This window comes from Paraburkholderia sp. SSBN10T, from assembly GCF_056619545.1.
Genome location: NZ_JBWQQI010000023.1, coordinates 57,672 through 115,342 on the forward strand (window position 1 = coordinate 57,672; position 57,671 = coordinate 115,342).

Below are 57,671 nucleotides of genomic sequence, written 5' to 3' on the forward strand. Positions count from 1 at the left end.
CAGCGAACCGAGCGCCATCGTCACGATCGGCGGTACGCAGAACTGCTGGCCGATACCGCGCAGGGCCTGCGGCAGCAACAGTTCCTGCCAGCCCCATTGATTGGTCAGCGGCACGTACAGGTAACAGCCCAGGCCGAAGCACACGAGCCCGAACACCATCAGCCAGCGCATATTGATGACGCGCGCCAGCAGCGAGTAGGCCACCAGCGCCACGAGCTGAAAACACCCGACGGACAGCAGCGCCAGACCGGTTTGCAGCGAGTCGAAACCGCGCACGCGGCCGAGAAACACCGGCGTCAGAAACACCGTGCAGAAGATGCCCACGCCCGTGATGAACGACAGCAGGCTGCCGACCCCGAAGTTGCGGATCGCCAGCGCGCGCAGATCGACGATCGGCTCTTTGGCGGTGAACGCGTGCACCAGGAACAGGAAGCCGCAAATCGCAGATATCCAGGTGCACACTATGATCGCGTCGTCGCCGAACCAGTTTTTGCGCGGCCCTTCTTCGAGCACATATTCGAGGCAACCCAGAAAGCCGGACATCAGCAGCATGCCGAGGTAATCGCCCTTTTTCAGGAGAGACAGGTCGACCTCGTCGATATGCACGAACTTCGGCACCAGCAGCGTCACGAACACGCCCGGCACAAGGTTCAGATAGAACAGCCAGTGCCAGGACCATTGCGAGGTGATCCAGCCGCCGATCACCGGGCCGACGGTCGGCGCGAGCGAGGCCAGTGCGCCGATGGTGGTCGAGGCAATCAGCCGCTGCTTGCCGGGGAACAGCACGAACGCGGTCGTGAACACGGTCGGAATCATCGCGGCGCCGAGCGCCCCTTGCAGGCCGCGAAACAGGATCATCGAATTGATGTCCCACGCGAGACCGCAGAGCATGCTGGTCACCGTGAAGCCGAGGGAAGAGAACGCAAACAGCCAGCGCGTCGAGAAGACGCGCGTGAGCCAGCCCGACATCGGGATCACCAGAATCTCTGCGATCAGGTACGAGGTCTGTACCCACGACAGTTCATCCTGGCTCGCGGACAGACCGCCGCCGATATCGCGCAGCGAAGATGCGACGATCTGGATGTCCAGCGTCGCCATAAAAAAGCCGAGGCACATCAACGCGAACGCAAACACCTTGGTGCGGGTCGGCTGGTCGGCGGGGTTCGACGGAGGGTGGGTCATGGCAGCCTTCAAGCGAAACGGGGTTGCGGCACAGGGTCAGGAATGCGCCGCAGCGCCAGCGGTGGTGGCAGTAGCGGTAGCGGCGGCTCCCGTTGCACCGGTGCCCAAATGCACCTTGACGGTCGCCGAGAGACCGGGACGCAACACGCCTTGCATGTCCTGCGGCACGTCGAGGCGAATCCGCACCGGCACGCGCTGCACGATCTTCGTGAAGTTGCCGGTTGCGTTTTCCGCCGGCAGCACGCTGAAGGTCGCGCCGGTGGCCGGCGCCAGACTGTCCACCACGCCGTGCAACGCTTTGCTGGAAGCGTCGAGCGTCACGTCGGCGGCGTCGCCCGCGTGCATCTTCTTCAACTGGTCCTCCTTGAAGTTGGCGTCGACCCACAGCCCGGTCGAAGGCACCACCGTCAGCAGCGACTCGCCGGTATTGGCAAGCAGCCCGACCTGGGCGGTGCGATTGCCGACGTAGCCGTCGACGGGCGAGCGGATCGTCGTGTATTCCACATTCAGCTCGGCCACGCGCTGCGCCGCCTGGGCCGTCGCCACCCTCGCCTGAGCCGCGCCGATCTGCGCATCGAGCACGCTGATCTCGCGCTGCGCGGCGAGCAAGGCGGCGCCGCTGCGATCCACCGCGGCGTGCGCCTTGACGAGGTCCGCATCCGCGCGCTCGACAATCTGGTTCGACACCGCCTCGTCCTTCACGAGTTCGCGGTACCGCGCTTCGTCCTGGGCGCTGCGGGTCAATTCTGCCCCCGAGGCTTTCACCTCGGCCACCTGCTCGTCGATGGTCGCCAGTTGCAGCGACTTTTTCGCCTGCAACTCGGTCACCGCGGCCTGCGCGCTCTGCACGTCGGCGCTCGCCTGGGCGAGCCGCGCATCGTAATCGCGCGCGTCGAGCCGGATCAGCACCTGATTCACCTGGACGTGCTGGTTGTCGCGTACCAGCAGGTCGGTCACGAAGCCGTTCACCTTCGGCGCCATCACCGTCACGTCGCCGCCTACGTAGGCGTCGTCCGTGCTTTCGACAAAGCGACCGACCAGCAGCCAGTAAGACAGTGAGCCCGCCAGCACCACCAGCACGGCCAGCACAGCAAGCAGCATCCACGGCGTGCGGCGGGCCGGTTGAGCGGAACCCGCGGCGCTGGGCGGGGCGAGAGTCGAAGGAGTAGTGGACATGATGAAATGTGCGTATGCACTTAAAAATATTGAAAATGAGCGTGACCTGCACGCTGCCTTGACCCGGCCTCTCAGTGCGCCCGGTCCACTTACGACAAAAACGTCCGACCCAGATCCTTCCGATCAGGCCTTCGTCATGTCCAACAGTTCGCGCCGCAGCGTCGCTGCGCGCTCGGCGCCGAAGCGCTGTTCGAAATCGTCCTGCGCCGCATCCCAGTGAACCCGCGCAGCCGCATACTTCGCCTCGCCGGCCGGCGTCAGGCTGAACGACAGCTCCCTGCCCTTCGTTTGTGCGCTCCGGCTCGACAGCAGGCCGCCGCGCTGCAAGGGTTGAATCGCCCGCACCAGCGTGGTCCGCTCCATCACCATCGCGTCGGCGAGCTGCTTCATCGTCAGCGACCTGCCGCGTCGAACCCGGCCGAGGATCGAAAACTGCGTGATCGTCAGTCCGACCTGGGCGAGATGCCGGTCGTACAACTGCGAGACGTAACGGGCCGCCTGACGAATCGCAAAGCAGTCGTCTTCGGGTAGCAATTGCATTGCGTCGGTTTCCATAATAAGTGCATACACACTTTTCGCCGTAAAACTCTCGAACCTGTTCCTGAAGCTTTCGATTCCATGCGCCGGCGCGGCGCGCTCAGTGCATCAGTGCACGCCGCGTCACTCGGCCGTCAGGCCAAACAACTCCGTGCGCAGCGCCTTGGCCCGCGCGCGGCCGAACTTCCCTTCGAACTCGGTTTGCGCGTTGCGCCAGGCAACGGCCGCCTTGGCAAACGTCACCTTGCCGCCCGCCGACAGACTGAACAGATAGGTCCGCCCGTCGTGTTCCGACGCTTCGCTCACCACCAGGCCGTCGCGTTGCAACGGCTTGAGCGCCCGCACCAGCGTGGTGCGGTCCATCACCATGGCGTCGGCCATCTCCACCATGGTGGCGGGCGCGGTGCGCGCGAGCTTTGCCATGATGGTGAACTGCGCAGCCGTCAGCCCCACCTCACCGAGATGGCGCTCGTAAATCTGCGTCACGTAGCGCGCAGCCTGGCGCAGCGCGAAGCAGTTGCACTCGTCGTAAGAGATCGGTCCGTTCATGGCAGGCAGTCTATATGTGCGTACGCACAGAGTCAACAAGCAAGGAAATAGAAAACATCTTGTAATCTTCACACATAAGTTCTTACAATATCTTACTTTCGATTCTTACAGATTCGAGACCAGCAGAAGCGCTTGTCTGAGCGCCTGCCAACTGCCGCTTCCCAATCAATAAACATGCTGACGCGAGGGGCCAACACGTCATGTCAACGGTAACCAGCAGCACCACTTCCACCTCTACGAGTACGGCGATTCAGGACGCCGCGCAATCGATCATCAGCGGCTCGACGAAATCGAATACCGATGTGAATGCCCTCGTCAGCGCGCTAGTCAACGCGAAAGTGGCCGGCAAGAAGGCGATGCTGACCGGCCGCGCGACGCGCGACAACGATCAGCTCACCGCGCTCGGTACGCTCAAGTCGGTGCTTTCGCTCATGCAAAGCGCGTTGACGCCGCTCGCCAACGGCACCGCGTTTTCGACCTTCACCGCCACGGCCAGCGGCAAGGGTCTCACGGCGACGGCCGGCAAGGGCGCGGTGACGGGCAGCTATGCCATCGACGTGCAAAGCATTGCCACCTCGCAGTCCATCACCTCGGGCGCGTTCGCCAGCAAGGCGGCGCTCGGGTCCGGCTCGCTGACCTTGTCGGTGGGCGGCAAAAGTACCACCATCACGATCGAACCCGGCAAGAGCACACTGGCCGATATCGCCTCGGCGATCAACTCGGCAACCGGCAATCCGGGCGTCTCGGCCACCGTGGTCAACGGCGTAGACGGTGCGCATCTGATGTTGCACGCCAACGCCACCGGCCTCGCCAACAGCATCAACATCCAGGTCGAGTCGGGCGACGCCGCGCTCAACAAGCTCAGCGTCAAATCCAGCACCTCCACCACCACGCCCGCCTCCACCGTGGTGGACGACTCGGGCAACTGGAAGCAAAGCGTCGCGGGCCAGGATGCGCACCTCAGCATCTCCGGCATGGAAGTCGCGAGTCCGAGCAACATCGTCACGTCCGCGATCGACGGTCTCACGCTGAACCTGTCGGCCGAAGCCGTGAGCAGCAGCCCGCAGACGCTCACGATCGCCCAGGATGCGGCCGACCAGAAAACCGCGATTGGCGCGTTTGTCACGGCGTACAACAACTTCGTCACCACCTCCGCTTCGTTTACCGGCTTCGATAAAACCAGAAAGGCGGGTTCCCAAGGTGGCGTGCTGCTCGGCGACGCGACGATGAACACCATTCGCAGCACGCTCTCGGGAGCGCTGAGCGGCGGCCTAAAAGAGGGCAGTGGCGCAGCCAGCCTGGCGGGCATCGGCATCACGTTTCAGAAGGACGGTACGTTAAAGATCGACGACCTCAAGCTGACCAATGCGTTGACCAACAACTCGAGCGGGATTGCAGCGCTGTTCAATTCGAAGACCGGTCTGGCAGCGTCGTTGAACACCTCGCTGACGTCGTTCCTGAAGACCGGCGGTACGCTCGATGTGCACAGCAATGCGCTGAACGCCGACCTGAAAGCGCTAGCCGACCAGCAGACCCAGCTCAGCGATTACACGGACAAATTGACCAGGAGCTATAACACGCAGTTCACGGCGCTCAACCGGCTGATGATGCAGATGAGCCAGAACGGCGACTATCTGACTGCGCTGTTCGGCGGCAAGAACAGTGCTGGGGCGCTGGCGACGAATAAGTAAGCGGAGTGCCGCAAGCAGGCGGCGCTGGGGTCGGTCCAGCGCCGCGCCGTGCGATGCCGGCCGCTTGCCAAGCCCGCATCGCCGCACCTTGTGTGGCTTCCCCGCGCTGCCGCCCTCACAGCGCCAGCACGCTCACCCCAACATCCACGCGGTGCGCACCGCCACCCAGAATCATCCCCCGCAACAGCGACACATCGCTGTAATCGCGGCCAATCGCGAGCGTCACGTGATCCATGTCGGCAAGCACGTCGTTGGTCGGATCGAGGTCGATCCAGCCGCTGCCTGGGCAATACACCGATACCCAGGCATGCGACGCATCCGCGCCGATCAGGCGCGGCTGGCCCGGCGGCGGATCGTTGCGCAGATAGCCGCTCACATAGCGCGCCGGCAACCCAAGCGAGCGCAGGCAGCCGATCATCACCTGGGCGAAGTCCTGACACACCCCGCTCTTCAACTCGAACGCGCGCTCGGCCGGCGTATCGAACATCGTCGCCGAGGGCTTGTAGTCGAAGTCGCGGTAGATGCGATGCATCAGGTCGATCGCCCCGGCCGCAATCGGCGTGCCGGGCGTGAAACTCGGCAGCGCATAGGCGCGCAGCGCGGGCCGCAGCGTGATGTTCGGCGAGGCGAAACAGAACTCCACCTCGGGCCGGAATTCGCCACCCACACGAAAGCGCAACGCCTCGGCCACCTCCTCCCATGCGGGCGTGGTGTCCGGATCGAGCTTGGTCCAGCGCGGCGTCAATTGCACGATGGTCTCGCTGACCATCTGCAGCCGTTCATGCGGGGCGTCGATCGTGAAGTAGAGCACGTCGTTGCCGAACGCATCGATCCGGCTGTGCAGATATGACGGCGCGGGCTCGATCGTCTCTTCATGCGAAATCACGCGCTGCCACGCGCACGCCAGCGGCCGGATGGTCGCAAGATGCTGCGCGGTCTCGACAAAGGTCGAATAGCGGTATGTGGTCCGGTGCGAAACCGACAGGACAGTCTGTGCGGCCTTCATGACGACACCTGCGAGGCGAGCGTGTTGGCGTGGCTGAAGTAGCGCGCGCTGATTTCGTTGGCCGCCGCGGCGGCAAAAGCGCCCAGGTCGTCGCACACCTGAATCAGGACGGTGTAAGCGCCGTGCTCGTCGGTTTCGCACAGACGTTCCAGCGACGGCAGCGTATCGGGCGGCGGCATCAGATCGACAAACGCGCGGTGCCGGGTGCCGCCCGCCGCAATCGTGATCTCGTCGAGCTTGCCGCACAACCGTTCATAGACACCGTACAGGCCGCGCGGATTGGTCGGCTCGACCACCAGCAGGTCGAGCAGCGCCGGCACTTCGAGCCGCCCCGGGTAGAGCGAGCGGTAGGTCAGCGTGCTGTCGAATAGCTGCAGCAGTAAATCAAAGCCGGCAGGCGTCGCAAGCTGCCCCTTGTCGGCCACCACGCGCAGAATCGAGGTCATCGCCGAGACCCGTTCGATATGCCGGCCGGCGAACAGCAGACGCCACGCTTCGTCGCGCGTCATGCGGTCGCCTTGCGCGCCGCTGATCGCCGAAAGCTGCGTGGCCAGGTGCTCGAGCGCGTCCATCAAGGTGACACGGTCGTAGCGGTCATGCCGGCCGCTGCCGGCCGGGGCGGCGCCATTGGCCCCACTGGCGCCGTTGGCGCTCGCAGACGATGCGCTAGTGGGCATCAACTTCTGCAATGCGTCGCGGAAGTCGTTACGCGCGGCGAGAATGGTGCGCCAGTGGTCGTTCGACAGCCGGCCGCGAATCTCGCCGCTCGCCCGCACTTGCGCACCCAGCACCTGGCCGATGCTGGCAGCGCCATTGGCCTCGTGCAGATTCGCGACCAGGGTGCGCTCGAAGGCCTGCAGCGAGTCGTCGGCGCGCACGTCGCCGAATTGCACCAGCCCACAGTACAACGCCAGTTCGACCAGCGTCTCGAACATCGCGTCCGCGTCGTTGCTCTCCAGCGAACCGAGAATCAGGCGCAGCAGGCGCACGTTGTTCTCGGCGCGCTCGCTGTAGCGGCCGGCCCAGAACAGATTCTCGGCGGCCCGGCTGGAGACCGTGCGATGCTTGCGCGCGAGGTCCGCGGGCTGCATCGGCGAGGGCAACAGCGTGAAGGTCGAGATCGGCTGGCTCGACAGCACCCAGGTATCGACGCTGCTGCCGCCGAACTGCATCGAGACGGTGGCCTGCCGTTCCGCGGCAAGGCGCGTGAAGCCGCCCGGCATCACATGCCAGCCGCCGTTGAAATCCGCGATAGCATACACGCGCAAGACCGATGGCCGGCGCCCGAGCGTGCCGTCCTCATAGCGCGGCGCACACGAATACGGCAGCGGCAACTGGATCGTGAAGTTGTCGGGCAGCGCTTCGATGCGCTCGCGCCAGGCCGCGAGCGGTTGCAGGCCCTGCGCCATGCCGGGCGCGCTGTCGCGCTGCGCCGCGGGCCAGGTCGGTACCAGAAAGGCTTCGTCGAGCCGGGCGAAGGCATGCTCGCGCGCCGCTTCCTCGCCGCACCACCAGGTCGGCACGCCCGGCAGCAACAGGTCTTCGCCCAGCAGCGCCTCCGCGATGCCCGGCAGAAAACCATGCAAGGCCGGCGATTCGACGAAACCCGAACCCGGCACGTTCGAGACGATCACATTGCCGGCCCGCATCACCTGCAGCAGACCGGGCACGCCGATCGTCGAATCCGCGCGCAGTTCGACCGGATCGCAAAACGCGTCGTCGAGCCGGCGCAAAACCACATGCACACGCTCGAGACCCGCGAGCGTCTTCAGATACAGCATGTCGTCGCGCACCGTGAGGTCTTTGCCCTCGACCAGCGTCACGCCCAGGTAGCGCGCCAGAAACACATGCTCGAAATAGGTTTCGCTGAACGGCCCCGGCGTGAGCAGCGCGATGTGCGGCGAGCCGTCCGCTGCATCCCCTTGCATCGCGGCACGAGCCGACTGCACCAGCGTGGCGATCAGTTGCGAGTAGGTGGGCGCCAGCCGGCTCACATGCAGCGAGCGGAACGGCTCGGCGAACTGGCTCGAGACAATCAACCGGTTCTCCAGCGCGTAGCCGAGGCCCGACGGCGCTTCGGTGCGATGCGACATGACCGTCCAGGCGCCGTTCGGCGCGCGCGCCAGATCGACGGCGACGACTTGCAGATATTGGCCGCCCGGCGGCGTGAAACCGCGCACCGAACGCAGATAACCGGGATGACCGAACACCAGCGCCGGCGGCAACTGGCCGCGCCGCAACAGCGTCTGCGGGCCGTAGACGTCAGCCATCACCGCATTCAGCAGTTGCGCGCGCTGCATCACGCCCTGCTCGATTTCGGCCCACTCGGCCTCGTCGATCAGGAGCGGCAGCAGGTCGAGCGCCCACGGCCGCGGCTCGCCCTTGTCCGCGTAGACGTTGTAGCTGATGTCGTTGTCGCGGATCTGTTGCGCGACCGAGGCGGTGTTGTTCTCGAGGTTGGCAATGCCGTCTTCGCCAAGCAAGTCGAAAAACTGCCGCCACGGTTCGCGCAACGCCCCGGACGCATCGAGCAACTCGTCCCAGTGCCCTTCGCGGACCGGCAGCACCCGCAGGAGCGACAGCGCATCCGCGTGTGCCGCGGTTGCCTCAAAGGGAAAAGTCGATTGAAAGGCCAAGGTCGTATCGGATTAATTGTTCTTCAGGGTCACCAGTATCGTAAATCCAGCGTGAACGGGAATTCCAGACTGCGTTGCGGCGCTTCCGCCACGAGCGGTCCAGGCGTGTGGCCCATCGTGAAGAAGCGCGCGCGCCGCCGGCTTTCGGCCTCGTACGCGTTGACCGGGAAGGTCTGGTAGCTGCGCCCACCCGGATGAGCCACATGATACTGGCATCCGCCGATGGATCGGCCAGTCCAATTGTCAACAAGGTCAAAAGTCAGCGGTGCGTCCACCCCGATCGTCGGATGCAACGCCGACGGTTGCGACCAGGCGCGGAACCTCACCCCCGCCACGTACTCGCTGACGCGGCCCGTGGATTGCAGCGGCAAAGGCACGCCGTTGACGGTGACCATATGGCGGTTGTCGTTCAGCCCCAGGACTCGCACTTCGAGCCGCTCCACCGACGAATCCACATAGCGCACGGTGCCGCCGGGCGCGCCCTCCTCGCCCATCACGTGCCACGGTTCGAGCGCGCTGCGGATGGTCAGCGTGACGCCGTTGGTCGTGGCCTCGCCCACCAGCGGGAAGCGGAACTCGAAATGCGGCGCGAACCACGAGCGGTCGAAGGCATAGCCGGCCTCGGCAAGGTCGGCCAGCACGTCGTCGAAATCCATCTGGACAAACGTGCCCAGCAGGAAACGGTCGTGCAGTTCGGTGCCCCAGCGCGTGAGCCGCGTGGTGTACGGCGTCTTCCAGAAGCGCGCCACCAGCGCGCGCAGCAGCAACTGCTGGACGAGGCTCATGCGCGCGTGCGGCGGCATTTCGAAGCCGCGCAGCTCCAGCAGGCCGAGGCGGCCGGTCGGGCCATCGGGCGAATAGAGCTTGTCGACGCAGAACTCGGCGCGGTGCGTGTTGCCGGTGACGTCGATCAGGATATTGCGCAGCGAGCGGTCGATCATCCATGCCGGCAGTTGCCCGCCCTCGCGTCCGCCGAGCAGGTCGATCTGCCGCTGCAGTTCGCGGAACGCGATTTCCAGCTCGTAGACCTGGTCGTTACGCGCCTCGTCGACACGCGGCGCCTGGCTGGTCGGCCCGATAAAGAGCCCCGAGAACAGGTACGACAGCGACGGATGGTTGAGCCAGTACGCCACCAGGCTCGCGAGCAGATCCGGGCGGCGCAGGAACGGACTGTCCGCAGGAGTGGCGCCGCCGAGCACGAAGTGGTTGCCGCCGCCCGTGCCGGTGTGGCGGCCGTCGGTCATGAACTTCTCGGTGCTCAGGTAGGTTTCGTGAGCCGACTGATACAGATACTCGGTGTGGTCGACCAGTTGATCCCAGTTCGAAGCCGGATGGATGTTGACTTCGATCACACCCGGGTCCGGCGTCACCTGCAGCATCTTCAGACGCGCATCGCGCGGCGGCGGGTAGCCTTCGATGACGATCTTCATGCCCAGTTCGGCAGCAGTGGCTTCGACCGCCGCGAGCAGGTCCAGATAATCGTCGAGCTCGGTGAGCGGCGGCATGAAGACATGCAGCATCTTGCGGCCGCTGCCGAAGCTCTCGGTCTCCACCTTCGGGCCCGCAGCGCGGGCCGGGTCACGGGCCTCGACGCACAGCGCGGTGCGCGTGATCCAGCTAGCCGATTCGCCGCGCTCCGGCTCGCGCAGCGAAGCTGTGGCGGCAGCGGCGCCGCCGGGGCCGCCGCCTGGCGCGCGCAGTGCAGCCGCGCCGCCCGCACCCGCCACGCCGCTGCCCGGGCCGCCCGCGCCCTGGCCATGCGCCGCGGCGCCGTCCGCGCCGGCGGCAGCGCCCGCGCCGGCCGTGCTGCCTTCATACTGCATGCGCAACTGCGCTGCGCTGCGCAGCGGCGCAGGCGGCGCGAACGGATCGTGCGCGTGCTGGTACGGATAATCGGTTTGCGAAACCCACGGCAGCGCATCGAGCGGCAAGCGGTAGCCCATCGGCGAATCGCCGGGGATCAGATACATCCGGTCGCCGCGGAAGTACCACGGCCCGGTGACCCAGCGCGGCCCCTGCAGCGGCAAGTCGCGCTCACGCGAGAGCGGCAGCACGTAGCCCGTCACCGAGGCGAGACCGCTGTCGTACACACGCCGCAAACGCACCCGCTCCATCTCGTCGTCGAGACGGGAGTCGAACGGATCGACGTTGACCGGCAGGCGGCGCTCGCGCCACAGGTAGTACCACGTGTCCTCGTAGGCGGCCTTGATGAACTGCGTATCGAGCGAGAGCTTGCCGGTCAGGTGAGTCAGGAACCGCCGCGCGTCTTCCGCGGTATGGCTGCCCGGCTGGCGCTCGTCGGCGAACAGCGTGTGGTCCTGCCAGCACGGCTGGCCGTCGGCGCGCCAGTACAGCGAGAGCGCCCAGCGCGGCAATTGCTCGCCCGGATACCACTTGCCCTGGCCGATGTGCAGGAAGCCGTTCGCGCCGTAACGCGAGCGCAGCTTGTCCATCAGCGCGACCGCATAGCTGCGCTTGGTCGGCCCAAGCGCGTCGGTGTTCCATTCGGCGGCGTCGCGGTCGCGCACCGAGACGAAGGTCGGCTCGCCGCCCATCGTCAGGCGCACGTCCATGGCCTCCAGTTCCCGGTCCACGTGCGCGCCCATCTGCAGCACATCGGACCAGACTTCCTCGGTATACGGCTTGGTGACGCGCGGCGTTTCCAGGACCCGCTCGATCGACATCGTGTGTTCGAACTCGACCTCGGACTCGTCGACCGCACCCGAGATCGGCGCAGCGCTGCCCGGCTCCGGCGTGCAGGCGACCGGGATATGCCCCTCGCCCGCCAGCAGGCCCGAGGTCGGATCAAGGCCAACCCAGCCGGCGCCCGGCAGATAGACCTCGCACCACGCGTGCAGGTCGGTGAAGTCGACTTCGGTGCCGCTCGGGCCGTCGAGCGACTTGGTGTCGGGCGCGAGCTGCAGCAGATACCCCGACACGAAGCGCGCCGCGAGCCCCAACTGGCGCAGCGTCTCGACCAGCAGCCAGCCCGAATCGCGGCACGAGCCGGCGGCGCTCGTGAGCGTCTCTTCGGGCGTCTGCACGCCGGGTTCCATGCGGATCAGATAGCGGATCTCGCGCTGCAGGCGCTGGTTCAGCTCGACCAGAAAGTCCGCCGTGACCTTGGGCGAGCGGTCGATACTCGCCACGAATTCGGCAAAGCGCGGCGTCGGCTCGCGCTTGACCAGATAAGGCGCGAGCTCCGCCGCAAGACCAGGCGCATACTCGAACGGGTATTTCTCGGCGGACGGCTCGAGGAAAAAGTCGAACGGGTTGTAGACGGCCATTTCGGCCACCAGGTCCACCGTGATCTTGAACTCGCGGGTCTGCTCGGGAAACACCAGCCGCGCCTGGTAGTTGGCGAAGGCATCCTGCTGCCAGTTGATGAAATGCTCGGCCGGTTCGACGCGCATCGAATACGACACGATCGGGGTACGGCAATGTGGCGCGGGCCGCAGCCGCACGACCTGCGGCGACAGTCCGACGAGGCGGTCATAACGATAATGTGTGACATGGTTCAACGCGACACGTATAGACACACCGGACTCCTGGGCGAAGGATGGCAGCCCGCCAAAAAGCAAGCTTCATGCCGTTGGTAGAAAAACTTGCCGAGCCCGGCCTCGCGGCCGGAAAACAAACCCTGTATTGACAGGCGTGGACCGTGCGCCCTCCCTATGCCCCGGTGCGCGCTGGTGCGTTCGAGTGCCGTCAGAAACTCCTCGCAACCTGCCGCGACGCGCCCGCCGGCCGCCGACATGCGCCGCAACAGGCGTTTTCCGGCGGCACGCACCAAAGCGGCGCACTCCACATGCCCCATCATGCACGTAATGTGCGTTAAACCAGTGACGTCTGGCAAATGCGGCATGAAGATTGCGGTGGATGTCGCGCCACTCGCCCCCTCTCCGCCCGTTTGAGGCCCACGCCATGCGAACCTTCCGGTGCAACCGCTGCGAGCAGCTCCTGTTCTACGAAAACGTCCGCTGCGAACGCTGCGAGGCGTTGCTAGGCTATCTGCCTGAACTGGGCGAGCTCACCGCCTTCGAAGACGCGGGCGACGGCCGCTGGCGCAGCCTCCATCCGCAGGCCGGCGGTGCACTGTATCGCCAATGCCGCAACTACGCCGTCGAAAACGTCTGCAACTGGATGATCCCGGCCGACCAGCCCGGCACACTATGCCGCTCCTGCCAGTTGACGCGCACCATTCCGAACCTCGCAGCGCCGCACAACCGGCTCTACTGGTACCGCCTCGAGGTCGCCAAACGGCGCCTGCTCTATACGCTGACGGCGCTCGGTATCAAGGTGATATCGCGTCAGGAAGATCCGCAGACCGGGCTGGAGTTCGAGTTCCTCGAAGAGGGCGCGGACGGCGAGAAGGTGCTGACCGGGCACGACAACGGCCTGATTACGCTGAATATCGCGGAAGCGGACGACGCAGCCCGGGAACGCATCCGCGCCGCCATGCACGAGCCCTACCGGACGCTGCTCGGGCATTTCCGGCACGAAACCGGGCATTACTATTTCGACCGCCTGATCGCCGGCACGCGCTGGCTGAAACCGTTTCGCAGGCTGTTCGGCGACGAAAGCGTCGACTACGCCGAGGCGCTCGACGCCTACTACCGCGATGGCGCGCCGGCCGACTGGGCGCAGTCGCATGTCAGCGCCTACGCGACGATGCACCCGTGGGAGGACTGGGCGGAAACGTGGGCGCACTATCTGCTGATCGTCGACGTGCTCGACACCGCCACCTCCTACGGCGTGGCGCTGATCCCGCGCGACCCGGCCGGGCCGACGCTGACCGACCAGACACCGGTGGAAGACGCCAGCTTCGATAATCTGATGAAACGCTGGTTTCCTCTAACCTATGTCCTCAACAGCCTGAACCGCAGCCTCGGGATGCCCGACGGCTACCCGTTCACGCTGGCCCCGCTCGTGGTCGACAAGCTACGGCTGGTGCACCGGGTAATCGCGGCGCAACCGATTGCGCAACCCAAAGAGCAAGCAGCCGCGCGTCCGGGCGCGCAAGCCGCGCCGCGCACCGATACCGCTGCGGCGCAGCCTGTATCCGATTCCGCTGCAGCCACGGCGCCGGCCGTCCCGCCGGGTTCCACTGCCGACTCGACAGGCACCACTTCTCCGTAATTTATTGCAACCACTAGTAAATTTTGGTAGTAAAGTCACGGCTATTCTGCTCGTTCGACCGGATAGCCGCAGGCTCGGCCCGCGCGCTCCGCACTTATCGCCACCCCTTCGGAACAAGGCAGGACCTCGATGCGGACCGACCAGTGTCTGGCGTTGGCCAAAGAACGCCATCTCGCCGGCGACCTCGCAAGCGCGCGCACGCTCTACGAAACCGTCCTCGCCGACGAACCGGCCAATGCCGATGTGATGTTTCGCCTTGGGGTGCTCGGGCTGCAATGCGCAGCCTACGACGAGGCGCTAACGTGGCTCGACCGCGCACTTGCAGTGGCGCCGCAGGAGTCCCGCTACCATTTCGCACGCGGCCAGGTGCTCTCGGCACTGGGACGTTTCGCCGATGCCGTCGCGACCTATCGGCGTCTGCTGGCCTTCGACGCCACCTCGGCCGATCTCTGGTTTGCGCTCGGCAACGCGCTGCAGTCGGGCGGCGACCCACGCGCCGCCGCGGCAGCTTACGAGTCGGCGGCCGCGCTCGACCCGGCGCAGGTCGACGCCTTGAACAACCTGGGCAACTGCCATCGTCAGCTCGGCGCGCCGGAACTCGCCGAAGCCGCTTACCGCCGCGCCCTCGCGATACAGCCGGAGCACGCCAGCGCGCTGACGAACCTCGGCACGCTGCTGCAGGCACAAGGACACATCGACGCCGCGATAGAACGGCTGAGCGCGGCGCTACGCAGCGCGCCGGACTCGCCCACCTGTCTGCTCAACCTCGGCGTGGCCCTGTGCGAGCATCGTCAGTTCGAAGAAGCCGCCGCGCTCCTCGCGCGCACGCTCGAACTGGAGCCGCGCTTTCCCGAAGCGGCCTACAACCTCGGCAACGCGCTTCACGCACTCGGCCGGCGCCGCGACGCACAGGCGCAGTACCGCAATGCCATCGCACTCGACCCGCAGCATGCGGACGCCCACAACAACCTCGGCAACGTCAGCAAGGAACTCGGCGAATACCAAGCTGCTGCGGAGGCGTTCGACGCCGCGATCCGTGCGCGGCCAGGTTTTGTGGCGGCGTATAACAACGCCGGCAACCTGATGCGCACACTGCGCCACACCGCCGACGCCGAGGCGCTGTTCGAAGCCGCGCTACGTATCGATCCGGCTCATTCGGCCTCGCACAACAATCTCGGCAACGTACTGAAGGACTGCGGCGTGCTCGATGAGGGCATCGCCCACTATCGCCGCGCGGTGGAATGCGATCCGGGCAACGTGGTCGCGCACAGCAACCTCGTCTACGCGCTGACGTTTCAGGCCGAGCACGGCGCGGCGGTCCTCGAGGAATGCCGCCGCTGGTCGGCGCAGCATGAAGCGCCGCTGCGCGCCGCACGGCAACCGCATACCAACGACCGTGCCGCTCAGCGGCGCCTGCGCATCGGTTACGTCGGGGCGGACTTTCGCGAGCATTGCCAATCGTTCTTCACCGTGCCGTTTTTCTCGCATCACGATCATGCGCAGTTCGAGATCTATTGCTACGCGAGCGTCGAGCGGCCCGACGCGCTCACCCGGCGGCTTGCCGGCTATGCCGACGTATGGCGCGACGTGCGCGAACTCGACGACGAGCGCCTCGCGCAGCAGATTCGCGCGGACGGCATCGATATCCTCGTCGATCTGGCGATGCACATGGCCGACGGCCGGCCCTTGCTGTTCGCCCGCAAGCCGGCGCCAGTGCAGGTAGCCTGGCTCGCCTACCCCGGCACCACCGGGATCGAGGCGATCGACTATCGCCTGACCGATCCTCACCTCGATCCGCTCCCCCCGCATGACCTGACGGCTCCGTCCGGCGCGCGGGAGTCAACCGCGCCCGACAACCACTACACCGAACGCTCGCTGCGCCTGCCCGACTCGTTCTGGTGCTATGACCCGTTGACGGACGAACCGGCCGTGAATGCATTGCCGGCGCTGACGGCGGATCACCTGACGTTCGGATGCCTGAACAATCCGTGCAAGCTCACCGATCGCACGCTGGCCATGTGGAGCGCGGTGCTGCGCGAAGTCGCGCAGGCACGCCTGCTGCTGATGGCGCCGGCGGGCAACGCGCACCAGACTCTCGCGCGGCGCATGGAACGCCAGGGCATCGACATGCAGCGGGTCGGCTTCGTGCCGTTCCGGCCGCGCGCCGAATACCTGCGCACGTATCACCAGATCGACCTCGGGCTCGACACGTTTCCATACAACGGCCACACCACGAGCCTCGACTCGCTCTGGATGGGTGTCCCGGTTGTCACGCGGGTTGGGGAAACCGCTGTGGGACGCGGCGGGTTGAGCCAGCTCGTCAATCTGGGCCTGGAGAACCTGGCCGCGTACTCGGACGAAGCGTTCGTGCGCATCGCTGTCGAGCTGGCCGCGGATCGGGCGCGTCTCGCGGAACTTCGGCAGAGCCTGCGGCACAGGATGGAACAATCGCCGCTGATGGATGGCGCGCGCTTTGCCCGTCATGTCGAGGCGGTTTATCGGCAAGTGTGGCGGAACTGGTGTGAGGCTCGAGCGGAGGCAAGCTCGCTTGCCTAACGAAAACGGCCCCGCACGCGGGGCCGTCTGACCTGATACCTTAATCTCACCTGCCGCCAATCAGTACGCGATATACGGCCCGGTGCCGCCCGGCGTCGCTTGCTGCTCGACCGCGGCATACACATTGCGGCCGTAGAAGAACGGCAAGCCCCAATCGAAGATGGTCGACGTGACGAACGCCGGCCCGGCCAGCAGCGGCATCACCGCATTGCCGCTATAGGTCTGCGAGAGCGTCGTGGCGTTGCCCACATCGAACGATACCGAACTGTTGATGCCGTTCACTCCCTCGATCACCGCACTCAACTGCGTGGTCGAGGCCGGGCAGTAATACGAACTGTTCGGGCTGGCGCAGGTGGGCAGCGCACCGGTCTGGAAGAACAGGCCGGTCGAGCCGCTGTCCACAATGCTCTTCGTGTAGGTCATGCCGTTCTCCACCGTCGAGAAGGTCCCGTTGCTCGGACTGACGCCGATCACCTGAGCGCTCCCCAAGCCGTTATTGCTCTGCGTGCCGATGCCGAACACCAGTTGCCCGGTCAGCGACGCTTCGCTGTTCGAAGTGGCCGCCGGCAACATCAGGATCGACCCGTTATTGTCGGTCGCGAAGTAGGGAATCGGATTCGCCACCTGCAAAGCTTCGGCCACCGCCAGCGACGTGCAGGTCGTTCCCGCACAGCCGTAGTAAGTCGCCGGCACCGCCTGCCGCACGCAGTTGGCGCCGCAATCGTGCTTGAACACCCCAATGCCGAGCACGCCGTTGGCGGCCAGCGCGGTGGGCGTGCTTCGCGAAGCGCCCACGCTGCTGCAATCCGAAGGCACGGCGCTGTAGTTCGGATCGATCACCTGAACCGGCAGCGAAGCGGCCTTTTCGCCGCCGATCTGCACGTCGGCGAGCCGTACCGAGCCCCACGTATAACCATCGAAGAACTGCATGCATTCGGCCAGTTGATTGCCCGCGGCATCGTGCTCTTGCGGCAAGGTCATCGAAGCCGGCAGTTGCGACGCAAACACGCGCAGGCCCCACGAACCCGTATCGACCAGCACGTGATCGATGGTTTGACACTGCGTCGTACCCGGCGTACAGACGGTGACGCTGACGAAGGGCATATTCGGCACGCCGATCAAGCCCCAGTCGACCGTCACCGTTGCCGCATTGGCGGCCAGCGCCGGCGTCGAGGTCGAGGTCGAGGTCGACGCGGTGGTGGTGGCCGACTGCGTCGAGGTCGACGCGCTCGAGTTGCTGGCGCTCGCACTGCTGCCCCCGCCGCCACCTCCGCCGCATGCGGCGAGCAGCAACGCGAGAGCGGCGGCGCTCAGTAGCTTGAGGAACGAATCTGATGCTCGCATGATCGCCCCGCTATTGAATGACGCTGACATCGACGCCCGCAGGCACCGCTTCCGGCAGGTATGCGTGGCCCGCGAAGGCGCGCAAATGACCGCCTGAGAACACCACCAGATCGCTGTTCGATACGGCGAGCGGCGTAGCACGGCGCGTCGCCGTGGCGGCCACGTATTGATCGAAGGCGGCGCCGAGCGTCGTCTTCAGGTCCGGCAAGGTCGGCCCTTCCCAGGCCACACCGAACACCGTGCCGTTCGGCGCGACATACTCGCGCACCACCGTGCCCGAGGGCAGCGTAATCAGATGAACCGTATACGCAGCTTGCGAAGTCGCGCTATGTGCCGTGGCATGCATGAGCACCTGATCGTTGCCGATGCTGCTGACGTTCTGACCAAGGGCGGCCTGTGCGGGCAAACAAAAGACACAGCTTGCCCCGAGCATTGCGCAAGCAATGCTGGTATGAAGCATCGTTTTCAAGTGATTTCCTTCGAGGTGAAAACGCTCGTGATCCACCGTGCCGATCGCGAACGACGAATAAGGGGCGCACGCCTCGACCGGCGGGTACCGGTGCTTCAATCACGCCTGGAGAGGCTGCGTGAATGCGTCTACGGAGTGGCGGCGCGAAACTTTAGGTAAGAAATGGACGTTCGCAATCGTTTGGCACGCGCTCCAAACCGCCTGACCGACGCGAGCTGTTTGAATTTGAAGATAAGCACCGCGACTGGCGGTGCCTGTACGGCGATTCGTGCCTGCTGGGGCGTTTTAAGCGAACGGCATCAGAAAAAATAAGGGCCGCTGTAAAAAAACCAGTGCGGCGAGCAGATGTGTTCGCCGTATTAAACGGGCATTGAATAAAGCAGCCAGATTTCGGCTCCTCATACCTTTCGTTCTGCGAACCTTATTTTCGTATGAAGAATGAGACAGGCCCAGCAACATCTCAATGCAATGATTTCGTGCACGCTGCGACGGGCCGAATTGCGAATGCTCGTGCTGAAATGAAAAATGCCGGCGCTGACCGATTGTTTCGGATCGACGCCGGCATTGGGCTCGACCCGCACGCATCGAATGCACGCGTGGGTCGATACCGCCGTTCTGTTACTTCTTCGGCTGCAACAGGGTCTTGAGTTCCTGCACGTTCTCTTCAACGCGTTTGGCGATCACGGCATACGACTCCGCTTGCGACTGATACGCTGCTTGCGCAAGCTGCTGCATATCGGCCAACGCCTTATGCAAGGTTTGCTGCACCAGTTCGGCCGTTTGCGTGGGCGCCCCGCCGGTCGCGGAGAACTGGCCGGCCAGCGACTGCAGCTCGCCCAGCGTCGAACGCAGCATGTCGGCCTGCTTCTGCGCGAGCGACTGCATGCCCTGCAGGGCCGCCTGATTCGCCGTTACCAGCGCTTCGACGTCCTTGCGTCGCGCTTCCATGATGGCGGGCACGTCGAAGCCAGGTAGCTTGAACTGCTCCAGCATTTTGGTGAATTCGCCAAATGGATTGGCGGCGTCCGGTCGTTCCATGCTTGTTCCTCCTGGGCCGTTAAGTACAGACCAACCGCGCGGCAACGATGGCCCGTGGGCCGATGAATGGGCATCGGTCGGTCTCGCGTGTGCCTGCGGATCATGCCTGCACATGCCGCCATCATGCGCTTTCTGCATTCATTGCGCCAGCTAAGGGACAGACCTGGCGTGAGTGCAGTGGTGCGTCTCCGTAATGCAGTGAAAGGAGCCCGTGAATCTCGTGGCGAGATCGGACAAATCTTCGCTGCGTGCCTCAAGAACTGATGCTGCGTGTCGTTTACACAAGTACACCGCTGCGTAGCATAAGGTTTTCGTCAGACAAAACACCGCACGCAACCGCCCTCCGCAGAGATCGATTTTTCCCATCGTGTACAGGTATCTGAATGAATAAGCTGACGAACACAATCAAGTTCAAGATCATTCTCGCGCTCGGCGCGTGCATCGTCTTGATGATAGGTATCGGATTGATGGGCGTTCGCGGACTCGCGGCCCTAAGCTCGGATATGAGCTCGATGTACACCGGCAGCACAGTGCCGATCGAGGACCTGGCTGCTACGCAAGCGGACGTGCTGAAGATTCGTCTGTCGCTGAGCCGTCTGCTCACCATTCACGACCCGAGCGAAGCCAAGCAGGCGAGCGAAGGTATCCGCGACCTGCAGAAAAAACTAAACGCCTCCTGGACCGACTACTACCCGGCCAAGGTCTCCGATGACAACGAGCGCAAAATCGCCGATCAGATCGCCGCGCAATTCGGCGATTTCAAATCGCTGACCGACACGGCGCTCGCGGCCGTCGACAGCGGCACGCTCGACGCCGCCGCCGCTGATCTCGTCAAGATGCGCGATGTGGGTATCAAACTCTCCGACGCCATCGACCGCGACATCGAGACCAACGGCACCCAGGTCAAGGACATGGCCGACCAGGGCACGGACACATATCACACGTTGCTGTGGATCTCAATCGGTGCAATCGTGCTGGGCCTGATCGTGGCGATCGCCGCCTCGATCTATCTGTTGAAGGCGATCATCACGCCGCTAGGTTCGGCTGTCGAGGTCGCGCAGCGCATCGCCGAAGGTCAGCTCGAAAACGAACTCACGATTCATTCGAAAGACGAATTCGGCCATCTGCTCGGCGCGCTCAAGCAGATGGACACGCATCTTGCCGATATCGTCCGCGGCATCAAGAGCTCGAGCGAGTCGATCATGGTGGCCTCCAGCGAGATTGCCGCCGGCAACATGGACTTGTCCTCGCGCACCGAGGAGCAGGCCGCCTCGCTGGAAGAAACCGCGGCCAGCATGGAACAGCTCACCGCTACCGTCAAACAGAACTCCGAAAATGCGCGCCAGGCCACCACATTGGCCGGCAATGCCTCGGACGTGGCGGATAAGGGCAACGCTGTGGTGGAACGCATGCTGGTGACGATGGGCGACATCACGGCAAGCTCGGCGAAGATTGCCGATATCACCACGCTGATCGAAGGCATTGCTTTCCAGACCAACATTCTCGCCTTGAACGCGGCGGTGGAAGCGGCACGTGCGGGTGAGCAAGGGCGCGGCTTCGCCGTGGTGGCCGGCGAAGTGCGCAGCCTCGCGCAGCGCTCGTCCAGCGCGGCAAAGGAAATCAAGGATCTGATCCAGAGCTCGGTTGCGACGATCCACAACGGTTCGTCGCAGGCTGAAGAAGTGGGCCGCACGATGGCCGAAGTGCAGCAGGCCATCAAACGGGTCGCCGACATCAACGCGGAAATCTCTGCGGCGTCCGACGAGCAAAGCCGCGGCATCGAGCAGGTCAATCAGGCCGTCGGGCAGATGGACGAGGTCACGCAACAGAACGCGGCCCTTGTCGAAGAGGCGTCGGCGGCAGCGCAATCGCTCGAACAGCAGGCGGCGCAGCAAAAACGCGCGGTTTCGGTGTTCAAGGTCACCGAGAGCAAATCGGCCACAGCGGCACCGCGCACCGTCGCCGCCCCGGCCAAGGCTCGCGCGCCGCTCGCGCGACCGGCGCCGAAGCGGGCGCCGGCTGTCGTCGCCAAACCGGTTGCGGCGCTCGCCGAAGCCGGCGGCTCCGAAAGCTGGGAGACGTTCTAACCTGTGAAGAACCGAGCGGTGCGCAATCGTGCCAGGCGCGATTGCGCACCGCCTGACCGAACGCGCCGCGTGCGACCTCTCTTACTGACTGGGCCCGGAAGACTCCGTAAGATTGCGCCGATAGACTCGGGCCGCCTCGCTAACCGGCATTGCAAATCCCTTGTCGAGCCGCGACACGTAACGCGCTCGCAATGAGCCGGCCCACCCGACCTTATGCAAACCAGTGACCGCGCCCCACCCCTGCCCGTGCGGGGCTTACAACGTCTGCGCAGGTATTTCGGAGCTCGCCTGACCCGCGTTGCCGTGCTGGCGGGACGCCATCCACTGGCGGTCGGCGCGCTGGGCAGCCTGCTGGCGCTGGGCGCGTTTGCGCTCACCCTGGTCACGCTGGCCGCGGGGCGGCAAGACGCACTCGACCGTGCGCGCGATACCTCGCGCGGTGCGATATCCATTCTGAGTAACGACGTCCAGCACAATTTCGAGTTGGCCGACCTCTCGCTGCAGGCGGTCGCGGCGGGATTGCACGACCCGCTCGTGATGCAACTCGATGCGGATGTCCGCCACAAGGTGCTGTTCGACCGCACCACCAGCGCGCACGAGATCAGCGCGGTATCCGCGCTGGACGCCAACGGCAACGTCGTCGAATACGGTGCGAACGCACCGCCCCAAGCGAATCTCGCGGATCGCGACTACTTTTACGAGCACCAGCAGCACCGCGATCTCGGTCTCTATTTTTCCAAGCCTTACCACTCGCGCCTGCGAGGCGACGTAGGCTCGATCGCGCTAAGCCGCAGGATCGACAACGCGGACGGCTCGTTTGCCGGGGTTGCCGTGATCGCCGTCAACCTCGACTATTTCCAGGCGCTTCTCGACAAGCTCGAGGCCGGCCCCCACGGCGTCAGGATGATCGTGCGCGCCGACGGCACGATCGTGGCGCGCAGCCCGCAGATTACCAGCTCGAAGGGCTTCTTCACGGTTCGCTCGGCGCCCCTTCTGAAACTCTTGCAAAGCCCGGGCGGCTCGTTCTCCGCGGTCTCGCCATTCGACGGCATTACCCGCCTCTACACCTTCGCGCGCATCCCCGGCACACCGCTGATCGCCGTGGTCGCGCCCGCCGAACAGGACGCGCTCGCCGAGTGGCGACGTCGCTCCGAAATCGTCGGCGCATCCGCGCTGCTGGTGTGCGGCACGTTTATCGTGGTGATCTGGCTACTCGCCTTCGCCTTGCGTGACCGCGGCGCGATGCAGTCTCGACTGGAGCACATGGCGCAGACGGATTCGCTCACCGGCCTCAACAACCGGCGCGCCCTCGACAGAGTGCTGCTGACCGAGTGGCAGCGGATGCAGCGGACCGGACGCGAGTTGTCGGTCCTGTTCATCGACGCGGATCAATTCAAGCGGTACAACGACCAGCACGGCCATGCCCTGGGCGACCTGGCGCTGCAGCGCATCGCCGCCGTTCTTGCACGCCACCTGAAACGCCCAGGCGACAGCGCCGCCCGTTACGGCGGCGAAGAATTCGTGGCGATCTTGCCCGATACGGACGAGCGCGGTGCACTGAATGTCGCCGAAGCGATTCGCCGCGAAATCGAGGTATGCCACAGCGCGGACGCCAAACGACGCATTCCTGCGATGACCGTCAGCATCGGCTGCGGCACGGCGCGCCAGGGCCGCGACACCTCGCTCGATGCTTTCATGCGGCGCGCCGATGCCGCGCTCTACGTCGCCAAGACCTCCGGGCGCAACCGCGTTGCGGCAGCCGGGTCGGCGAGTCTCTGAGCGCTAGCGCGCGAGACAAGAACGGCGAGTGCAAGAGTCTGTAAGTTACGTATAGGCTGCAGTAACCCTACAGGACACCATCTCGACTATCGTGTTGAAATGATCGACGCACTGTCGCGCCGACCTTGACTCGATGGAATCGACAACATGAAAAAGGCCATTCCGACCGCGGCGCTGCGCGCCGCTGCAGCCGCTGCTTTGACCGTGCTACTGGGCGCCGCCGCCTCATCTGCAATCGCCCAGGACGCCCCGCCGCCGGAGCACGGCCAGCCGCCCCACTTCGACGGCATGCCGCCGCACGGCCCGGGCTTCGCGGTCGTCAACGATCTGGAACAACTGCGCCGGCTGTACGCGATGACCGGACACGAAAGCGAGATGATTGCGATCTATCATGATGTGTTGAACAAGACCCAAGACCCGATGTTGCGGCACTTCGTCTACGACTCGCTGGCGCGCGAGCAACTGAAGCCGGCCAATCCGGATCAGGCGATCGCGACACTGCGCACGAGCCTCACTGAAGATATTGCTGCGGCCAACCGCGAGCCGCACGGCGACCATCCGGGCGCCGATGCGCCGCCGGCGCCCCTAAAGCAATAAGCGTCAGTGCATCAGAAAGCTCTCGCGCAGTTCGCCCTGGCGGGAGAACTGCGCGGCCGGTGAGCGCGGCATGACCGCCGCCGCACGGGATGTGGCGCCCGCTTGACTGCGCGTGTGGCTACGGTGGTACGTCGTCACACGCTGCAAGCGAGCGTTTGCCGGCCACCGTTCGAGGACACCATGCTTGCCCTGGCGGACGCGGTACTCACCGTGCATGCCCTGCTCGCCGCGTTCATCGTCGGCAGCCTGCCCGCCATCTGGATTGGCTCGCTGCGGCACTGGGGATGGGTGCGCAACTGGACGTTCCGCATCACGCACCTGTTCGCCATCGGCGTGGTGTCGCTGCTGTCCGTGCTGGATATCGCCTGTCCATTGACCGTGCTCGAAGACTGGCTGCGCACCGGCGCAGTCGGCTCGCAGGGCTGCATTCAGCGCTGGGTGGGCCGGCTTCTGTTCTACGATCTGCCTGCCTGGGTGTTCACCCTCGCGTATGTGGCGTTCGCCCTGCTGGTGCTGATGACATGGTGGCGTGTGCCGCCACGGCAACGTGTGTAGTCTTCGCGTGTGTGGTCTTCTTTTAGCAGCGGTTTTGCGGGGGTTTTCAGAGGGTGCTGCCACGAACACGGTCGTGGGTCCTGCCGCATCTGTTGCGGCCGCCGCCGCATGATGCGAATCCACCAACTCGACACGCAGACCATCGTATCATCTGCACCTTGGCCACCCACCGTCGAGCATCATGCCGTTTGCCGCACTGCCCTGTATCGAAGCCGTCGTCCTGAAGCTGCGCCGGCTCGCCCTGCCGTCTTCGCGGCGCCGTAGCGCCAACACCCGCCTGCGCCTGCCCACCGTCGCCTTGTGCCTCGCCCTCGCGGCGTGCGCCACGCCGCCGGCGCCGTCCGCCGGCGAAGCGCGCATCGATCCGGTCAGCCTGTTCCCGATGCAAGCCTACGATCAGGATGTCGATCACTGGATCGACCCGGCAAGCACCGGCTACGATCAGCCGTTTCTGAGCGCGGCGGACCAGCATACCCACTATGAAGCATTGCGTGCCCGCTACTTCGGCGCCGGCGCCGACGATCCTTCGCCGTGGAACCCCAGCTTTGTCGACACACGCGTCTACCGCGACGGCGGAGCCGATATCGCCGCACTGCAGCGCCGCCGCATCGAGGAATTCGACAACACCGGCAAGGCCGCTCGCGAACTCGGCTACGGCCAGAACTTCCGGCCTCACACGCAAGCCTGGATCGATGCGATTGCGCAAAACATGGACGTCGGCCAGTTCCAGCAAGCGCCCGGATATTCCGCCGCGCATCGCGCGATTGCGACGGATAACGCGCTGATCCGCGAACTGCCGACCCGCGACCCATCGTTCTATGACCACCGCCTCGCCGGCGAAGGCTACCCGTTCGATAACCTGCAGATCTCGGCCGCCCGTCCCGGCACGCCGCTCTACGTGCTGGGCAGCAGCCGCGACGGCGGTTGGTACTACGTCCAGACACCGGATGTGCAAGGCTGGGTCCGCAGCGACAAGGTCGGCATGGTGAGCCCCGGGTTTGTCGATATCTGGCGCAGCGCTGCGCGCAACGGGCTCGCCGCGGTGATCGCCGCGTCGGCGCCTGTGCGCGACAACCAGGGCGTGTTCCGCTTCGATGCCCCGGCCGGCACCCTGCTGCCGTTCGCGCCGGGCGATCATCCGGGCGAGCGCGGCGTCATGGTTCCCGCCCGCGACGCAAACGGCAATGCCGTCGCACGCATCGCAGAACTAAACGATACCCAGGCCACCACGGCGCCACTCAGCGCTACCCCGCATCACCTGGCGCTGCTGCTGAAAGCCTTGATCGGGCGTCCGTACGGCTGGGGCAACATGGACTTCTACAACGACTGCTCGTCGGAGACGCAAAGCATCTTCGCGGCATTCGGTATCTGGCTGCCGCGTCATTCGTCGACGCAGATGAGCGCAGGACGCATGACCGATCTGTCCGCCGCCACGCCGGCCGAGCGCCTCGACTACCTCGTGAAGCATGGCGTGCCGATGCGCACGCTGATCTATATCGGCGGCCACGTCATGCTGTATCTGGGCAACGTCACCCACGACCACCAGCTCGTGCCGCTGGTCTATCAGGACGTCTGGGGCTTGCGTCCGGCGGACAACAGCCGGCGCGCGGTGATCGGCGGCTCGGTGATCCTGCCGCTGCTCGCGCAATACCCTGAGGATCCGAGCCTGCAATCGCTGGCGGCGACGCCGATTTTCCAGGTCAGCATCATCGGCGCGCCGGTTGAAGGCACGCCCGTTCAGCCCGACGACGACAATCCCGCCGGCTGAGCCTGCGGCCCGGTCTGCGCGGGCTTAGCGCGCGGCGCAAGCCGCGCACTGCCGGGCAGTCATGCATCCATCAGGCCCTAGGGCCTGTTCACGCTAATAACGGGCTTGCGCTGGCCGCTAACCCGAGCGCCCCTCTTCAAGCCGCAAACGGTCGAACGAACGCAACACGCGGCGCCCGGTCAACGCCAGTTTCCAGTAGCGCTCCTTCAACCCACCGACCACAAACAGGTTGTACGGCAGCACGATCTCGCCGCGCCCCCAGTTGGGCCGCCAGGTCCGCGCGATGCCGCGGCGCATGAACAGCGACAGCGTCGGCACGCCTAGCGCGGACGCCAGATGCCCGAGGCCCGAATCGTTACCGATAAACCACCCCGACTCGGCAATCCACGCCGCCACTTCGGCCAGCCGGTCGAACGAATGCAGCCGCTGCGCCGCGTCCCGATCCATCAGCCACGTCTGCCGCTCGCACGGCGCCACCAGCAAGGTAGGCTCAAAATCGCGCTGCACGAGTTTGCGCACCAGCGCGACGAACTTTTTGCGCGGCCACATTTTTTCGATGTGACTGCCGGTCGGATGAATCGCCACCCGGCGCTCATACACCCGAAACCGAATCCAGTTCGGGACCGTGATGCCGTTATCCCGCGTGACGTCGGCGAGCCCGAATACATCGCGCGCCACCGCGACAATCATGTCGATCATGTGCCCGTGGGACTGAAAGGCCTCGAAGCGGACCATCTCGCACACTTCGCCATCGGCGGCGCGCGACGCCCCAGGCGCCGTCGCGCGTAGCTGGATCACCAGGTCGAACGGTTCGGCCTCGTCCCGCTCGTCGCGCACATCGATACCTGGGAACCAGTCGGCCAGATCCTTCACCACCCAGCTAAAGACCGTGGGCCGGTAGCCATTGCGAATCAGATTGTTGACGAGCACCATCATCAATAGCGTATCGCCGATCGCCGTCGGCATCACGACGGCGATCGACGCAGCAGCTTCAAGCTTCGCCTTCATCCTTCAAACCTCTATGTTGATTCCATCGGCGCGGACTGCCCGGCGACTCGCGAACGAAGGGCACAAAACGTCTTCAGGACGCGTGCCACGCTAATGCTCTCGCGCCACCAGCGCTCTTTTAAACCAGCCGTCGGCACCCACCACGACGGCAATACGATGTCCCCAGCCGTAAAGCCCGGACGCCAGCGCTGCGCCACCCCGCGCCGCCGGAACACGGTTAGAGTCGGAATCCCGAGCGCCGACGCCAGATGTCCGACACCCGAATCGTTACCGATAAACCAGCCGGACTCGTAAAGCCATGCGGCGAGCTGAGCCGACGAAGCGAACGAGCGCAGCGGCGGCAAGTCGTCCGCGAGATGCTCCCACCGTGAACGCTCACTCGCCTCGACGACGAATTCGACCTGCATGCCGGCAGTCTGCAGACGGCGGGACAGTTCAAGAAAGCGCCCGGGCAACCAGCGTTTGTCCGGCGAGCTGGCCTCGGGATGGACCGCCACGCGCGAAGCGTGCTTGCGAAAGCTCAGGCCTGCGGGCACATGCATGCCGTTCGATGTCTCGACATCGTGAAGGTTGAAGCGTGAAGCGGTGAAATCGGCGAACCGTTTCGCCATGCAATAGGGACTCTGTGCATACTCCGCTTCGTGCAGATCGATAAAACCGGGATGCCAGTCGCGTAGTTGCGCGAGCGGTCGGTCACGGTGCATCTGGATCACGTACGGGTAGCGTGCGAGCACCTCACGAGCCTCGCCTGAGGTCAGCGCGGGGGCGATGCTGAAATGGGGGAACCAGGCTGCAAGCGCGTAGGCGTGATCGCCGAATATATCGACCTGCCAGCCCGCGCGTACGAGGTTGTGCGCGACGATCAGCAGATTCAGGGTGTCGCCCAACGCAGGCGACATCACGAAGGCTGCGCTCCTGGTAGCCGATCGAATGTCAGACGCGCCGCCCCCGATCGAATCGGTGCGATTCGCCTGATGCGCCTGGTCATAGCCCATACATTCAATCCAGCTGAAGTCAATTGGACCGGATGTTGCCACACAATCGTTAAATCACGGATTTCCAAGTCTTGCTTCATATTTCCGGTCAATACGGTCGAAAAGACGCCGCCCCCTTTGACGGCCAGGGAGCCTGGGCGATTTGATTTCGAAGCATTTCTTCGGGGGGTCCGGGAGACGTTGTCGAGCGGTACGAGAGGCTGGCTGCCGAGCGAGCACCCGGGCCGGTTCGGTGGACGCGCTCCCTGCCCGGTCAGGCGTTTTTTCCGGCCAGCGCCCGAAATTTTCAGTAAGAGTCTGGTCCGCGCATCCGGCCCCGTCGTCATGCACTATGCCGAGGAATTCGACCGCCCTTCCCAATCATGCAAGTCGTCGTGTGCCTGACCTCGTTCAATCGTACCGATTGCGCGCGCATCTCCATGGAGATCATCAAGCTGAACTGGGCCCACAAATGGCCGGTTGTGCATGCCTGTTCCGATACCGGCTACACGCGTTATATCGAAGACGTGCTGGTAAGGCGCGAACCTCGCCCGCTGACCGTCGGCGCAGCCGATCTGCTGCTCGCCTCGATCCGTGCCGCAGTCACCCGCTTCAAAGCGGACTATGTGATTCATCTCGAAGCGGACACCTGGATATTCAACCAGAACGTCATCAGGCAATACCTGGATCGCCTTGCCGCGAATCCCGACACGATGATCGCCGCCTCGTCCTGGAGCACCGATTGCGTACCGGCGTGGAAACGCTCGCCGCTACGCGGACGGCGTTTGCGCGCCCGGCTTGCCGGCGTGCTCAGGCCGCTCGGTTTGCGCTACGGAATCCGCGAGAGGAAATCGCTTTCCACGCAATTCTTCATCGCCAAAGCGACGCCGGACTTTCTGGAGATGCTGTCCGGGATCCGCGTGAAGGACGACGACTTTCTGGAGAAAGTGCTGTACGCCGCGGTAGTCGAACGTTTCGGACGCCGAGCCATTGTCAGCATGCCGGAACGTGAGCCGGTTCACCCGCGCTTTCGCCATGCCTGCGAGCCGCTCAGCCTGTTCTGCCAGCATTGGCCGAGCGCCGAGGACGCGCCGTCAGCCGAGACCACCCCCGACCTGAATCCGGCCGACCGGCTGCGGGGAAAGAAAGAATGTCTGGCGAGCGCCGCGCTCACACGCCACGGTCCCTACATGCAACAACTGCTGACAAGTAGCAACCTGGACTACTACAACGGCAACGCCAAGCGCTCGGGATAAAGCGAAAAGCTCAATGAGCCGGAATGAAAACGAACGGCAGGATCAAGGCAGCCGGCGTCGACAGATGCAGCAGCACGTGCGAGGTGGTCGACACCATACGCTGAAAACCGGAGTACTCGATAAGGCATAAGGATTTGCGCACACCAGCCGATATCCATTATGCGAAGGGCACGCAAGGTTCGCGAATATTACAAATTCATTCCAGTGAATATGCGCAACCGAATTGCTCCAATCACCTATCGAGGACTCAATGAACAAGATGTCGATGTTTTGCCTTGGCGCGGCGCTCGTCGCTGCGCTAAGCGGTTGTGCAGGGACAAACTTTGTGCGTCCGGACGACGCGGTATTGCAAGACAATAAAACGACGCTCTCCGAGGCACGTGCGAAATTCGGCTCCCCGTTCCGGGAAAGCAAGGTCACCAGGAATGACGAGGACGTCACCATGCTGTCCTACGCCTATGCGTCAACGGGCGGCACCCCTCTGGAGTCTGGTGTGATCCCGGCTCGCTCATTGGAACTGTCGTTCTGGAAAGACATCCTGGTATCGAACATCTACAACTCCTCGTTCAAGGAAGACGCCAGCACCTTTGATGCGGCCAAGCGCTCGGCAATCGTCAAAGGCAAGACCACCCGTGATGAGGTCGTCCAGTTGCTTGGAAGACCGGCAGGCTATGCCGTCTACCCGATCATCAAGGATAAGACCGGTCAGGCGCTGGTGTATTCGTACCATACGACGAGTGGATCTGCGTTCAATCTGAAGTTCTCCAAGCGCGATCTGATCGTCACGGTCGATCCGAACGGCATCGTCACCGACGTGAACTACGAGTCATCCGGCATGCAGTAATCCAGCGAGAATCCGCCGCGGGCACTACGCGCCGGAGCGCCGGTTTCATACCAGCGCTTTCGTCATGAACACGCGGCTCGTGCCGGGCGGATCGCAGGGTACCTCGCCGAAGGACTGCCAGCCTTGTTTCCTGTAGAAGTCAGGCGCCTGAAAACTGATCGTATAAAGGACGGCGGCGCGACACCCGCGCTGGCGGGCTTCGGCCTCGGCGGCGTGCAAAATCTCGCGGCCGATTCCCGAGCCCCGCAATCGAGGCGGCAGATAGAACAAGTCGACAAACATCAGCCCCAACGACGTGCGGCCAGTCAGGCCGCCGATCACCCGGTGCGTATCCGGGTCTTTGACCAGCACCGCAAGGGGACGATTATCGTCACAGCCGGTTTGCTGCAAATTGAACTCGGTAAGGCCGTCGCCGATGAGCCCGATCTCGTCCGGGCTCGGTGCATCAGTCACGATGATCGAAGGTGTCGTCATTTGGTATCGGTTTGGTTTATGTCTGGCGTGCAACGAGCCGGTCCCACGACAACCGGATCACCCGCGCGCGGTCAATCTTAACGCCGTTGCGCTTTGAACGTGCGCGTTCTTCACCCGATGAGCATCGCTGCCGCATTACCTCAATGCCTGGAGACGATGCGCGCATAAATTAGTTGCCATGCTAATCATCATGCGCTTTAATAGCGTCATGTTCGATCACTGCCTTTACTTCAACTCGGTCGCACTCGCCCGCCAGGTCGAGCGTGAATGGACGGCTGTCTATGCCCGCTTTGGTTTGACGCCGGCGCAAGGCTTCGTGCTGCGCGTCGTGCTGGCCTCGCCCGGGTGTCTGAGCAGTCAGGTCGCTGACGTACTGGGTATTGCCCGCCCCACCGCCACCCGACTCATCGACAATCTTTGCGAAAAGAATCTGGTCGAGCGCAGCCAGGGCGAGGAGGACGGCAGGGAATGGGGTGTCTATCCCACCCGCAAGGGTAAGGCGCTTGACCGGCCCATCAACGAGGCCAGCGCCGATATCGCCAAGGCGATGCGCAGAAAGGTCGGGCCCGAGCTATTCGAATCCACTGTCTCCAACATGCACAACGTAAGAAAGGCGCTTGATTAAGCCACCTTTCGTCGGTTCGGTATCGCTGTTATCGCTCGCCGCAGATGGTTGTCTTGCTAATCAAATTGGAAATGCACATGAAAGAGCTTTCGGCACCTGATATGAATGCCTGCGAGGCTGCGCAGTTGCGCACCCTCAAGGCAGAGGAAAGACGGCACTGGATCGTCGGCATGCTGGCCACATTGGTGCTGCTTGCCTTGTTTGCGACCGCGCTCCACTTAGCGGCGCCGAGCGCACGCACGAACACCACGCTTTGTCTTCAGCAGTTCGCAAACGACGCACACGTCAGTCTCGAAGCCTTCTTTCAGAACCTGGCACAACAGGATGCCTTCGTCGAGGCCATGACCGTCTGCTCACGCTAGGCAAAGAAGCAAAAACGCGGTGCGCCGGGCCAGTCGACTTGCGACGGATCGAGCGCACCGCGATGCGGCTCCAGGTCAGCAAACCTGATCGATTGGCAACAACCTAGCCGACATAGTTCGCCGCAGCGCGTGACCGGGCGCCCGGACCGAAAGTCAACGCACTAAGCATAGCCAGCACCCACGCGCCCAACGCTCCATACAGCATCACCAGCCCGAACCCATGCACCAGCGCAGCGTGAGCGATCGCGCCGTACGGATCAGACGCCGCGAACGCCGGGCTGCTGTGGTTCAGCAAACTCGTATCGCCGGCCGCCACCTGTTCGGCGAACAGGCGCAAGTGTCCGCTGTCCGCGAGTTCCGGAGACGAACGCTTCAGGTAAGACAGCACGCCCTCGAGCAGGATGAATCCCATCACGGCGATGTTGATGGCCAGACTGATCAGCCTCGCACTCATATCGATGCCCGAGGCCATGCCCGCCCGGTCCGGCGAGACCGCCCCGGTGGCCGTGTTCGTCACCGGGGTGTTCGTCAAGCCGAGCCCGATCCCGCACAACAGGCAACCCGGCAACATCGTGAGCCAGTCGGCATGCTGCGCGCTACTGCCGACCTTCATCAGAATAAAGCCCAGGCCGATCGTGAACATGCCAAGCGGAATCACCCGGCGTGCCTCGAAGCGCAGCACGAGCCGTTCGGCCAGCGGTGGAACCGCGAGCGTAGGCAACGTATACGCAAGCAGCGACAGACCCGCGCTGACGCTCGCATAGCCAAGTGCGCCATGAAAATAGATCGGCAGATAAATCATGAACGGCCAGAAGCTGAAGTTCATGCCCATCGAGCCGCACAGCGCGCCCGAGAAGCTGCGGATGCGCAACACCGAAAAGTCGAACATCGGCCGGGGACTGCGTTTCTCGACAATAAGAAATGCGATGAAGCTCAAAGCCGCCACCGCAATGATCGTGATGGCAGGCGCACTGCCAAAGCCGAGATCCGGTCCTTGCGTGATGTAATAGACAAGGCCAAAGCAAGCCGCCGAAAGCGTCACCACGCCGGGCACATCCAGATGTTGAGCGTGCGGATCGCGCGACTCCTGCACACCGGCAAGCACCAGACCCAGCGCGACGATCGAAACGAACAGGTGGATCAGGAAGACCCATTGCCAGTTCGACACGGCGACGATCAAACCACCGATGATCGGACCGAAACCAAGGCCGATGCCGAAGATAATCCCCCACGCGGCAAACGCGCGACTGCGTTCACGCCCCTCCTGGAACTGGTGCGACAGCACCGCCACCTGGCAGATCAGCATCGCGCCGCCGCCGATACCCTGCAGAAAGCGGCTCACGATCAGAACCGATACGCTTTGCGCGAGCCCGCACAACAGCGAGGTGATCGCGAACAGCACGATGGTTGCGAGGTACATGCGGCGCCGCCCGAAGCGATCGGCCAGGGCGCCGGTCGCCATCAGGACGGTGGTACACGCAATCGTGTAGGCATTCATGATCCATTGCATCGACTTGAAATCGCCGTGCAGCACGGTTTGCAGGGTCGGCAGAATGGTCGGCACACTCGATATTTCAAGGCCGAACATCAGTGAGGTCAGGCACACCGCCGCGAGGGCGAGCGCGTTTTTCGGAGGACGGGAAAGCGTCATGGATATCGCCTGAAGTGGATGGAGTCCGATCGCACGTTGACGGCGGGCTTGACGGAAAGCGCCCGGTCACTCGATTCGCGCGAATTCACGGATTAATATATCGGGAATAAACTTCCCGATTGGCGAGGTTTTTTCCCGTGAATTATTCCTTCATGGACCCAATATGACCGACAGACTCGATGGCGTCACGACCTTCGTCCAGGTCGTCGAAGCCGGCAGTTTCACGCTTGCGGCCGAGCGCCTGCATCTCACTCGCTCGGCGGTGGGGAAAGTGATCACGCGGCTCGAAGCACGTCTCGGCGCGCGCCTCCTGCATCGCACCACGCGCAGCCAGACGCTGACCGAGGCCGGTCAGGCGTATTACGACCGCTGTGTGCGGGCTTTGGCGGAACTCGAAGCGGCGCAAGCCGATCTCGAGAGCGAACGCACCGAGCCGCGCGGCCGGCTGCGCGTCAGCGTGCCGATTGCCTTTGGACACCTTTGCGTCGCGCCGGTCCTGTTCGAACTCGCCCGTCAGCACAAGCAACTGCAAATCGACATTTCATTTACCGATCGGGCCGTGGATCTCATCGAGGAAGGTTTCGACCTCGCGGTACGCATCGGCGCTCTGCACGACAGCACGAGTCTCGCCGCGCGCCACCTCGGCGTGCAGCATATGAGCATTGGCGCCGCGCCGTCGTATCTGGCGAAATATGGCGCGCCGGTGGACCTCGACGACCTCCACGAGCATGCAGGCATCGCCTATTCGCGCGGCGGCGTACAGGTTCCCTGGCACGTGCTCAATAGCGAGGGCCGCGCACAGGAACTGCGTATCACGCCGCAACTGAGCCTCGACGATATTCAGGCCATCGCAGGCGCTGGGATTGCCGGTTTTGGACTGGTGCAGTTGCCTTGCTGGCTGCTGGCGCGCCATGTCCGAACCGGTGAACTGGCTTATGTCAGGGAACGCTGCGGCGTGCGGGCTCAGGACATCCACGCCGTCTGGCCGCAGACCCGCTATCTGCCGCTCAAGACCCGTTGCGCAATCGACGCCCTGGTGGCTGAAATCCCCGGGATGATTCTCGCTTGATGCGTGTTCGATTCGCGCATGATTCGCGTCCGAGCAGCGCGTTGAGCCGTTTTGAGCCGCTTTGATCCATGCCGCCTGAATGCGGCTAGCGCCTCGCGCGGAGCGATCCGGGCGCTAGCCTGTCCAGCTTGAACAACTCCGCGGCTCAGCGGCTGAACGGCTCAGCCAAGCAAAGCGGCGCGAATCGCAGCGAGCCAAAGTCCCACCGCATGCGCGCCGGGATCCGCGAAGCCGAGCGCGCGACCACCCACGTAGCTGGAGCGGCCCAGGCGCGGTTTCATCGCCGCGGTCTGGGCCGCGCCGGAGGTCGCGGCCTCCACCGCGGCCTGCAACGCGCTATCCAAGCTGGATGCTTGCGCGAGCGCGGCTTGCAAGGCGTCGGCGGCCGGCAGCAACGCATCCACCATGGTGCGATCGCCGGCATGAGCGCCGCCGAGTTCCATCAGCGCGGCGACACCCGCGCTAAACGCATCGGCCCATTGCTGCGCGCCAATGCCGCCTGCGCCGCCCGCTTGATCGAGCACGCTGCCGGCCCGCAGCAACATGACCGCATAGAGCGGCCCCGAGGTACCGCCCACCACGCGCCGCACCGTTGCGGACATGGCCCGCAATACGGCGCCCGGCGCCGCCTCGGCAGGGTAGTTGTCCAGATCGTGCAAGATGCCCCGTGCGCCGCGTGCGAGGCTGATCCATCTCGGTCAAGAGCGGTTCTGCATCGATCAGGCACGCACAGACCGCTTCGATCACACGGCGCAACGACGCTTCGCGGCTAAGCCGCGCACCCTGTATCTCGGCCGGCGCGGCCGGCGCATCCTTGATCTGAGCCGGTGTCACGCGGCCGCTCAATGCCGGCCATGCGGACGTATGAGCGGCCGCATCGAGGCGCGCGAGCCGCTGATCGTCGAGGCGCAACAGCGTGAGCGAGACGCCCGCCATCTCGAGCGCGCTCAGGAACGTGCCAGCCCATGCGCGCTCCACCGCAATGCGGCGCGCGGCAAGGTAGCGCAACGCCGAGGCGGCGACGATGTTCAATTCGCCCGGCGGCGTGCCGCCCAGGTTGTTCACCAGCAACGCCACCCGCTCATCCGCTTGCAGCGCGAGATCGTCGACGATCTTCGCCAACAGGCGCGCAACGATGGCATCCGCGGGTTCGAGCGCGCCGCGCTCGACACCAGGCTCGCCATGAATCCCCAGGCCCCACTCGATTTCGCCGTCGGCCAGTTCGAAGCCCGCCTTGCCTGCCGCCGGCACCGTGCACGGCGTAAGCGCAATACCCATGGTGCCTAGCATGGCCGCCGCCTCTCTGGCGGCCTGCGCCACTTCGTCGAGCGGACGGCCTTCGGCGGCTGCCGCGCCGGCAATCTTGTGGACCAGCACCGTGCCCGCGAGACCGCGCCGGCCCGCGTGGTCGCCGCTCGCGGCCAACGCGACGTCGTCGGCCACGATCACCATCTCCACCGCAATGCCTTCGGCGCGCGCGATCTCGGCAGCAAGACCGAAGTTGAAGCGGTCGCCGGTGTAATTCTTGACGATCAGCAACACGCCTGCGGGACCGGCCACGGCGCGGATCGCATCGAGCACGGCATCGGTCGACGGCGACGTAAACACTTCCCCGGCCACCGCCGCACTCAGCATGCCATGTCCCACATAGCCGGCGTGGGCGGGTTCGTGGCCGGCGCCACCGCCGGAAATCAGCGCGACCTCACCGCGCCGGGCCGCGGCTTCGCCGTCCGCGCGCACGACGATCGTGCCGCCCTGCAGCAACGAAAGACCGGGATTGAGTGCGGCGAGTCCGTCCAGCATCTCCGGGACGACCGCGGAAACATCGTTGATGAGCTTTTTCATGTGTGCCAGCTTCCTTAAAAGCCGCGGACTCTTCGCCAGGAGTCCCCTGCGGCTGGGGTTGCGAGACTGTGATGGAACAGTTGCAGACACATCAGCGGGACTCTGACTTTACCGCGCCTTGGCCGGGAACGCGCGCAGGCGATGCAGTGCGCGAGAAAGCGAGCAGACGAGCGGGGACTTTTGAATGAGGCGGGGAGTCAGGCGAAGGACCAGGCAGAAGCGCCTGGCGGAAGCAACGAGTCGCGGCGCCAGGTGGAGAGTAAAGCGAGACACGACAGCAGATAGAAACCGAAGCGATTGAAGCCTCAATGGAACAGCTTCTATCTGCGCCGAATGTGCGTTGGTAGGCTCGATTGGATTCGAACCAACGACCCCCACCATGTCAAGGTGGTGCTCTAACCAACTGAGCTACGAGCCTTTAGAGGCGCGAATTATAGAGACTCCCGTTGCGCAGCACAAGCCCCAGGTGCAAGCCGGGCGATATTGAGCGTCACGCCAGGCGAACTCAGTTGCTGGCTTCATTCGCGCCTTCATCGCCGTGATGCGGAATCGTGTGCGATACCTCATCGAGCTTGTCGCCGAGGATACGGCGCACGACCACGTAGAACACCGGAATCAGCAACAGCCCGAAGACGGTCGCAAACAACATCCCGCCGATCACGCCCGTGCCGATTTCGTGCCGCGAAGAAGCCCCCGCGCCACTTGAGAGCACCAGCGGAAGTACGCCAAGAATGAAGGCCATCGAGGTCATCAGGATCGGGCGCAGCCGCAACTTGCCCGCAGTCAGCACTGCATCGTTCAGGGTCATGCCCCTCGCCTGCCCTTCCACGGCGAACTCCACGATCAGGATCGCATTCTTGGCGGCGAGGCCGATCACGGTCACAAGACCGATCTTGAAGTAGATGTCGTTAGGAATGCCACTCAGATGGCAGAACGCCAGCATGCCGAGCATGCCAAGCGGAACCACGAGCAGCACGGCAACCGGGATCGACCAGCTTTCGTACAGTGCCGCAAGGCACAGGAACACCACCACGATCGACAGGATCATCAGCAGCGTCGCCGAATTGCCGGCAAGGATTTCCTGGTAGGACTGACCAGTCCAGTCCGCGGCGAAACCCGGCGGCAACTCGGTGTCGACCATCTGCTGCAACGTCTGCATGGCCTGCCCCGTCGAATAGCCCGGTGCAGGGTTGCCCACAATCTCGACGGCGGAGTAGCCGTTATAGCGCGGCAATGCAACGGGGCCGACATCCCAGTGCGTCTTCACCACGCTCGACAGCGGCACCATGTTGTACGGACTGAGCGAGGTATTGGTCGCCGAGGAATTGACCTGAGTCAGGTAGCCGCTGGTATTGGTGATATCGGCGTAGCCGCTGGCCGCACCGGTCGAGGCGCTGCTGATTCCGCTAGGCGTGTAGATGTGCTGAAACGCATCCAGTCCCATCCGGTAAGGCGCGTCGGCCTGGAGATACACGCGCTTGACACGGCCCGCATAGGTGAACTGATTCACGTAGTACGGCGCCAGATCGATCTGGATCGCATTGTAGACATCGGTCAGCGAGAGCCCCATCGCCTGGGCCTGCACGCGGTCGACGGACAACGCCAGTTGCGGCGCATCGGGCAGCGAATTGGGCCGGATGCCGTACAGCGTCGTATTTTTGGAAGCGTTGCCGAGCAGAATGCGTTCAGCCTGCGCCAGTTGCGCGCGCGACTGGCCCGCACGGGCCTGCAGGAACATGTCGACACCGCCGAACTGGCTCAGGCCGCGGATCGTGGGCAGATTGACGACGAAGACCTGCGCATCCGGGATCCCATGCAAGATCCTGTTCGCTTGCGGAATCAGTTGCATCGCGGTTTCCGAACGCTTGTCCCAGTCGGTCAACTTGATGAACGCCATGCCCACGTTTTCGCTATTCCCCACGAAGCTAAAACCTTCGATCTGAAACACATCGTCGATGTCCTTGCCGATGGGACTATGCTTGAGCTTGTCCGACACTTCGGCCATGGCGTGGTCGGTACGCTGGAGGGTGGCGCCCGTCGGCAGGTTGACGAGCGCGAGAATGAAACCCTGGTCCTCGTCCGGCACGAAGCTGGTCGGCAAACGCGTGTAGAGAAGACCCGCCAGCACGGTCAGCAGTACAAAGATAATCATCCAGCGCGGCGCGTGACGTACCGCCCCGCTGATCTGGCGATAGTAGGTCTGGTTGAGTCGAGCGATACCGCTATCGAACCAGCGGAACACAAAGTTCTTCTTCTCGTCGTGGGTCGGCTTGAGAATGGCCGCACACAGCGCCGGCGTAAACGACATCGCAAGGAAAGCCGAAAAGACCATGGACACCGCGATGGTCAGCGCAAACTGGGCATAGATGATGCCGGTCGCACCCGGTTGCAAGGCCGACGGCACGAACACCGCGGCCAGTACGACGGTGATCGCGACAATCGCGCCGGTAATCTGGCCCATCGCCTTGCGGGTGGCCGCCTTGGGTTCGAGATGCTCCTCGGTCATGATGCGCTCGACGTTCTCGATCACGACGATCGCATCGTCCACCACAATGCCGATCGCGAGCACCATGCCGAAGAGGGTGAGCTGATTGAGCGTGTAGTGCAGCAGCGACAGTCCGATAAAAGTGCCCAGCAACGCCACCGGAATAACGAGCGTCGGAATGATCGTGGCCCGCAAGTTCTGCAGGAAAATCAGCATCACCACGAAGACGAGCGCAACGGCCTCAAGCAGCGTGCGGACCACGTCGGTGATCGACGCGGTAATGAACGGCGTCGTGTCGTAAGGCACGTCCCAGGTGACACCCGCCGGAAGATCCTTGGCCAGCACGGCCATTTCGGCCTTCACCGCCTTGGCGACCGAAAGGGCGTTGGCGCCGGGCAGCAGGTAGATCCCCATGCCGCCGGCGGCCTTGTCGTGGAAGACCGAGGCCGAACCGTAGCTTTGCGCACCGAAGGTGATGCGGGCCACGTCGCTCAGCCTGACAACCGTGCCGTTGCTGTTGGTCAGCAGGATGATGTCGCGGAACTGCTTCAGCGAAGAAAACAGCGCGTCGCCGGACACCGTCGCGGTAAACGCCTGGCCCTTGACGGCCGGGTCGGCGCCGAGCGAACCGGTGGCGAACTGCGCGTTCTGTGCGCTGACCGCGTTGAGCACCTGGGTGGTCGACAGGCCATAGCCTTGCAGCTTGTCCGGATCCAGCCAGATACGCATGGCGTATTCCGAACCCAGCATGAAGGTGTTACCCACCCCGTTGATCCGTGCCACCACCGGCTGGATCTGCGAAGCGATGATGTCGCTCAGACGCGAGGCATCGATAGCGGGGTTGCTCGACTGCAGCGAGATGAACATCAGAATGTCCGGACTCGCCTTGGCGACGACCACGCCCTGCTGGGTCACCTGACTCGGCAGCAGCGGCTGGGCCAGACTGACCTTGTTCTGCACCTGCACTTCCGCCGTATCCGGATTGGTGCCGGTCGCGAAACTCAACGTGATGGTGACGGTACCGTTGGAGTTGGACGAGGAGCTGAAATACAGCAGGTTGTCGATGCCGGTGAGCTGCTGCTCGATCACCTGGGTCACGGTCGATTCCATGGTCGCCGCGCTGGCGCCAGGATAGGTTGCCGTGACGGTAACTTCAGGTGGTGCGATGTCCGGATAGGAATCGATGCCGAGATTGAGCATCGAAATCACACCGATGATGCAGATCAGGATCGGGATCACCCAGGCGAAGACCGGGCGATCGATAAAAAAGCGTGGCATGGGACGGCTTCCTTATTGTGCGTTGCCGGCAGTCTGGCCACCTGCCGCCGGGGCGGAACCACCTTGCGGCGAGGCCGCTGCGGGGGCGTGCCACGGGCTGGCCTTGACCGGAGCGCCCTCATGCGCGCCTTGCAGGCCCGAGACGATCACCTGTTCGCCGGCTGCGAGGCCGCTGGTGACGATCCAGTCGTTGCCTGAACTGTCGTTTGCGCTGACGTCCTTGCGCACCACCTTGCCGGTTCCGTCGACCACCAATGCGTAGGCGCCGACCGTGTCGCGTTGCAACGCCTGCTGCGGCACGAGGAAGACATCGTGCTGCTGGCCGAGGTTGACGCTCAGCGTCACATACATCCCCGGCAACAATTCATGCTGTGGGTTCGGCACCTTGGCACGCAGATTGACCGCGCCGGTGGTGGCATTCACGGTGACATCGGAGAAATCCAGCACGCCCGTCTGGGCGTAGCGGCTGCCATCGGGCAAGACGATCTGCACCGTCGTCCTGTCCTGCTGGGCGAGCGCGACGTTGCCGCGGCTGCTTGCCTCCCGCAAGGTCAGCAGGTCCGCTGCGCTCATGGTGAAGTTCACATAGAGCGGATCGATCTGGTTGACGGTTGTCAGCAAGGTGCCGCCGGAACCGGCGTCGCTGGTGCTGCTGCCCACCAAGGCGCCGACGGTAACCTGCTGCTGGCTGGCGATGCCGCCGATCGGCGAGGTCACCTTGGTGTAGCCGAGATTGACGCGTGCGCTCTCCACGAGAGCCTGGTCGGCCTTGACCTTGGCCGCGTCGGTGCGAACGGTTGCATCGGCGTTGTCGGCCGTCTGTTGCGATACCGATCCCACCGGCAGCAGCTTGTGATAACGCTCGGCGTTGACACGGTCGTTCTGAAGGGTGGCCTCGTCCTCGCCGAGGACGCCGAGATTGTTGTTGAGCTGAGCCTGATAGTACGCAGGGTCGATCTCGAACAGCACCTGGCCGGCCTTGACCTCGCTGCCCTCGGTGTAGACACGCCTGAGCAGGACGCCGGAAACGCGCGCCGTGACGTTGGCGCTCAGGTACGGTGCAAGGCGTCCGACCAGGTCTCTCGTCAGTGCAACGCTCTGCGGTTCGACTGCGATGACGCCCACCTGAGCCGGAGGCGGTGCGGGCGGCTGACTGTGCCTGCCGCAGCCGTACAGGGCAAACATGGCGAACAGGCCAAGACTCGGCAACGATATTGACTTCATGAACACTCCAGTTTTTCCCGATTCCCGACGCAACCGGTCAGTGCCGGCGCGGCGCGCAGCGAATTGCGTCGATCCCGGCCGCTCCACACAGCCGGCGTTGGCCCGGACACCCGGTTCGCTCAAGCGATCCCATTCACGGCGAACATTCATTGCGACAGGACTCCTGATGTTTGTTCCGATGACGGCTGGGTAGAAGGCGCACTGGCGCTCACTGCCGCACCCTTCGCATCGTCCCACTGCCAGCCGCCGCCGAGATTCCTGACCAGCGTGACGCTGCTCGCAGTCAGCGAGGCTTGCGTGTCCTTCAGGTTCTGCTCGGCCTGCAGCAGCGTGAGCTGCTGGGTCAGCAAGCTTTGTTCGCTGGCGGTGCCGGCCTGCAACTGGGCCTGTTCGCTGGCAAAAAGCTGCCGGTTGCGCTGGTAGATACCTGCGAAAGACTGCGCCTGCGTCTGCAGATGGTTATACGAAGACAGGCTGTCCTCGACGTTCTGGAACGCCGTCAGCACGGTTTCGCGATAGGTCGCGACGTCTTCGTCGTAGGTGGCCTCGGCCTCGTGAACCGCTGCCGTGCGCGCCCCACCGTCGAAGATCGTTGCGGCGAGATCCGGGCCAAGTGTCCAGAAGCGGCTTGGCAGTGAGAACAGGTGCGCCAACGTGTTGTGTTCGAAACCGCCTTCCGCCGAAAGCGTCAGCGTCGGGAAGAACGCCGCCTCGGCTACGCCGATCTTTGCGTTCGCCGCAGCGGCCGTGCGCTCTGCGTTCACGACGTCATAGCGTCGCTCCAGCAGTTGCGACGGAAACCCCAGCGGCACGGCGGGCGTGGCGAAGGTGTAATCGCGCTGCGGCGGCAATGAGAAGCTCGCCGGTGGCGTGCCGGTCAGCACGGCGATCGCATGCTCGTCCTGCTCGCGGGAGGTCTCGGTGGTTTGCAGATCGGCAATCACCACTTCCAGCGTGTCCTGCGCCGTGAGCACGTCGTCGTTCGACGCTGTGCCCTGGAGAAACCCGGCCCGCGTCATCTCGAGAATGCGGGCGTCGATGTCCTGCTGCTGCTTGAGCAGATCGATATCGATATCGGCCTGGCGCAGGGCGAAATAGTCGGAAGCGACACTGGCCGCAATCGAGAGGCGCTCGCCGGCGAGCTGCGCGTCGCTCGCCTGTGCGCTCGCTTTGGCCGACTCGATCTCACGCCGCACCTCTCCCCACAGGTCGACCTCCCAGCTCGCCGAGACGTCCGCGGTGGCCAGGTTGCTGATGGTGCCCGCGCCGGTCGTGCTGGCCGAGGGGCCCGAGCCGCTGCGCGATCCGGACAGCCCCACCCCGACCGTGGGAAAGAGGCTTGCCGTATTGGCATCCACGGTGGCCTTGGCGAGCCGGTAGGCCGCTTCCGCGGCGGCGATGGACTGATTGGCCTTGAGCGACTGGTCGATCAGATGGGACAGCGTATCGTCGTGATATTCGAGCCACCAGGTGCTTGAAATCGCGCCTTGCGGGTTCGCCTGGGCACGCTGCCAGTCGGCCCCCTCCTTGAAGGTGGCGGGAATGGCCAGCGGCGGCTTGCGGTAGTCGGGACCGACGGCGCAGGCCGCGACACACAGCGTGGCAGCCAGCGCACAGCCGGCTCGCACGGCGTGCCACGACGAGGGCGCTCGCTTGCTGCGGCGTAGCGCGCGTGACAATGAGGTCGACCGGAAGAGACGCTCTGCCCGAATAGGACTACTCATCTTGACGACAGAGAGAGCGAGTCGACCGAGTGGAGACAGGTTGCTCAAGTGAACTCCGTTTAGCCGTGTAAAACACTTCGAAGACTTCGATGGCGTCCGGAAACAGGTGAGCACAGTAACGATTGCCAAACCCGGCATCGGTGGATCGCAGCGGCAGAATGCGTGGCAAGCCTGTCCGATGAGCCGAACGCACGGGCAACCTTAAATGAAATCAGGGTTTCATAAATTTCACTTTGAAATAATCTGAAAAACTCGCTAATGCCGGCTCTCATCACGCCAGCTATGATCGGGCCATGTGCTCTACTGGGCGGTCGGCGTGTCGCCAGGCATCCAGACGCGGCAGACATCGATCGAAAGATATGAGGCGAACCAAGGCGCAGGCGCTGGACACACGCGCAACGATTCTCGATGCAGCGGAAGCCGTGTTTCTCAGTCATGGCGTCACGCAAACCACCCTGGATGAAATTGCCGATGCCGCAGGCGTGACGCGCGGAGCGATCTACGGCCATTTCAGAAATAAAGATGCCGTATTCGAGGCTATTTTTGAGCGATTCGCCTTGCCGCTCGACCCGTTTGCCGTTCCCTCGCCTGCGGACGACCCCGATCCGTTGGCCACGCTGCGCACGGAACTGGAAGTGCGCCTGCGCCGCGCGCTACTCGATACGCGGATGCGGCACTTCTACAGCATCGTGTTTGCGCGATGCGAGTCCACCGAGGAGACGGCGCTCTTTTGGCGACGCGTGCGGGCGGCCAACCGCCTTGCCGAGACGCAGATCGAGCTGGCGCTGCGCCATGCGATTTCGCGCGAGCAACTGTCCGCCGATTTCGACGCCTATCAGGCGGCCTTGTTTATTCACGCCACGCTTACAGGAGTCTTTCGCAAGGACTTGCTCAGGCGTAGACACAACGCCAGGCTGAACCTGGGTAGGATTGTCGGCATGACTTTCCAGTGTCTGACGCGGCACTGAAGCACGTCCCGGGCGACCTGCCCGCGTCCTCACGTGTCGTACAGACCTGCTAGGAGTGTATTCGTGGAGAGTGAAACGATTCAGGTTCTGCTGGTGGATGACGATGCCGGACTGCGTGATCTTCTGAGAAAATTTTTCCAGCAACGCGGCATCGAGTTCTCGGTTTTGCACAACGCCACCAATCTGGAGAGCCGCCTGGCGCTCGAACGGCCGTCGATCGTGGTGCTTGACGTGATGATGCCCGGCATCGACGGACTAACCGCGCTCAAGCATTTGCGCGAGACAGGTGACGCGATTCCCGTCATCATGCTGACCTCGCTCGCGGAAGACGTGGACCGCGTACTGGGCCTCGAGTTGGGCGCCGACGACTATCTGGGCAAACCGTTTACGCCTCTGGAATTGCTGGCGCGCATCAAAGCGGTGCTGCGCCGCCATTCGAGCCAATCGTCGCCGGCCGTCAACGGACGTCAGGGAACCTATCGGTTCGGCAAGTTCCGCCTCGACGTGGCGGCACGCGCTCTATACTGCGACGACAAACGGATCAAGCTGACGGGCACGAACTACGCCCTGCTCGAAGTGCTCGTGACGCATCCCATGGAAACCCTGTCGCGGGCAAAGCTGCTCGATCTGCTGTACGGCCCCGACGTGGAAATCACCGAGCGCGGCATGGATCTCGCGGTATGGCGCCTGCGCAGACTGCTCGAGGAAGACCCGTCGCAACCATGCGTGATCCAGACCGTGCGCGGTGTAGGGTATATGTTCGTGCCGAGTGACAGCGACGATGAAAAATCCAATTAATACGATCTTCGGTCGTGCTGCACTGATGACGACGGGCCTGCTCGTCCTCGCCTACATGGCGTCGCTATTCGTACTCGGTCGCGAAGCCAACCAGATGCATGCCGAACATGAATCCCGAGGCATCGAGGTGGTTGAGGAGGCCCGTCACGACAGTATCGAGGCGGCAAAACACATCGCGGCGGCGCTCGGCGTGAACTACCTCGAGGCACACGATGCAACCCCGGGCAACGGGCCGCCCTCCCGGCGCGAGACGCACGGCCTGTACGAGAACGCGATGCGCAAGAATTTGCCCCCGGGCACCCAGGTCGTGCTGGCAGCCGACACGGGTACGGTCTGGGTACGCTATGCCGGCGACGAGAACTGGATCCGCGTACCGGACGCCACCTTGAGCGAAGGTCGCGTGCACAGCGCGCTGGCTTTGATGCTTGCCCTTGCGATCCTCGTGGCCTTCCTCGGCGCGTGGCAGGCCCAGCGGCCGCTGCGCAGGCTGGCGAATGCGGCGCGGGAATTTCGTATCGGCGTGAGCACGCCCGTCGTCAAGGTAAGCGGCCCGCGCGAAGTGGCGGAACTGATCGTCAGCTTCAACGAAATGATTCAGCAGATCAGCGAATACGAACAGGAACGGGCCATGATGCTGGCGGGCGTCGCTCACGATCTGCGCACCCCGCTCACGCGGATGCAGGTCCGGGCGGACCTCCTGCCTGACGGCGCGGAGCGGCTCGGCTTCATCGGCGACGTCGAGTCGCTCGGCAGAATCGTCGCGCAGTTTCTGGACTTCGTGCGCGACCGTGCCGACGGCGCGCCACTCGTTTCGGTGGATGCGTTCTGCCTCAGCCAGTACGGCAGCGTGCCACATGACGAGGATACGGAGGACTCGCTGGTGAAACTCGATCTGCGAGCAGGCAGCCACTTCCGCCTGCCGCTGGTCGACCTCGACCGCATCCTCGTCAACCTGCTGGAAAACGCCATGACGTATGGCGAACCGCCCGTCGAAATCACGACTTGCACGCAGCAGGGCAAATACACGATGACGCTACGCGACCACGGCCCGGGCATTCCCGACGATCAACTGGAGCATGCCTTGCAACCGTTCGTGCGCCTCGACGCCGCTCGCGGCGGCGATGCCCACTGCGGCCTGGGACTCGCGATTGTGCGCAGACTGGCGCGCCGTAACGGCGGCACGCTTTGCGTCGCCAATGCGCCGGACGGCGGTCTGCGAGTGACGCTGGCTTTTCCGGAACGGGCGGGATAATCCGCTGGAACACGCGCTTGAGCGCCGCGCCGCCCGTCTATGACGCGTAGCGCGCCAGGAACATATCCGCAGCCGATTCCGCCACTTGCTTCTGTTGCTCTTTCGTCAGCGGCGGTTGCCCCATCGTCACCTGCGGCCAGAACGCGAATGCTTTCACGAGACCCTGCAATTGCAGCGAGGCGAAAGTGGGATCGGCTGCCTTGAGACGTCCATCGGCAGCGGCTGCGCGAATCCATACGGTCAGATCCTCTTCGCGCTCGCCCATGCGTGCCACCATGTCGCGCGCGCGTTCCGGCGAATGAATGCCGGCCGCGATCGCCACGCGCGCGAGCGCAAGAAACGCCTCGTCGTTCAGCAGCTTGAGCTTTTTCGTCAGCAACTGGAGCAACTGTGCGCGCAACGGCCGGCTGGCCGAGTAGGCGGGTGCTTCGCCCGCGTCGCTCGAGTCCCACAACTGCCACAGAATCGCGGCGAACAACGCTTCCTTGCTCGGGAAATGGTTATAGACAGTGCGCTTGGAGACACCCGCGCGGGCCGCGACGCGGTCCATGCTGGTGGCGTCGAAGCCGGCGGCGAGGAATTCCTCGATGGCTGCGCCGATCACGGCGGCGCGCTTGCGATCGGTCAGGCGAAGGGAGTGGGTGCTGGCGTCCATCCGTAAACTTTACACCAAGCAGTTTACTTTTTTCCAGGATAAACTACACTGAACAGTCTACTTTTCCCACCGGGACGTCTTCCATGGCATCGTTCAGCGCTTCCATCCGCCGTAGTTTGGGCATCACGGCCGCGCGGCGCGGCCGTGATGCGTTCAGCGCATCGGCGCAGCACGACGGCGAGCGCTTTCGCAACGTCAAGCCGCGTCCGGTTGAAGGAATCGGCAAGACCTTGCGCATCATGTGGAACATGCTGCTCAACAAGCCGGACGACACCGTGCCGGCCGGCGCCCTGCCCGTCGATGCGCTGACGCGCGAACAGCTCGACGCGGCGCCCGACCGAAGCCTGTACCGCCTCGGACACTCCACCATGCTGCTCAAGCTGCGAGGCCAGTTCTGGCTGACCGATCCGGTTTTTGCGGAACGCGCGTCGCCGTTTCGCAGCATCGGCCCAAAGCGTTTTCACGCCCCTCCCATCACGCTCGCCGACTTGCCGCCGCTGCGCGGCGTGATCCTCTCGCACGACCACTACGACCACCTGGACCGCGAGACGGTGCTCGCGCTGGCCAAGACAACCGGGGTGTTTCTGACGCCGCTGGGTGTGGGCGACCGGCTGGTCGAGTGGGGCATCGACGCCGCGAAGGTGCATCAGTTCGACTGGTGGCAAGGCATTGATATCGACGGGCTGTCGTTTACCGCGACGCCGGGGCAGCATTTTTCCGGCCGCAGCCTGTTCGACGGCAACAGTACCTTGTGGGCCTCGTGGGTCATTGTCGATGACGACCTGCGCGTGTTCTTCAGCGGCGACACCGGTTACTTCGACGGCTTCAAGAGCATCGGCGAGCGGCTCGGCCCGTTCGACGTGACGCTGCTGGAAACGGGGGCGTACGACGCGCAGTGGCCCTATGTCCACATGCAGCCCGACCAGACGGTGCAGGCCCACGTGGATTTGCGTGGCCGCTGGCTCGTACCGGTTCACAACGGCACCTTCGATCTGGCGATGCATCGCTGGCAGGAGCCGTTCGAGCGCGTGATGGGACTCGCAGCGGCGCGCGGCATTCTGCTCGCGACGCCACGCATGGGCGAGCGGCTGAATCTGGCTGCACCGCACCGCGGCCAGCGGTGGTGGCGTGAGGTGAGCGCAGCCGTGGAAGAACCGAAAACGCAGCGGCGCTGGTTCTCATGCCGCGATGCCGGACAAGGGAATTCGTAGGGTTGGATTTACGCAGCGATGAATACTGGGAAATAAATAATTTCTTATTTGAGTACCGGTTTTCGATTCGATTTTTTCAGCAGTCTATTTAGATTATTAAGGTCAATTTCGACCGCACAGTAACTGGTAAAATTTAAAGCCTGTCTATCCACCATTCGGCATGCGAATTAACCGAAGCGGCCCCGGGAAAATTATCCGCCAGCGGCGCCAAATACCGGGAAGCAGGCGCAAAACAAGCCTAACCACCAGCGCCTGAGACCAGCGAATGCACAACAACGAAAAAAGCGCCGAGCGTGCTCAACCCGATGGCAATAGGTCGATCATTTAACATTCCAAGCGACCTCAGCCACCACCGCAATAATTGACAATCCTTAACAAACATCAATCTCCCGGCGGGTAAGGATTATCTTAAAATTATCCACCAGTCGCGAAATTATCAACCGCGCAATCTCGGCATCGGTTTTTCAGCCGCCCGATTTTTGACGCGTCAGTGGACGTCTCACACCTCCTCCGTGTTGCGCCACTCGCACTTTGTGCGGTGGCGGATATTGACGCGACAAGTCGGTCCCCACGCCCGATCCGCTCCCGCCGCGCCAGGGTAACACCCCGATCGCGCGACGCACGCATGCGCTGATCGTGCCGATGTGGCCGGGCATCTCGCCTCAATACCAGATCGTCTATCGTCACCATGACTACAGTTCCGACCTCCATGACCGCCGTAGCCACCGTGCTGCTGGTCGATGATCAGCCGCTCGTCGGGGAGGTGATCAGACGCGCCCTGGAAAGCGAAAGCGGCATCCATCTGCATATCTGCACGGACTGGCGTGAGGCGCTCGCCACGGCGTGCCGCGTGAAGCCGACCGTGATTCTGCAGGACCTGATCATGCCTGGCATCGACGGACTGGAGCTGGTGCGCAGCTATCGTGAGACGCCGGCGCTCGCCAATGTGCCGGTCGTCGTACTTTCGTCACGCGAGCAGCCCACCGTCAAGAGCGATGCGTTCGTTGCCGGAGCCAACGACTATCTGGTCAAGCTGCCGGACGCAATCGAACTGATTGCCCGCATCCGCTACCATTCGGCCTCCTACATTAGTTTGCATCAGCGCAACGATGCCATGGACTTTCTCTCCCATGACATGCGCTCGCCACAAACCTCCATCCTGGCGTTGCTTGAGTTGTATCGCACGGAACACGGGACGCTGCCGCCTCTCCTCGAGCGTATCGCCACCCACGCCACCCACGCACTGGAGTTGGCGGACGGCTTTCTGCACCTGGCCCGCGCCCAGTCGGAATGGCGCCAGTTCGAAATGGTCGATCTGAACGAGATGGTGATCGATGCGGTCGACCAGCTCTGGGAGAAGGCGGTCGCTAAAGGATGTCAGATCCACATCGAGGCGCCGGACACGGCACTCACCTATTTCGCCGACCGGCTGCTGCTGAGCCGCCTCGTCACCAACCTGCTCGACAATGCCTTGAAATACGGCCCCCAGGCCGCAACCGTGCGCTGTATTCTGGCGGATACGCCGGAGGGCATTCTGATCGGCGTGGAGGACGAAGGCCCGGGCATCCCGGCCAAGGAGTCGGAGCGGGTGGCGGAACGCTTCGTCCAGTTGCCGTCGGGCGCGGTCGATAACGAGAGCGGCTTCGGGCTGGGCCTGGCGTTTGTGAATTTCACCGCGGCCAAGCATGGGGGCCACATCGTCATGAACCGCACGCCGCGAGGATTCATGATCGGTGCGCTGTTACCACCCAAAGACGACCGCAGCCCCGGCACCCGGTAAAGCTTGCCGGGCAAGGCAAGCAAGGCACTGAATATCTCCGGACAGAAATTCCGGCGGCGCGCCCTCAAGGGACCCAAGTCCCACCCCGGTTATACGAACGACGCGGGCCGCCGCGTCACCACCGTTGAATCGCAGAAACGATTTTTGGCGAATTGCATTCAATCGACGCTACGGCTATCGTGAATGCGTCTCCTCTCCATATCTGCAGACGATGTGGAATTGCCCGCCGTAAGGCGGGTATTTTTTTACTGAAAGCCTATTCGAAGGCAACGCTTTGGCGTTATGCATCGCGAAGGTTCGCTCAGACAGCGGCCTATTCGCTCACCGCCCCCACTATTTTTTTTAATTTAATTTGTCTGACCATTGTCGGAGACGACGGGTTACAGTTTTGGGCAACTGCGATCCGGAGAGCATCACTGATGGTCAAGAAACGAATCCATGCTGCATTCCTTACTGTACTGATCGTACTGAGCGCGGTCAGTGCGCCCTGTTACGCGCAATACACCACCGACTGGCTGGCGAACACGTTTGGAACCATTGCCACGCACGTGGGCAATACCGCACGCTCGATGTGGGTCGCGCCCGAAGGCGTCATCTATACGGCGTCCTTCTGGGACGAAAACGAGGGCGGAGTCGCGATCTACCAGAACGGCGCCAGCATCGGTTCCATCGGCATCCACAGCGAGTTCCAGGGGGGCGCCATCACCGGCAATGCAACCTCGATCTTCGCAGCCTTGCAGTACAGCACTTCGAATGGCAGCGGATCGGTGGGGCGATACAACCGGGCCACCCAGACGCGCGATCTCGTCATCCCGGTCAGCGTATGGAACAACGTCAGCCGGGCCGATGTCATCACCGGACTCGCAACGGCAGGCTCACTCCTTTATGCGAGCGACTTCTTCGGCAACCGCGTCCGTATCTTCACCACCGACGGCGTCTGGCAGCAGGACATCAATATCGCAAGCCCGGGCGCACTCGCCGTGGACAGCGCAGGGAATATCTGGGTAGCCCGGAAGAGCGCCGCCGCCATCGTCGAATTCAGTCCGGCCGGCGCTGCGCTGAACACCATCCAGATGCCCGCGGCCTCGCGACCGTCCGCGTTGTATTTCGATGCATCGTCCGGCCAGCTCATGGTGGGCGACGAAGGCCCCGACATGAACATCAAGCTCTACAACATCTCGGGCACGCCGACTCTGGTCGGCACCTTCGGCGTTCAGGGCGGCTATCTCGACACCACCAGCGGCATCAAAGGCCAGGTTGGCGACAAGCGCTTTACCCGGATCGTCGGCATCGGCAAAGACTCCGCCGGCAATCTTTATGTGCTCAACAATCCGTGGGGCGGAGCGTGGGACCTCGGCCGCAACGGCGGCACCGACCTTCATGCCTACAACAGTGCCGGCAACCTGCAATGGAAACTCCAGTCTCTCAACTTCGAGGCGATCGCCGCGCCCGATCCGTCCACGGACGCCGCCTACTTCTATGGCGGCACCAACATCTACACGGGTAGCGCCGGCGGCACCTTCGTGGCGAACACCGTCGATCCGTTCGACTACCCGTCCGATCCGCGCCTGAACATGGACGATACCCAGCGCGACGAACACTTCGGACAACTTGTCACCGTTGGCGACAACCGGATTCTTGTCGCGTCAGGCCAGAACCCGGGAATCTTCTACTTCTTCCACTTCAACCCGGCGAATGGCTACATCGCGATACCGGACGTTTCGATTCCGGGCCCTGCGTTCAATACCAGCCTGCAGGTCACGGGCGGGTTTTGCATCGACAGCCGAGGAGACGTGTGGGCAGGCCTCGACAGGACCAACCACATCTACCACTACCCGCTGACCGGTTTCGATGGAAACGGCAAACCGAGTTGGGGCGCAGCAATCGTCACCTCCATTCCCGAGAGCATCCGGCCGTTGACGCGCATCATCTACCTGGCCGACACCGATACCATGATCCTCGCCCAAGGTGTTGCCGGGAGCTGGGACTGGACCGCGATGAAGACGAGGATCGAGGTGTATCACGGTTGGAGCGCCGGCAATATCAACAAGCCCAATCCGGTGATCAACCTGACCAGCGCCAATCCCAAGTCGATTACGGCAGCCGGCAATTATCTTTTCGTCGGGTATGTGCACACCGTGCCGAATGTCGACGCATTCAATCTGACTACGGGCCAACTCGATACGACGCTGATCAACTCGAATCCGGGGACCGTGGATGTGGGTAACGATGTGGATTCGATGTATGGGCTCAGGGCGTATCTGAGGTCCGATGGGGAGTATGTGGTCACGAAGGATAACTACAACGAGTCCAGTATTGTGGTTTATCGGTGGATGCCGTGAGATCAAGCCGGGGCGGATGACGGCTGCCTCTCGGGCACCGCACAACAGGCGCTGAGGGCCGGCGCACGCGACAACTCAGCCGGTGACGCCCTACGGTCGCGTATATGCGTCTTGACTGAGATTTGCAGACGCCGGATTCCCCGCCATATTTCAACCTATCAATCTTGCTAGGTTCGGATTCTTTTGCATCGCGAGACTATCCGAGGGAGTTAGGCGGATTCCGCGTTGATCACAGAGCTTGCGCCTTTATCCGAATGTTCCCTTGTACTTTACTTCCGATCTCCGAGGAAAGTCGTGCTGATACAGACACTCTTTGAAGCATTCCACGCCAGGCCATACAAGATCTGTGGATATGAAATGTCGGAGCAACGTGAGGTCGTCGTTAAGTATTCTCTCCGAAACAAAAGGGCTGGGAAAATCTTCCGCAAGGCAGCGAAAGATATCTTGCTCGACAACGGCCTGCGCAAGAATTTCGACTACGACGATCTGGTCGAAATCACGTCCGTCGTGCAGCGCGACAGCATTCTCAGGAACGGCGATATCGACCAGAATATTCTCGGCCGTTATCAGCGCGCCAACAAACCGCTGTATGCCTTTTATCCTTACCTGGTCGCGATGACTGTAGTGGTATGGTGTTTCTGCGCGCTGCTGGGGCATCGATTTCTTTCCGCGACTTTCTTCGGCGTGAATGTCGTTCTGCCCGGCGGCATAGCGATCTTCCCCGTCATTTATTTCATGGCCGACCTCATACAAGAGGTCTACGGCTACGCGCGGCTGCGTCAGACGTTATGGATTTGCATCGTCTCCCATATTTCGATTGGAGTGCTGACCAGTGCAGTGATGTCGATACAGCCCGCCTCGTTTGTTGACGAACACGCCTATCGAACGGTCATGGATCAACAATGGAGGATGATCATCGGCAATGTGATTGGGATGATCGCGGGCTTCACGATCAATGGAGTGATTCTTGCGAAGCTCAAGATCAGGTTCAATGGGAAGAACCTCTGGCTGAGGACGATCGTGTCGACACTGTGCGCCGAGTTCGTCTACTCGTACGTGTGCAGCTTCATCGCCTTCCATCATAATTTGCCCGTCACTGACCTGATCAAGCTGCAATTTATGATGGTGGTCGTAAAGGTGATGTGGGAAGTGGTTGCCACGCCGTTCCTGTATGTCACCTCGCACCTGCTGAAGAAGCGGGAAGGCGTCGATGTGTACGACTATTACACAAACTTCAATCCGTTCTCGCTTGCTGTGTAAGCGCCGAATATGGGCATGTGGGATCGATCGTTTCGCGCCTTCCTCCATGCCAGGGCACGGCTACGGCGGCGTGCTGGATCGCCGCTTAAACGTTAAATCCGAGCGCGCGCAATGACAAAAATTCTCTCAAACGGGAGCGTGCACGAGCCATTGTCGTTTTTATAGTGCAGTGCCAGTTGGCCCGCATAGCTGTCGCAGAACGCCTCGAACGCTGTTTGATCAAGCAGGCTGCTTATCGGCCGGAGAGGCGCTCCTTTGGCCCACTCGACGAGTCCGTCCACGCCGGCAAACCTCTGCTCGTAGGTCGATGTCCAGATTTCGTATGTCACACCCAGCGAGTCCAGGATGGATTCGTACTCACTGGCTGCCAGAACCGGAGCCCGCCGCAGTTTCCCTTGCAGGCGGCTCTTCCAGTCAGGCGCATCGGCAACCTTGAGGATCGATGTGTAAAACGGCGTGTGGAACATGTTCGGCATCTGTATCGCCAGTGTTCCGCCAACCGACAGAAGCTTGATCAGGCGTGCCACTTGTTCCGCGTGATTGGGAACCCACTGCAACGACGATCCGAGATAAATCAGATCGGGCTTTTCATCGCTATCGAATGTTTCGATATGGCCGGTGCGCCAATGGACGTTGAGCGCCGCCTGTTTGCGACGGGCCTCCTCGATCAGGGCGGCGGAAGAATCTATAGCGCATATTCTTGCGTCGGGATAGCGTGTGCGAAGCGCCAAGGTCGAGCAATCGCCGGCGCCACATCCCATGTCGACGATTTGCTTCGGGTCGCCTTGAAGCTTCGCGATCAGGTCGTCATTGGGCCGCACACGCTCGGCTATGAAAGCGTGGTATTGAGTTGCATCCCATTCAATCATCCCGGCGGATCTCCTTGACCAGACCAAGCTTGCGATATCGCCCCTGCAGCAAGGGCATGGATTCGAACTCGAGGTCCGAAAAATGGATCAATTCGTTGTGCTGCTTTCTGGCGTAGTTCCCGACGACGATCTCTCCTTCCATCGTCTGGATAAGAAATATATCGCCGACTGAAAACCCCGCATCGAAGTCCACGATCAGCAGATCGCCCGGCCGGATGATCGGCTCCATCGCGCGGAAATTGCCCACCTGAGTGGCATACAGCTTAGGTTCGGAGAACTTGGTACGCGCGTGGTCGAGCGAACCATCCGCCAAAGATTCGGGTAGAAGGAGCAACCGGCTCCATGGGAGTAGCGGAACGCGATAGTTCTGGAGCCGATGCTCGTTGGTCTCGCCTTTGCGTCTGTGTGTATCGAGTTTTTCTTCGGCCCTCAGTTGCTGGAGGGAAACCGAAAAAAACTCGGCGATCGGTACCAGCGATGCGTCGGTCGGAGTAAGCGTGCGGCCAAGAAGGATATTGTTGATGATCTTCTGCGATACGCCCGTGAGTCTCGATAATTCGCGCTCGCTGATGCAAACGTCGTCAATTAAAAATCTCAGCACTTCAGCAGTGGACTGAAACGAAACCGGGCCGGTATGCGTTCCTGAAAGATCGGATATCAAACCCTTGGGACTTACGCAAAAAAATCGCGCCAATGCTCTAAGAGTCGAGGGCCGTGGGTTCGAGGTGCCATTGACGAGCGCCTGGAGGGCAGACAGCGTCACGCCGCTACGCTTCGACAATTCGCTCACGCTCGCTATTCCGTTCTGGCGCATCAGTAACCGGACTTGTTGGGCGAGATTACTCAAGGCGCGGCTTCCCAGGAAGTTGCGCTTCACCCATTGCGCATACACATTGGAAGTCGCTTTGCACTGGCCGTGTGCGTTTTGCCTTTGGACAATTGCGATTGATACACAGCGCATGCTCCGAGGTATTAAGCGCCAAGGCTGTCATATCGCATTCTCTCCGCCTGAATTTCGGGGCGACGGCCTTCGTTTGCCGGCATTGATGGTTTCGCGCAGACGATCAACTTGATAGGCCAAGCTAAATGCTCTACACTCAAAACAGGTATTCGATTTAACCTGTTTTGAGTGTAGAGCATTTCATGTTCAATGAATACGGCGTAAGTGCATAGGAGCGGCTGACACTAGCGTGAGCATCGCTGATCCTGTGGTAGCCGTCGCTATTATAGGTGTGCTTTCGCTCAAGCTGCTAGCGGCGAAGTGGAGTGTATGAGGTTCGCATAGTCTCGTAAGCGTTATTTTTTGCGTCTTCTGCTTATTTATATATTTTGCATAACTGATCGATTGACTGCACTCGATCATGACAAGGAACCGAAGGGACGCCGTGAGAACGACTACCAGACATCGCGCCCCAGACAAAGGAGGGTAAATGCTCGCTGACACCTTAACCCAGACAGGTGGCAAGGCGACACGACATGACACTGCGCAGTCCGGATCGCAGTCTCGCTTTTACTGTCGAGATGGCCGCGCCCTGCCCCTGCATGGTTCGATGGACGCCGCGGTGCGCGGCACATATCTTGGGCTCTTTCACGGCCGCGATAAGCTGGACGCGGAAATGGCAGCGCTCGGGTTCCAAGGTCCGGCGATCGGCCCGCTGCGTTATGCCCGCACTGCATACGGGGCGCATCTTTACCTTATGTTCGAAGACCCCCAAATCGCACGAATCTTCTTTCCGGATTTCGAGCTGATGGTCGACCACGATAGTTCGACCAGCCCGCAGTATGAAATAGTGATCGACCTCGTAGAAGGCATGATCGCGTATGACGGTCGTTTCTTCGGCGACTGGGCCGTGTTTTACCACCACGGTTCGTAATCAGCCTCCCGTTTTCTTTAGAGACCGACTCAGAAGGACTGCTCCGTACGCCTGAAGCTGTTCCAGCAGACGAGGGGGCACCGGATTTGAGGCATACTTCGTGAATGTCGGCCCGACGCTCAAAGCGAACGCGCAAGCGACAAGTTAAAGCACACACTACAGCGTTGCGGTCACCCCACCATCCACGTAAAGAACGTGACCGTTGACAAAGTTCGAAGCGTTGCTCGCCAGGAAGACCGCTGCGCCGACGAGATCTTCCACATCGCCCCAACGCCGCGACGGCGTTCGTCCAATCAGCCACTTGCTGAATGTCTCGTCCTTGACCAGCGCCTCGGTCAATTCGGTCTTGAAGTAGCCCGGCCCCAAACCGTTGACCTGAATGCCGTGCTGGCCCCAATCGATCGCCATGCCCTTTGTCAGCATCTTCACGGCGCCCTTGCTGGCGGTGTAAGCGGCAATGTTGGGACGGCCCAGCTCGCTTTGGACCGAACAGATGTTGATGATCTTGCCGCGCCGGCGCCCGATCATATGCCGCGCGACTGCCTGCCCGACCAGGAACACGCTGTCGACGTTGGTCTTGATCAACTCCTGCCATTGCTCATGGGAAAACTCTTCGAGCGGGGCGCGACGCTGCATGCCGGCGTTGTTGACAAGAATGTCGATCGCACCGATCTCACGCTCGATATAGGCGATCGCCGCTGCGACCTCATCGGCCGACGTCACGTCGAAACTCGACGCATGGACGGTCGCTCCCTCATCGCGCAAACGGCTGACGGCCGCCGCCAACCTGGTCTCGTCGCGTCCATTCAGAATGAGTTCGGCGCCTGCGCCGGCCAATCCTTTTGCGAGTGCGTAGCCGATACCAGTACTCGATCCGGTGACCAGAGCACGACGCCCTGACAGATCGAACATATTCAAATTGCTATTCAAGTCAACCTCCCCTCGACTCTAATTCGTCCAATTTCCATCAAGCGCCCGCGGATATGCCCAGCCATTGCATCACCGCTCTCACATTGCTGGCGCGGTCTTCCGAAGCCGAAAGATGGAGCACCCCGGCTTCGCCCACGGGAGACTCGAGTGTATCGAACTGATCCGCAACCAGGGTCGCCGGGAACTCATGATCGGTCCGCCCGGCCACCCGCGCAAGCGCCTCGGACAAGGGAATGTCGAGAAACACGAAACGCAGGGCGGCAACATGCGCGCGCATACGCTCCCGGTAACGCCGCTTCAACGCGGAACAGGACAGCACCACCGTACCCTGAATCTCATCCATCCGCCCGGCGAGGCAATCCAGCCACGGCTCGCGATCGGCGTCGCACAACGCGATGCCGCGGCACATCTTGTCGCGGCTCTGCGCGGAGTGATGCTCGTCCCCCTCGATAAAAACGCCGGCAAGCGCGACGGCCAACTCGCGCGCGAGCGTCGATTTACCCGAGCCCGACACACCCATCACCACAATCTTATCTGCCACGTTGCATTATCCAGCTACTTTGCCCCGGCATGAAACCAACCGGATCGCGCCGGCCATTCAACAGGTAACGGTACGCCGACGAGCGCACCGCTACATCGGATGCCTTATGTTTCAGGACACCGGAGTGAACTTGAGCTGGTCGATCGGCGTGACCTTGTCGGTACGGGTCAGGCCATAAGGCGTCTTCGGTCCAAGCCACTTGTCGAAGATCGCGCTCATCTCGCCGCTCTGTTCCATTGCCGCCAAAGCCTTGTTGACGGCGC

General features: G+C 62.9%; 46 protein-coding genes, 1 tRNA gene and 1 pseudogene (2 of these 48 cut by a window edge). 22 read left to right on the forward strand and 26 right to left on the reverse strand.

The features are described from left to right. From AC1ECK_RS28830 to AC1ECK_RS28845, 4 genes are all read right to left on the reverse strand, one after another. On the reverse strand, positions 1-1,182 hold the 5' portion of the coding sequence (locus AC1ECK_RS28830; RefSeq protein WP_480325297.1) for a DHA2 family efflux MFS transporter permease subunit. The gene continues 393 nt to the left of window position 1, outside the view; the window shows 1,182 of its 1,575 coding nt (coding positions 1-1,182); the start codon lies at positions 1,180-1,182; its stop codon lies beyond the left edge, outside the window. A gap of 36 nt (positions 1,183-1,218) precedes the next feature. Further along, positions 1,219-2,358 (reverse strand): HlyD family secretion protein, encoded by a 1,140-nt coding sequence (locus AC1ECK_RS28835; RefSeq protein WP_480325299.1) that lies wholly within the window; start codon positions 2,356-2,358, stop codon positions 1,219-1,221. A 123-nt stretch (positions 2,359-2,481) separates the two neighbouring features. Continuing rightward, entirely contained in the window at positions 2,482-2,898 is a 417-nt protein-coding gene (locus AC1ECK_RS28840; protein ID WP_480325301.1) for a MarR family winged helix-turn-helix transcriptional regulator, read from the reverse strand. 120 nt (positions 2,899-3,018) lie between these two features. Next, the gene (locus tag AC1ECK_RS28845) at positions 3,019-3,444 is read right to left on the reverse strand and encodes a MarR family winged helix-turn-helix transcriptional regulator (RefSeq protein WP_480325303.1); all 426 of its coding nucleotides are present in this window, start codon (positions 3,442-3,444) and stop codon (positions 3,019-3,021) included. Between the two features lie 200 nt (positions 3,445-3,644). Here AC1ECK_RS28845 and fliD point away from each other — a divergent pair, with 200 nt between their 5' ends. Then, positions 3,645-5,135: a flagellar filament capping protein FliD gene (fliD, locus tag AC1ECK_RS28850; RefSeq protein ID WP_480325305.1), complete on the forward strand. Its 1,491-nt coding sequence runs from the start codon at positions 3,645-3,647 to the stop codon at positions 5,133-5,135. Between the two features lie 115 nt (positions 5,136-5,250). On the opposite strand, the gene AC1ECK_RS28855 is transcribed toward fliD, so the two are convergent. From AC1ECK_RS28855 to AC1ECK_RS28865, 3 genes are read right to left on the reverse strand one after another with little or no spacing between them, the layout of a single operon-like run. Beyond that, the gene (locus tag AC1ECK_RS28855; RefSeq protein ID WP_480325307.1) at positions 5,251-6,141 is read right to left on the reverse strand and encodes a transglutaminase family protein; all 891 of its coding nucleotides are present in this window, start codon (positions 6,139-6,141) and stop codon (positions 5,251-5,253) included. Further along, positions 6,138-8,777, reverse strand: coding sequence for a circularly permuted type 2 ATP-grasp protein (locus tag AC1ECK_RS28860; protein WP_480325308.1), 2,640 nt, complete (start codon positions 8,775-8,777; stop codon positions 6,138-6,140). The genes AC1ECK_RS28855 and AC1ECK_RS28860 overlap by 4 nt, the downstream gene beginning before the upstream one ends. Before the next feature lie 29 nt (positions 8,778-8,806). Beyond that, positions 8,807-12,316, reverse strand: coding sequence for a transglutaminase family protein (locus AC1ECK_RS28865; protein ID WP_480325310.1), 3,510 nt, complete (start codon positions 12,314-12,316; stop codon positions 8,807-8,809). A gap of 385 nt (positions 12,317-12,701) precedes the next feature. Between AC1ECK_RS28865 and AC1ECK_RS28870 the strand changes: the two genes are divergently transcribed. Together AC1ECK_RS28870 and AC1ECK_RS28875 are read left to right on the forward strand one after the other, a co-directional pair. Further along, entirely contained in the window at positions 12,702-13,916 is a 1,215-nt protein-coding gene (locus tag AC1ECK_RS28870) for a zinc-binding metallopeptidase family protein (protein WP_480325312.1), read from the forward strand. A gap of 129 nt (positions 13,917-14,045) precedes the next feature. Beyond that, positions 14,046-16,472, forward strand: a complete 2,427-nt coding sequence (locus AC1ECK_RS28875) for a tetratricopeptide repeat protein (protein WP_480325314.1) — start codon at positions 14,046-14,048, stop codon at positions 16,470-16,472. 60 nt (positions 16,473-16,532) lie between these two features. Here the strand turns inward: AC1ECK_RS28875 and AC1ECK_RS28880 are convergent, their stop codons facing one another. Beyond that, positions 16,533-17,816, reverse strand: coding sequence for a DUF3443 domain-containing protein (locus AC1ECK_RS28880; RefSeq protein WP_480325316.1), 1,284 nt, complete (start codon positions 17,814-17,816; stop codon positions 16,533-16,535). A gap of 10 nt (positions 17,817-17,826) precedes the next feature. After that, entirely contained in the window at positions 17,827-18,276 is a 450-nt protein-coding gene (locus AC1ECK_RS28885) for a DUF2844 domain-containing protein (RefSeq protein WP_480325413.1), read from the reverse strand. On the opposite strand from AC1ECK_RS28885, the gene AC1ECK_RS28890 reads away from it, so the two are divergent. Then, complete coding sequence (locus AC1ECK_RS28890) at positions 18,157-18,444, forward strand: hypothetical protein (protein WP_480325421.1); 288 nt, start codon at positions 18,157-18,159, stop codon at positions 18,442-18,444. The genes AC1ECK_RS28885 and AC1ECK_RS28890 overlap by 120 nt on opposite strands. Positions 18,445-18,903: 459 nt before the next feature. Here the strand turns inward: AC1ECK_RS28890 and phaP are convergent, their stop codons facing one another. Further along, positions 18,904-19,323, reverse strand: a complete 420-nt coding sequence (gene phaP, locus AC1ECK_RS28895; RefSeq protein ID WP_480325318.1) for a TIGR01841 family phasin — start codon at positions 19,321-19,323, stop codon at positions 18,904-18,906. Positions 19,324-19,706: 383 nt separating this feature from the next. Between phaP and AC1ECK_RS28900 the strand changes: the two genes are divergently transcribed. From AC1ECK_RS28900 to AC1ECK_RS28920, 5 genes are all read left to right on the forward strand, one after another. Further along, entirely contained in the window at positions 19,707-21,410 is a 1,704-nt protein-coding gene (locus tag AC1ECK_RS28900) for a methyl-accepting chemotaxis protein (protein ID WP_480325320.1), read from the forward strand. Positions 21,411-21,713: 303 nt separating this feature from the next. Beyond that, the gene (locus AC1ECK_RS28905; protein WP_480325322.1) at positions 21,714-23,189 is read left to right on the forward strand and encodes a sensor domain-containing diguanylate cyclase; all 1,476 of its coding nucleotides are present in this window, start codon (positions 21,714-21,716) and stop codon (positions 23,187-23,189) included. Positions 23,190-23,336: 147 nt separating this feature from the next. Further along, positions 23,337-23,786 carry a hypothetical protein gene (locus tag AC1ECK_RS28910; protein ID WP_480325324.1) on the forward strand — a complete coding sequence of 150 codons (450 nt, stop codon included), beginning with the start codon at positions 23,337-23,339 and terminating at the stop codon, positions 23,784-23,786. A gap of 180 nt (positions 23,787-23,966) precedes the next feature. Beyond that, complete coding sequence (locus tag AC1ECK_RS28915; RefSeq protein ID WP_480325326.1) at positions 23,967-24,341, forward strand: DUF2784 domain-containing protein; 375 nt, start codon at positions 23,967-23,969, stop codon at positions 24,339-24,341. Positions 24,342-24,522: 181 nt separating this feature from the next. Next, the gene (locus AC1ECK_RS28920; RefSeq protein ID WP_480325328.1) at positions 24,523-26,109 is read left to right on the forward strand and encodes an SH3 domain-containing C40 family peptidase; all 1,587 of its coding nucleotides are present in this window, start codon (positions 24,523-24,525) and stop codon (positions 26,107-26,109) included. Between the two features lie 117 nt (positions 26,110-26,226). On the opposite strand, the gene AC1ECK_RS28925 is transcribed toward AC1ECK_RS28920, so the two are convergent. Both AC1ECK_RS28925 and AC1ECK_RS28930 read right to left on the reverse strand, forming a co-directional pair. Continuing rightward, a complete protein-coding gene (locus AC1ECK_RS28925; RefSeq protein ID WP_480325330.1) occupies positions 26,227-27,117 on the reverse strand; it encodes a glycosyltransferase family 9 protein in 891 nt (296 codons plus the stop codon). An 11-nt stretch (positions 27,118-27,128) separates the two neighbouring features. Further along, a complete protein-coding gene (locus tag AC1ECK_RS28930) occupies positions 27,129-28,112 on the reverse strand; it encodes a glycosyltransferase family 9 protein (RefSeq protein WP_480325332.1) in 984 nt (327 codons plus the stop codon). Between the two features lie 362 nt (positions 28,113-28,474). Here AC1ECK_RS28930 and AC1ECK_RS28935 point away from each other — a divergent pair, with 362 nt between their 5' ends. Next, complete coding sequence (locus AC1ECK_RS28935; RefSeq protein WP_480325334.1) at positions 28,475-29,347, forward strand: hypothetical protein; 873 nt, start codon at positions 28,475-28,477, stop codon at positions 29,345-29,347. 10 nt (positions 29,348-29,357) lie between these two features. Here the strand turns inward: AC1ECK_RS28935 and AC1ECK_RS28940 are convergent, their stop codons facing one another. Beyond that, positions 29,358-29,489, reverse strand: a complete 132-nt coding sequence (locus AC1ECK_RS28940; RefSeq protein ID WP_480325336.1) for a hypothetical protein — start codon at positions 29,487-29,489, stop codon at positions 29,358-29,360. Between the two features lie 108 nt (positions 29,490-29,597). Between AC1ECK_RS28940 and AC1ECK_RS28945 the strand changes: the two genes are divergently transcribed. After that, complete coding sequence (locus tag AC1ECK_RS28945) at positions 29,598-30,191, forward strand: hypothetical protein (protein WP_480325338.1); 594 nt, start codon at positions 29,598-29,600, stop codon at positions 30,189-30,191. A gap of 45 nt (positions 30,192-30,236) precedes the next feature. Here AC1ECK_RS28945 and AC1ECK_RS28950 read toward each other — a convergent pair whose 3' ends face one another. Next, a complete protein-coding gene (locus tag AC1ECK_RS28950; RefSeq protein WP_480325340.1) occupies positions 30,237-30,665 on the reverse strand; it encodes a GNAT family N-acetyltransferase in 429 nt (142 codons plus the stop codon). A gap of 208 nt (positions 30,666-30,873) precedes the next feature. Here AC1ECK_RS28950 and AC1ECK_RS28955 point away from each other — a divergent pair, with 208 nt between their 5' ends. Both AC1ECK_RS28955 and AC1ECK_RS28960 read left to right on the forward strand, forming a co-directional pair. Further along, positions 30,874-31,290: a MarR family winged helix-turn-helix transcriptional regulator gene (locus AC1ECK_RS28955; protein ID WP_480325415.1), complete on the forward strand. Its 417-nt coding sequence runs from the start codon at positions 30,874-30,876 to the stop codon at positions 31,288-31,290. 77 nt (positions 31,291-31,367) lie between these two features. Then, the gene (locus AC1ECK_RS28960; protein WP_480325342.1) at positions 31,368-31,652 is read left to right on the forward strand and encodes a hypothetical protein; all 285 of its coding nucleotides are present in this window, start codon (positions 31,368-31,370) and stop codon (positions 31,650-31,652) included. A gap of 103 nt (positions 31,653-31,755) precedes the next feature. Here the strand turns inward: AC1ECK_RS28960 and AC1ECK_RS28965 are convergent, their stop codons facing one another. Next, the gene (locus AC1ECK_RS28965) at positions 31,756-33,303 is read right to left on the reverse strand and encodes an MFS transporter (protein ID WP_480325344.1); all 1,548 of its coding nucleotides are present in this window, start codon (positions 33,301-33,303) and stop codon (positions 31,756-31,758) included. A gap of 163 nt (positions 33,304-33,466) precedes the next feature. Here AC1ECK_RS28965 and AC1ECK_RS28970 point away from each other — a divergent pair, with 163 nt between their 5' ends. After that, positions 33,467-34,372: a LysR family transcriptional regulator gene (locus AC1ECK_RS28970; protein ID WP_480325346.1), complete on the forward strand. Its 906-nt coding sequence runs from the start codon at positions 33,467-33,469 to the stop codon at positions 34,370-34,372. A gap of 161 nt (positions 34,373-34,533) precedes the next feature. Here AC1ECK_RS28970 and AC1ECK_RS28975 read toward each other — a convergent pair. From AC1ECK_RS28975 to AC1ECK_RS28995, 5 genes and pseudogenes are all read right to left on the reverse strand, one after another. Further along, positions 34,534-36,217 (reverse strand): annotated as a pseudogene (locus AC1ECK_RS28975) (dihydroxyacetone kinase family protein). A 341-nt stretch (positions 36,218-36,558) separates the two neighbouring features. Then, positions 36,559-36,635 (reverse strand) — tRNA-Val (locus tag AC1ECK_RS28980). 87 nt (positions 36,636-36,722) lie between these two features. Then, positions 36,723-39,980 carry an efflux RND transporter permease subunit gene (locus AC1ECK_RS28985; protein WP_480325348.1) on the reverse strand — a complete coding sequence of 1,086 codons (3,258 nt, stop codon included), beginning with the start codon at positions 39,978-39,980 and terminating at the stop codon, positions 36,723-36,725. Between the two features lie 12 nt (positions 39,981-39,992). Then, positions 39,993-41,204, reverse strand: coding sequence for an efflux RND transporter periplasmic adaptor subunit (locus tag AC1ECK_RS28990; RefSeq protein WP_480325350.1), 1,212 nt, complete (start codon positions 41,202-41,204; stop codon positions 39,993-39,995). Between the two features lie 146 nt (positions 41,205-41,350). Further along, positions 41,351-42,832: an efflux transporter outer membrane subunit gene (locus AC1ECK_RS28995; protein ID WP_480325352.1), complete on the reverse strand. Its 1,482-nt coding sequence runs from the start codon at positions 42,830-42,832 to the stop codon at positions 41,351-41,353. A 455-nt stretch (positions 42,833-43,287) separates the two neighbouring features. Here AC1ECK_RS28995 and AC1ECK_RS29000 point away from each other — a divergent pair, with 455 nt between their 5' ends. The 3 genes from AC1ECK_RS29000 to AC1ECK_RS29010 all read left to right on the forward strand — a co-directional run bounded on the left by AC1ECK_RS29000 (position 43,288) and on the right by AC1ECK_RS29010 (position 45,946). Next, the gene (locus tag AC1ECK_RS29000) at positions 43,288-43,896 is read left to right on the forward strand and encodes a TetR family transcriptional regulator (protein ID WP_480325354.1); all 609 of its coding nucleotides are present in this window, start codon (positions 43,288-43,290) and stop codon (positions 43,894-43,896) included. 63 nt (positions 43,897-43,959) lie between these two features. Next, positions 43,960-44,694 (forward strand): response regulator, encoded by a 735-nt coding sequence (locus AC1ECK_RS29005; protein WP_480325356.1) that lies wholly within the window; start codon positions 43,960-43,962, stop codon positions 44,692-44,694. Beyond that, positions 44,678-45,946, forward strand: a complete 1,269-nt coding sequence (locus tag AC1ECK_RS29010; protein ID WP_480325358.1) for an ATP-binding protein — start codon at positions 44,678-44,680, stop codon at positions 45,944-45,946. Before AC1ECK_RS29005 ends, AC1ECK_RS29010 begins: the two co-directional genes overlap by 17 nt. 37 nt (positions 45,947-45,983) lie before the next feature. Here AC1ECK_RS29010 and AC1ECK_RS29015 read toward each other — a convergent pair whose 3' ends face one another. Further along, the gene (locus tag AC1ECK_RS29015; protein WP_480325360.1) at positions 45,984-46,601 is read right to left on the reverse strand and encodes a TetR/AcrR family transcriptional regulator; all 618 of its coding nucleotides are present in this window, start codon (positions 46,599-46,601) and stop codon (positions 45,984-45,986) included. 83 nt (positions 46,602-46,684) lie between these two features. Here AC1ECK_RS29015 and AC1ECK_RS29020 point away from each other — a divergent pair, with 83 nt between their 5' ends. From AC1ECK_RS29020 to AC1ECK_RS29035, 4 genes are all read left to right on the forward strand, one after another. Beyond that, positions 46,685-47,812 carry an MBL fold metallo-hydrolase gene (locus tag AC1ECK_RS29020; RefSeq protein ID WP_480325362.1) on the forward strand — a complete coding sequence of 376 codons (1,128 nt, stop codon included), beginning with the start codon at positions 46,685-46,687 and terminating at the stop codon, positions 47,810-47,812. A gap of 688 nt (positions 47,813-48,500) precedes the next feature. After that, positions 48,501-49,592, forward strand: coding sequence for a hybrid sensor histidine kinase/response regulator (locus tag AC1ECK_RS29025; RefSeq protein WP_480325363.1), 1,092 nt, complete (start codon positions 48,501-48,503; stop codon positions 49,590-49,592). A gap of 419 nt (positions 49,593-50,011) precedes the next feature. Beyond that, positions 50,012-51,934 carry an SMP-30/gluconolactonase/LRE family protein gene (locus tag AC1ECK_RS29030; protein ID WP_480325365.1) on the forward strand — a complete coding sequence of 641 codons (1,923 nt, stop codon included), beginning with the start codon at positions 50,012-50,014 and terminating at the stop codon, positions 51,932-51,934. A 357-nt stretch (positions 51,935-52,291) separates the two neighbouring features. Next, on the forward strand, positions 52,292-53,194 hold the full coding sequence (locus AC1ECK_RS29035) for a queuosine precursor transporter (RefSeq protein WP_480325367.1): 903 nt from the start codon (positions 52,292-52,294) through the stop codon (positions 53,192-53,194). 92 nt (positions 53,195-53,286) lie between these two features. Here AC1ECK_RS29035 and AC1ECK_RS29040 read toward each other — a convergent pair whose 3' ends face one another. Together AC1ECK_RS29040 and AC1ECK_RS29045 are read right to left on the reverse strand one after the other, a co-directional pair. Further along, positions 53,287-54,063, reverse strand: coding sequence for a methyltransferase domain-containing protein (locus AC1ECK_RS29040; RefSeq protein ID WP_480325369.1), 777 nt, complete (start codon positions 54,061-54,063; stop codon positions 53,287-53,289). Beyond that, positions 54,056-54,940, reverse strand: coding sequence for a helix-turn-helix domain-containing protein (locus AC1ECK_RS29045; RefSeq protein ID WP_480325371.1), 885 nt, complete (start codon positions 54,938-54,940; stop codon positions 54,056-54,058). The genes AC1ECK_RS29040 and AC1ECK_RS29045 overlap by 8 nt, the downstream gene beginning before the upstream one ends. A 553-nt stretch (positions 54,941-55,493) precedes the next feature. Here AC1ECK_RS29045 and AC1ECK_RS29050 point away from each other — a divergent pair. Next, positions 55,494-55,937, forward strand: a complete 444-nt coding sequence (locus AC1ECK_RS29050; protein ID WP_480325373.1) for a hypothetical protein — start codon at positions 55,494-55,496, stop codon at positions 55,935-55,937. Between the two features lie 156 nt (positions 55,938-56,093). Here AC1ECK_RS29050 and AC1ECK_RS29055 read toward each other — a convergent pair whose 3' ends face one another. From AC1ECK_RS29055 to AC1ECK_RS29065, 3 genes are all read right to left on the reverse strand, one after another. After that, a complete protein-coding gene (locus AC1ECK_RS29055) occupies positions 56,094-56,849 on the reverse strand; it encodes a glucose 1-dehydrogenase (RefSeq protein ID WP_480325417.1) in 756 nt (251 codons plus the stop codon). Positions 56,850-56,904: 55 nt separating this feature from the next. Beyond that, entirely contained in the window at positions 56,905-57,408 is a 504-nt protein-coding gene (locus AC1ECK_RS29060; RefSeq protein WP_480325375.1) for a gluconokinase, read from the reverse strand. Between the two features lie 111 nt (positions 57,409-57,519). Further along, a protein-coding gene (locus AC1ECK_RS29065; protein WP_480325377.1) for a transporter substrate-binding domain-containing protein crosses the window boundary here: on the reverse strand, positions 57,520-57,671 show its 3' end. It continues 697 nt past the right edge of the window; the window shows 152 of its 849 coding nt (coding positions 698-849); the start codon falls outside the window, past its right edge; its stop codon occupies positions 57,520-57,522.

Coding starts and splice junctions, on each gene's coding strand:
- AC1ECK_RS28945 (WP_480325338.1), top strand. CDS start 29,598: ATGAACAAGATGTCGATGTTTTGCCTTGGCGCGGCGCTCGTCGCTGCG.
- AC1ECK_RS28840 (WP_480325301.1), bottom strand. CDS start 2,898: ATGCAATTGCTACCCGAAGACGACTGCTTTGCGATTCGTCAGGCGGCC.
- AC1ECK_RS28985 (WP_480325348.1), bottom strand. CDS start 39,980: ATGCCACGCTTTTTTATCGATCGCCCGGTCTTCGCCTGGGTGATCCCG.
- AC1ECK_RS28875 (WP_480325314.1), top strand. CDS start 14,046: ATGCGGACCGACCAGTGTCTGGCGTTGGCCAAAGAACGCCATCTCGCC.
- AC1ECK_RS28880 (WP_480325316.1), bottom strand. CDS start 17,816: ATGCGAGCATCAGATTCGTTCCTCAAGCTACTGAGCGCCGCCGCTCTC.
- AC1ECK_RS28990 (WP_480325350.1), bottom strand. CDS start 41,204: ATGAAGTCAATATCGTTGCCGAGTCTTGGCCTGTTCGCCATGTTTGCC.
- AC1ECK_RS28855 (WP_480325307.1), bottom strand. CDS start 6,141: ATGAAGGCCGCACAGACTGTCCTGTCGGTTTCGCACCGGACCACATAC.
- phaP (WP_480325318.1), bottom strand. CDS start 19,323: ATGGAACGACCGGACGCCGCCAATCCATTTGGCGAATTCACCAAAATG.
- AC1ECK_RS28950 (WP_480325340.1), bottom strand. CDS start 30,665: ATGACGACACCTTCGATCATCGTGACTGATGCACCGAGCCCGGACGAG.
- AC1ECK_RS29020 (WP_480325362.1), top strand. CDS start 46,685: ATGGCATCGTTCAGCGCTTCCATCCGCCGTAGTTTGGGCATCACGGCC.
- AC1ECK_RS29015 (WP_480325360.1), bottom strand. CDS start 46,601: ATGGACGCCAGCACCCACTCCCTTCGCCTGACCGATCGCAAGCGCGCC.
- AC1ECK_RS28930 (WP_480325332.1), bottom strand. CDS start 28,112: ATGGGCTATGACCAGGCGCATCAGGCGAATCGCACCGATTCGATCGGG.
- AC1ECK_RS29025 (WP_480325363.1), top strand. CDS start 48,501: ATGACTACAGTTCCGACCTCCATGACCGCCGTAGCCACCGTGCTGCTG.
- AC1ECK_RS29055 (WP_480325417.1), bottom strand. CDS start 56,849: ATGTTCGATCTGTCAGGGCGTCGTGCTCTGGTCACCGGATCGAGTACT.
- AC1ECK_RS28925 (WP_480325330.1), bottom strand. CDS start 27,117: ATGAAGGCGAAGCTTGAAGCTGCTGCGTCGATCGCCGTCGTGATGCCG.
- AC1ECK_RS29030 (WP_480325365.1), top strand. CDS start 50,012: ATGGTCAAGAAACGAATCCATGCTGCATTCCTTACTGTACTGATCGTA.
- AC1ECK_RS28870 (WP_480325312.1), top strand. CDS start 12,702: ATGCGAACCTTCCGGTGCAACCGCTGCGAGCAGCTCCTGTTCTACGAA.
- AC1ECK_RS28960 (WP_480325342.1), top strand. CDS start 31,368: ATGAAAGAGCTTTCGGCACCTGATATGAATGCCTGCGAGGCTGCGCAG.
- AC1ECK_RS29035 (WP_480325367.1), top strand. CDS start 52,292: ATGTCGGAGCAACGTGAGGTCGTCGTTAAGTATTCTCTCCGAAACAAA.
- AC1ECK_RS28920 (WP_480325328.1), top strand. CDS start 24,523: ATGCCGTTTGCCGCACTGCCCTGTATCGAAGCCGTCGTCCTGAAGCTG.
- AC1ECK_RS28965 (WP_480325344.1), bottom strand. CDS start 33,303: ATGACGCTTTCCCGTCCTCCGAAAAACGCGCTCGCCCTCGCGGCGGTG.
- AC1ECK_RS28935 (WP_480325334.1), top strand. CDS start 28,475: ATGCAAGTCGTCGTGTGCCTGACCTCGTTCAATCGTACCGATTGCGCG.
- fliD (WP_480325305.1), top strand. CDS start 3,645: ATGTCAACGGTAACCAGCAGCACCACTTCCACCTCTACGAGTACGGCG.
- AC1ECK_RS28970 (WP_480325346.1), top strand. CDS start 33,467: ATGACCGACAGACTCGATGGCGTCACGACCTTCGTCCAGGTCGTCGAA.
- AC1ECK_RS29000 (WP_480325354.1), top strand. CDS start 43,288: ATGAGGCGAACCAAGGCGCAGGCGCTGGACACACGCGCAACGATTCTC.
- AC1ECK_RS28890 (WP_480325421.1), top strand. CDS start 18,157: ATGCATGAGCACCTGATCGTTGCCGATGCTGCTGACGTTCTGACCAAG.
- AC1ECK_RS28885 (WP_480325413.1), bottom strand. CDS start 18,276: ATGCTTCATACCAGCATTGCTTGCGCAATGCTCGGGGCAAGCTGTGTC.
- AC1ECK_RS28910 (WP_480325324.1), top strand. CDS start 23,337: ATGAAAAAGGCCATTCCGACCGCGGCGCTGCGCGCCGCTGCAGCCGCT.
- AC1ECK_RS29010 (WP_480325358.1), top strand. CDS start 44,678: ATGAAAAATCCAATTAATACGATCTTCGGTCGTGCTGCACTGATGACG.
- AC1ECK_RS28845 (WP_480325303.1), bottom strand. CDS start 3,444: ATGAACGGACCGATCTCTTACGACGAGTGCAACTGCTTCGCGCTGCGC.
- AC1ECK_RS28835 (WP_480325299.1), bottom strand. CDS start 2,358: ATGTCCACTACTCCTTCGACTCTCGCCCCGCCCAGCGCCGCGGGTTCC.
- AC1ECK_RS29050 (WP_480325373.1), top strand. CDS start 55,494: ATGCTCGCTGACACCTTAACCCAGACAGGTGGCAAGGCGACACGACAT.
- AC1ECK_RS29040 (WP_480325369.1), bottom strand. CDS start 54,063: ATGATTGAATGGGATGCAACTCAATACCACGCTTTCATAGCCGAGCGT.
- AC1ECK_RS28915 (WP_480325326.1), top strand. CDS start 23,967: ATGCTTGCCCTGGCGGACGCGGTACTCACCGTGCATGCCCTGCTCGCC.
- AC1ECK_RS28955 (WP_480325415.1), top strand. CDS start 30,874: ATGTTCGATCACTGCCTTTACTTCAACTCGGTCGCACTCGCCCGCCAG.
- AC1ECK_RS28900 (WP_480325320.1), top strand. CDS start 19,707: ATGAATAAGCTGACGAACACAATCAAGTTCAAGATCATTCTCGCGCTC.